Below are 57,671 nucleotides of genomic sequence, written 5' to 3' on the forward strand. Positions count from 1 at the left end.
CGTGATTTAAAATGCTTTATTGAAAAACTAGATTTAAAGGATGTAATTTTAGTAGGTTGGTCAATGGGAGCTTTTGTATTGTGGGATTATGTTAATCAATTTGGGAGTAAAAATATTAAGGCGCTAACAGTTGTTGATCAATCTGCATCCGATTATATATGGCCAGATTGGGAGTTTGGAGCATTTGATTTTACGATTTTAAAAAATGTAATGCAGTCGATCCAAGAAGATCAGAACAAATTTAATAGTGATTTTATATATGGTATGTATATGGATCAACCTGATCCAAAAGAACATAAATGGATCTTAAAAGAAATGAATAAATTACCTGCAGCGATTGCAAGTACAATCGTGTTTAATCAAACGGCTGTAGATTATCGGGATACTCTTTGTAATGTTGATATTCCAACATTAATTTGTTTTGGTAGTCATGGATTTTTTCCATTAGCCGCTGGTGAGTTTATACAAAAAAATATAAAAGGTTCAAAATTTGTTCCATTTTATAATAGTAGTCATCTTTTATTTTTGGAAGAAACAGATAAGTTCAATCAGGAGCTAGACGAATTTTTTAAGGAAGTACAAAAATCTGGAAAGGGAAAAACAAAATCTAGAAAAAAAGAAAAAAGAAAAGCAGGAAACTAAATGGTGAACAAGGAATGCAGGATTTAGGCCTTTTAGTATTGAAAAATTTTGTTTTCAATTCGTGTCCTACCTGCTTTTCTTGTTTTTATTCTTCCTGCCATTAACTTCACTTAAACCAACCTTTTTCTTTTGATTGTTTTATAGCTTCGATTCTATTTTTAACCTCTAATTTGTCCAAAATCATAGATATATAATTTCTAACTGTTCCTGTTTTTAGACTCAATTCATCCGCAATTTCTTGTGTGTTTTTACCATCCGCTACTAGTTCTAAAACTTCTTTTTCACGGTCAGTTAACGGATTTTCTTCAGCGTATACATCATCCATAAGTTCTGGAGCATAAATTCTCTTCCCGGCAATAATACTTCTAATTGAACTTGCTAACTCTTCACTTGGACTATCCTTTAATAAATAGCCTTTTACACCCGCTTTTAATGCTCTTTGAAAATAACCTGATCTAGCAAAAGTTGTTAAAATAATCACTTTACAATCTAAAGCTTTTAATTCTTCTGCAGCTTCAAGTCCAGTTTTACCAGGCATTTCAATATCCATTATACATATGTCAGGTTGTAATTGCTTGACTAGTTTAACTGCTTCTTCTCCGTTTGATGCTTGACCTACAACTTCCATATCATCTTCTAGATTAAGTAAAGAACCAAGAGCACCTAGTAACATTCGTTGGTCTTCAGCAATTACGATCCTAATCATACTAGTTCCTCCACTTCAATTTGTTTTACATCGATTGGAACTGTCATAATTAAAGTCATTCCGTTTTCACAGTTTACCTCTAATGTTCCATTCACAAATTCGAGTCGTTCCTTCATTCCAATTAACCCATAACCAGTTGTAAACTTTCCTGATTTACAACCAACTCCATTGTCAGATACCGAAAAAATTATTTCATTTTTCATTTGTTTAATGGATATTTTACATAAAGTAGCATTACTATGTTTTACTACATTTGTTACGGCTTCCTTTAAGCACATGCTGACAATATTTTCTGTCAGTAAGGAAACATTTGAAAGTTGGAAATTTTCGTTACATTCAACTGTAATTTCAGCCGCATGTAGAATTTGCTTAATCCTTATCAGTTCATCTTTAATTCGAATCCCTCTCATTTGAGAAACGATTTTTCGAACCTCATTTAAAGCTGTTCTAGCCGTTTGTTGTACATCCTTTAATTCAATTTGAGCTAATTCTGGATCCTTTGTAATTAGCTTTCTAGCTAAGTCACTTTTTAAGCCAATCAAAGAAAGTTTTTGACCTAGTGTATCATGTAAATCACGAGCAATTCTTTGACGTTCTTCTAGTTTTACAAGATCTGATATACGTTTATTAGCATCTACTAACTTTTCTTCCAATTGCCCTCTTTCATTTCGACTGTAAAGACTAAATGGTAATAAAATAACGCTAATCCAAGTAATGATAATAAATGGAAGTTGCCTAATGATTAATTCTTCTTGAAGGATAATCGTGATGTTGATTGATATTGTAGTGATGACTAAATGAAGGATATATAAAGTTAAAAAAGTAGCTCGATTTTTTCTCTTTCCAATCATATAAGCTATAAAAAATGCAAAATATACATAGCTAAAAAGTATATTCATTGAAGTGGATATGATGATTAAGATGGATGACCATATAAAAATTGACCATCCTTTTGATCTGTACGCCAATCGATAGATTATAAAAAATGATATTGTTAGTAAAATCCCGATTATGATTCTTAAAGTGGAATGTGCAGAAAGAAAAATAAAATAAAATGGCAATATTCCTAAAACTGTCCAAATATATGGTGAGATTCCTGTACTTTTTAGGAAAACTAAATATCTTTTAAACATAAATTTACCTCATTATTCAAACGTTTTGTGACCTACTTTAACAATCTTATCATATTTAAGCAAAGTTAATCTTTATAAAAATGTAAATAAAATACATCAAAAGTTCAGACAGTGTCTGAACTTTCGCGTTTTATTTTATAGATTGATTTTACATCTTTAAATCCTACAAATTGCTTTGTTTCTTCATCCCATAATCTGAATTTTAAAGATGTAAAACTTGTTTTTAGTGTAATCGTCGGTACATTTTGTAATGGAAGCGTATTATTATGAACAGACTCTAAATTATAATTCGGTACCCTTGGACTTAAATGATGAACATGGTGGTATCCAATATTACCAGTTATCCATTGTAATAATTTTGGAAGTTTATAAAAAGAGCTTCCCTCAACCGCTGCTTTTACATATTCCCAATTCGCATCTTCTTCAAAATAAGTGTCTTCAAATTGGTGCTGTACATAGAAAAGCCAAATTCCTAATACTGCCGAAATGAAAAAGATCGGACCTTCCACTATTAAATAATTTTCCCAACCTATTGTATAGCAAAATAAAGCTGAAATCCCAACAATTATAATATTCGTTAAATAAGTGTTTAGTCTTTCTTTTAATTTTGCATTTTTCGTATTGAATCGATTGGAAATTAATACGATATAAATTGGTCCAAATCCAAACATGATTAATGGATTACGGTATAGACGATATTGTATTTTTGTCCAGAACGATGCTGCAACGTACTCTTCAACAGTTAAAACCCACATATCTCCAATTCCACGCTTATCTAAGTTACCACTGGTCGCATGGTGGACTGAATGACTATGCTTCCACTGGCTGAAAGGAAATAATGTAACAACGCCTGTAATTGTGCCAAGAACTTTATTTGCTGTTTTATTCTTAAAAAAAGATTGATGACAACAGTCATGGAAGATAATAAATATTCTTATTAAGAATAGTGCAGCAACTATATCAATAAAGATCGTTAATACTACTGAAATAGAAATACTTTTATAAGCAAGATACCACAAGAAGATAAATGGAATAAAAGTATTAATCATTTGCCAAATACTAGCTTTTAAATTTGATTTTTCATAAGGAATAATTTGTTTTCGTAAACTCTTTTGATTTTCTTTTGACATTTAGAAGTTCCTTCCTAATGTTGTAACTTTTCATTATTATATTATCCTAATTATATAAGTTAATTTCCATAGTGGTAGTAGCAAGCGTCATATGAAAAAGATGACAAATGTCATATTAAATTAAACGCTTACTTTCAATCTCGATTTTATCTAAACATATTAATTAGAATGTTTAATTTTTTGGTAAATATTATAGTTTTTTTCATAAAAAAAAAGTAATACATAAATAGTATTACTTTTTAATCAGTTAGAACTCCATAATAAGCAATTTTTATGGTATTGCCACTTTTTTATTTTTTTTTATTTTTCCAAAAGGTTTAAAATACGTAATGAACGTCATGAATGCTAAACAACTTAAGTTAAATATTCCAGTTATAATAATCGAAAGCCAAGTTGACTCAAATTTATTTTGATTAAGTGCACTCGCGCCTAATCCTTCAGCGGTTTTTACTAAATATGCGAACCAATCATTAATCAAAAAGATGCCAATCAGAATAATCAAGACAGTTAGAAAAAGTTTTATAACAACCCAATAATGCTTTACTAATCCCCACTGAGTCGATACAGAAAGTATAATCCCAGTAACTAAAGTTGCAAGTGCAGGATATTTTAGTAAATTTTCATCAATGATATGCATACTTGATAATGTATAAATAAGCTGCTCCGAGTTTTGGGCATTTTTTAAATATAAACCTAATAATATTAAACTTAATGTACCTCCAAACCAAGCACATACTGCTAAAACATGTACACTAACTAATATATTTTTTTTCGTTAAATTTAATTTCTTTTTAGCCACTACTCTGTTCCCTCCGTTTTCATTAATTTTATACTTTTCATCATAGTGGCAAGATATAAAACTGCTATTATCAATTTCTTAAATAATTCTTAAATCATTTCTAAAACTAAATTGCTTATTAATTGACGACCAGATAAAGTTACTTCCCCGCTGTTTTAACATGAAAAAATTGTATTTTCGTTGGTGAAGTATTGAAATTAATGTATTTTCACATTGAATATGAAAAAGAGTCATCCTATAAGCGAGTTTACTAACCCACAGGATCACTCTTTATTTATTGTATTGAAACTTAATCTTTAAACCGATATCCCGCTCCCCATATCGTCTCAATATAATCTGGGTTGGATGGGTCAACTTCTATTTTTTCTCGGATTTTTCGAATATGAACAGTTACAGTAGAAATATCTCCGACCGTTTCAAATCCCCAAATTCGATCAAATAATAATTCTTTACTAAATACTTTATTTGGATTTGAAGCAAGAAAGGTAAGTAAGTTAAATTCCTTCGTTGTGAATATTTTTTCTTCTCCATTAACAAGAACTTTTCTAGAATCTTTTTGAATTGTAAGTCCCCTTACTTGAAGTTCTTCCTCATTAACTTGACCTTTATTTGCTAAACGTTGATACCTTGAAAGATGAGCTTTCACTCTGGCAATTAATTCACTTGGACTAAATGGTTTCACGATAAAATCATCTGCCCCTAGACCAAATCCCCTAATTTTATCAATATCTTCTGTTTTTGCTGAAACAATTAGGATTGGGATGTCTTTACTTTCTCGGATTTTCTTACATATTTCAAATCCATTTAATTCTGGTAACATTAAGTCGAGTATGATTAAATCATATTCCTGAGATAAAGCTTTTTGAAGTCCGCTTTTCCCATTTGATTCGATTTCAACTTCAAAATCATTTATTTCTAAATAATCTCTTTGTAATAAAGCGATACTTTGATCATCTTCTATAATTAAAACCTTTTTCATTTTGTCACCTTTAATAATGATTTCTTATTTAATGAAAGAAAAATGTTTGTATATTCACCAATTTGACTTTCTGCCCACACTTCTCCACCGTGTTCTTCTATGATTCTTTTTGCAATAGCCAGCCCGAGTCCCGTCCCACCTGTTGATAGATTTCTTGATGGATCGGCTCTGTAAAAACGATCAAAAATAAAAGGAAGCGCCTCTTTCGAAATCCCTTTACCATTATCATGAAATTTTATTTTTATTTTTTCTTTGTCATCTATTAATTTTATGGTAATTTGTTTTTCATCTTTATCCATGTATTTCAAACTATTTTGAATGATATTTGTCATTACACGTTTGAATTGTTCCCGGTCTATTAGTACAATACTATTTTCTCGATCCACATTCTCACGATAAGTAATACTTACATTTATCGGTTCTAAATCAAATTTCAATTCCTCAATCCGATCGACTAAATAATCATGAATATTTACTTCTTCAAAATGGAATGGTACTCGTTTTAAATCTAACTTCGAATAAAGGAATAGTTCATTAATCAATTGATCCATATCCAAGGTTTTCAGATAAATTGTTTCAATATACCTGTCCATTTTTTCTGGGGTGTTCGCCACGCCATCTTTAATTCCTTCAATATATCCCTTTATTGATGTAATTGGCGTCTTAAGATCATGTGAAATATTGGCAATTAATTCTTTACGATTTTCTTCGTATTTTTTCTGTATTTCAGCTGACTCTTTTAGATTTTTTCTCATTAATTCAAAGCTAATCGCTAATTGTCCGAGTTCATCATTGTTTATTGGTTTAACTTCAAAATTTAAATTGCCTTCACTAATTTGTTTAGCAGCATTTGAAAGATTTTTTACTGGTCTTAGTATGCTTCTTGAAACAAAATATGATAGCACTCCATTTGTAATTGCAAAAATAGGGACAATGATTCCGAAACGAAAAAAATAAAATGAATGGGGTGGATGATCATTAAATTTAGGTACAAAAACTTTATAGTAAAACACACCGAGTAAAATCTCGATGAGGATAAAAGAAATGATTGGAATAACAATCATTGCTATATTAGATAGGATTAACCGTTTTCGAATCGACAAAATTTATTCCAACTTTCAGGTGAGAGATGAACTTTTACTTAATTTCAGTTTTGAAACTTGTTTGTGGCATAGTATAACTCAGAAAAATTAATTGCCTATTATTAAATTCTTAAATAATTCTTAAATTTTATACTACCATCTTCCGGAAAACTAAATTTAGGTAAAATATAAAAAAAGTGTGACACATTTATAAGTGTCACACTTTTCATTAACTTTTCTACAGGCTACCAATAAAATTCATTTTATCTACTTCCATTGAATCGTAAGCACCATCGATTAGTTTTCGAACATCTTGTAAAGTATTTTGCAAATTAACAGATGCCCCTTTTGTACCTGTGAATTCCTCTGCTACGAAAAATGGTTGAGTCAAATAGGCTTCTAATAATTCACCACGTTTATATGTTAATTTTTCATTTTCTGGTAATGAATCTAATCCATGTACTGCTACTAATGATCTCAACTCACGATAACGACGTAGTAATTTCTGAGCTGCTTTTTGTACTTGGTTGTGGGTTTGATCTGGTTGATTATCTTCTAAAACTGTAGATGTTGAATGAATAGGATTAATTGCAGGGTATTTATGTCTAAATGCTAAGTCTGCATCAAACTGCCATAATGTTTCTAAAGGTCCGTAAGGGAAATCTTCGTCCACCGCTTCACCTTTTAAATCAACTAAAAAAGTAGTTACATTTTCAATACCGATATCTGCTAATTTTTGTTGGAGACGGCTAATATCACCTGTAATGACGTTTGAACGATCCGCTGCGAAAGCAAACTCTGCGTTTTTTCCCGCTTTTGTAATTGCTTCATACACTTCATCAATTGAATGACAGACTAAATTTACATCAGCTAAAATATCGTCTATATCTGGATGCTCACCTTCTGGTTTTAGTAAAATTGTAAAATATGAATCATTCTTTAATTTATATAACATTTCTGCTAATACAACTAATTGACCCATGCCTGGTCTTGCAACCAGCCCGACTGTACCACCTTTTACTAATGGAGCAAATAAATCAAGCGTTTTTATTCCCGTTTCAATCATCTCAATTTTCTCCCCTCTAATAATCAGTTCATCCAATGTACATTCTGCTAAAGCAGCTAATGCGACTAGTGTTTTTACTTCTGAGCGACCAATTGGAATTTTTCCAGTACATAAGTTTGAAACAGTTGCTGGTCGTAGTCCAACAGTTTTCGCAGAAGTAGTTAAATTCGGTACTCTACGACGTAATAAAGCGACATTCAAGCGTAAATTTTCCATTTTTCTCCTCCTTTAAGTTTAATTTATTCGAATTCACAGAATTATGCAAGTGTTTTTTACTTTAAAGAGTAATTTTTTTACCTTATAAAGTAAAAATAGGTATTATTCACAAATTGCGCTATATTTTTTGGAAAATAATTGGTTTTTTTTTAATCAGTACAACTAAGTAGGATTTCTTATTAATGAACATTAAAAAAAGAGAAGTGGATTAGTCTTCTCTTTGATGTTTTCTAAAGAAATAATCTTGTTTAGGTAGTTATAAAAATGATTTTCTTCAATATTGCAAACCTCCCTAGTTAAAATGGATATTTAACTATCTGCCCAAACAAAAAACGTTAATTTTCATACTTTAATAAGGATTAAACTAAAAAGGAGCTGATAAAATGAACTTTTTCCCTCAATATCGGACATTTCCAGGACAACCGGGCGGGTTCCCAGGGCAACCAGGTGGATTCCCAGGATTTCCGGGACAACCGGGTGGCGGAGGTCAAGGTCAATCTCAAGGCCAACCGACTGCACCACCACCTTCATTCACTCCAACAATGTCTCATGCAACAGCATTTGCAATAGATCCAGGTGCAATCGCTGGTTGTCGATTTAGAAATACTTATGTTTGGTTGAATAATGGAGAACAATTTTGGTACTTTCCAACCTTCGTGGGCAGACATTCAGTTGCTGGCTGGAGATGGATTGGCTGGAGATGGGTTTTCTTTGGAATTGATACAAATCGAATTAGATCGTTTACGTGTTTCTAAAAAACTATAGCTACATTAAAAAGCCTTGTGATTAACCATCACAAGGCTTTTTTAACGAAAGACATTTCCAATTTAATGTTTAATCCACCTGTTTATATTGAATTCGATTAAACCCAATTAAGAAAATAGTAACAATGAAAAATTAAGAAATAAATCTTTAATCATCTTTACAACTTTATAAAATCATAATCTTTCTAATTATATAAATGCTCTTATTGAATCGTAGTTCGTCTGCTAGTAAATTTAAAGCTTTATTCATATGAGTGTCTATAATAGAGCCTTCAAACTTTTTATATTCAATACTATTTAATAAATAAGCCCATCAATAAAGTATTACAGTACTTTCCATTTATATAAGTATCTTCTTTGATTACCCCTTCAATTTCAAATCCTAAATTTTTATACAATTGAATGGCTTTAAGATTATCTTCATTCGTAACTAATTGAATTTTTCGAGTTAGATCAGTTTGTTTAGCCCAATCAATTAATGATTGCATTAATAACTTCCCTAAACTTAATCCCCAATATTCTTTTTTAACTACAATACCTAGTGTGCCTACATGCTTAGTACGTTCCTTTTGACTGGAATTGATCGACCCGATACTTATTAATTGATCATTGATCGTAACTAATAAAATAATTGAATTTTTTTCATTGAAGGTATCTTCTAAAAATGTCTCATATTCTACTTCATTTCTTTTAAACTCATTTCCTCCAAATGATAAAAAGTTCGTTTCTCCACCTACGATGTTATAAAAATCTATAATTGATTTAGCATCAGTTCCTGTTGCTTGACGAACTTTTACTATTTCACCATTTTTTAATTTTAATTCAAACATTCTATTTTACTCCTTTTTAAATTAAAAATAGCTGCATAGTAAATTAGCAGCCACTTTAACTTTTAATAATTATTAAACTAATATTCTAAATAAAGTTTATCATATACCATTTAAAAATCCATTCTATTCTCAACAATATTTCTTTTCTCACTAGTAAGAACAACTAAAAGCGCTCCACTCAGTACAATAGTCCCACCTATAATTTGAAGTAAACTCATATTTTCATGGAATAGAATGGTTGAAAATGAGATTGTCACTACTGGTTCAACCATACTTAATACTGCCCCTTTTGTCGGACCTATTCGTTTTACACCAGCAAAAAATGTACCCATTGATATAACACTTGATATAATTGAAATACCTAAAATTGAGATCCATCCAATAAATTTAAAATGAATGTGTATCGTGCTTGTCGATACGCCAACTAGTAAAAATGAAATTGATGCAAATAAAGAAATATATGCACTTGTTACTAATGGAGGAACATGTATCGAAACCCTCCCACCAACAATTATGTATATTGAGTAAACGATTGCCGCTGCTAATGCTAATAGAATTCCAAATGGATTTACATTTTCCGCAGGAGCTCCCAACACTAGTACGATTCCAATCAACGATAATACAATTGATAACATTATATTTTTTGTTAATTGCTCTTTATTTACTAAAAATGATAGAATTGCTACAAAAATGGGATATAAATAGAGAATTAATGCAGCTAATGAAGCAGGAATATATTTTACTGAACTGAAATAAAAACTTGATTGAAGCATATACAATACTCCACCTAGTAAAACAAACATTACTAATTGTTTTTTCGTAATTTTAACTAATTTTTTAGACACCACTAAGTAACTAAAGAACATAATTGACGCAAATGTAAACCTTAAAAATAATAATGTATTTACACTTACATTTTGATCATAAGCATAAAGCGCAAAAATAGGCATTAATCCAAAGGCTATTGCAGATATTAAAATTAATATATAACCGAAATACAAAGTATTTTCCCCTTCCTATACTATTTGTCTGAATATTATAATTATTAGATAACAGTTTAACATAAAACTCTACTTCAATCTCTAGCCATTTACAATGTGTACATAAAAATTATGCAAGTCATAGGTTAAATAAAAAATTAAAGGAGTGATGAAAGTGGAATTATTGGGAATTCATCATGTTTCACTACTTACAACAAAGGCTGAAAAAAATTACGAGTTTTACACTAAGGTTTTAGGGATGAGACTTGTTAAGAAAACTGTAAATCAAGATAACACTTCTAGTTATCACTTATTTTACGGTGATGCAAAAGCAAATCCCGGGACAGAAATAACATTTTTCGATATCCCTCATCTAGGAACTACCTATCCAGGTCACTCGATTGTATCTTCAACTTCATTAAGAGTGGCCACAACTGAGTCACTACATTATTGGAAGAATCGCTTTAAAGAACTTAATATTTCACATGATGAAATACTTAAAAGAGCAAATCGAGATACACTCGCATTTCAAGATTATGAAGGTACAAGATTAATTTTAGTAGCAGATAATGGTGAAAAAGGTGTTTCACCGGGTACTCCTTGGAATAAATCAGATATCCCAATCGAGCATGGAATTCTTGGCTTAGGTCCAGTGACACTTACCGTAAAAGATTCGACTCCTACAAGTAAAACTTTAACGGATGTTTTAGGCTTTAGACATGTTGGTACATACCCTTCTACAGAAGGGAATTTTGCAAGTATAGAAGTTTACGAAACCGGAGCAGGTGGTGCTGGAGCAGAAGTTCACTTGGAAGTAAGACCAGACTTACCGAGAGCTAGACCAGGACGAGGTAGTGTACATCATGTAGCTTTTAGAGTACCAAACGAAGAAGAATATAATAAATGGGCCGACAAATTAAATTCACTTGGGATTACGAATTCAGGAAAAGTAGAACGCTACTATTTTAAAGCGCTCTATTTTAGAGAACCAAATCATATTTTATTCGAATTATCAACTGATACCCCTGGATTTGATGTAGACGAAAATATTGATACTTTGGGAGAACGGTTAGCACTGCCTCCATTTTTAGAGCCTAAACGTTCTGAAATCGAAGCAAGTTTACGTCCATTAGACTTTAATCAAAATTAATTTTAGACATCGGCTTAATTATTTAATAAGAGTACTTAAATTAAGGGGTTTCAACACAATGTAATAATCCCCTTATAGTAGACAGTTAAAAGAAAGAGGCTGAACTGTCTACTATAAGGGGAATTTTTTATGGGCAAAATTAGAAAGACATATAATAATCTGGATAATGCATGCATTGTAAGTTTCTTCAGTCATTTTAAAACCGTGTGTTTTTACCGCTTTCAGTTTAATGATCTGAACCAGGTTGAACATGCGATAATGCAAAATATTTGGTACTACAACAATAAAAGATTTCAAAAGAAATTTAATAACCTTACCCCTATTGAATACAGGGCTAAGGCTGCTTAAAATACCTTTTTTATTAGTGTCTACTTGACAGGAATAAGTCTATTACAGGAAAGGTCCTTTTTACTTGGAGTTTTAATGAATCATATTCAAAAAGCACTGCAACAACACATTAATAATATCATGTATTATACAAAATAGACTGTCCTTATTTGAAATATCGTATTTCAAATAAGGACTCACACTTAATTCTACTAATATAGTAAAATTTTCATTGGATTATTGATCCAATAAATATTACAAGATGGAGGTATTACATGAAAAAATTATTTAAACAAACTACTGTTACTGCAAAAGTAAACACGCAATCTAGTTTCCCTACACCTCCCATTATTCAAGGTAGAGCAGTAAATGATAAGGTATCCCCAAATGCCAGCACCAACAGTTGAGGCATTTTCTAATGATGATGGCACTGATACAGGTTACATAGACGTTTCTTGGGAACCTGTTGAAGGTGTTACAAAGTATCAAGTAATTTTATTTAACGGTTCCATCCATAGCTACTGGGATGTCCCATCAGAAGAAACCTCTTGGACAACTAAAGACAAGGGTATGTTCCCTATAATTGAACAAATAGAAAATGGTCAAGTTAATTTTAGAAGAGATGGGAAAGCAACTGATTTTTCCATTGATCCAACAACACTTTATAAAAAAGCAAATGAGGTTAATAGTAGTAGTCTAAATTATTCTGAGAGTCTTGATTATTATGTTCGTGTAACAGCTGTTTTTGATGATGGTGCCAGTCCGATTTCATATTCAGCTATTACCCAGATTCCATTAGAGTCATTACCGCAGTTTTCAAAAGATGAGATAGAGCTTATTGAATCAGAGTTAATAGAAAACAATATCTCTGAAGATATTATTTTTAATAATATTTATCAAGAATTGTTAACTTTACCAGAATTTCAAAATTACTCAAATGTCCCTTCAACAGACGGGGTAAAATCAAAAGCTGCAAAAATAGCAGCACAACAAATGTTAAAGACTTTAAAAAGAATAGGGCAAGTTTCTTGGGATAGGAGTATCTCTACTGCTATCAACAAACTACCTATTACGTCAAACGCAAAAACTTTAATTAAGAAATATTTAAAATATCAAGCTGTAATGTCAACATTGAATATAGTAATAGATTTTAGTGGTACAATCGAAGATGGATTAACTTCTGCGTTCAAGAAGATGGGTTTATCAGCAGCATTAAGTGGTATAGCTGCTAGAGATGTTGTATTTGTTCTTATATAAATTTTAAGGTTGGATGTATAATGAGTACTTTAATTCCTTGGTATCTTCGTGATAAATTTATATGGGCTGTTTGTATAATATTACCGCCCCTTGCTTATATAATTTTACTACTTAATAAAAAAAAGTTAAATCATAAAAAGTATGTAGAAAACTTAACAATAGCGACAATAATTGTTGGTATTTGGGTTTTAAAATTTTTACCTGGTAAACTTTATCCAGCGTTTATCTTTACAGTATTAATCGGATATTATTTAAGAAAATATTTTTATAAGAAAAAGAAATAAAGAATCTATGTACGTAAATAAATAATAAGCTACTAGTTTAGTAGCTTATTATTTTTAACTTAATACATCTTACTCCAATTCTTCTCTTCGACCACCTTTTTTATTTTCTACATCTCTATAAATACTCTCACCAATTCCTGTACCATTAATAAACATAAAAATCATACATAATAATTGGAAACCACTTAATTTTAATTTACGATTCATTATAGTACCTTCATTTAATACTTACTTCCTCTATTCTCTTTTTTAAAACATGTTTATTTTTACCATTTAGAATCTAAATTAGGATTTATATTACAAAAATATCCAGTACGATAATGAATACAGAAACCTTAATATACATAAAAAATAATACTATATACCAATACCCAAAAAATTGTGTATCGTATATACCATTAGCAGTATAGATAGAAATGAACAAACTAATGCATTGTTTTTGCCATCTATGAATCAGAATTCACCAAAGTGAATGGAAGTTTAAAACGTACTTCCTTAATAATTCAATAATGGTTACTAAAGTTTAACCCTTTCAAAATGCTCAACAGTCGGAAAAGGGTCATAAAAATGATGTAATTGTTTTTTCCATTCTTGATACTCGTTGGATTGTCTAAATCCAACTATATGATCTTCTAATGTTTTCCATTGAACTAACAGTAAATATTTCCCTTTTACTTCCATACAACATTGTAATTCGTGTGAAATGTACCCTTTCATAGAAGAAATTATTTTAGATGCCCTACTAAAAGCTTCCTCATAGTCTTCTTCCATTCCTTTCTTAACTTGTAGCATAACTGCTTCCAATATCATATAAAATCCCCCTTTTCATGAGTAATTCATTAATACTTTTTAAATTCCATCTATTAAACAACTTTGAAAACAAAATAAATGAACACCAAAATCAAAGGAATGAAGGATGCATTCATTTTGAAATTTTCACATTAAATCTACCCAAAATTCTTGTAACTAACTTATCAAATAACTGATAGAAAATTATGATCAAAAACCAGAATACCATAAACCAAAAAGAAGAAAAGTTGTGATAAATTAATTCAATTCCAACAATAATCGATGGTACAAAACTCATCTCTACAGTAATTCGGCTAGGTCATACCTTCTAGGATTTTTTTAAAATCCAATCGGCATACTTCCTTAATATTGACATTTCCCCAACACCTCAGATGTTACGATTAGCACCCATTTCCTACATACTAAATTTAAACCATTTTTCTTGCTAATTGAATAATTCGCTAGTTACTTTTCAATCTCCTTTACCACTCTCCTGCCATTTAGTTCAACAAGAATATCAACAATTTAACACATCCAAAATCAAAAAACCTATCCAATCGGATAGGTTCAAAATCTAATTAATTCCTAAAGACTTCTTAATCGAATCAATTGTTTTTCCATTATACTCTTTAACACCAGTAGGAGTATCTAATACATAATCATTCTCTTTTAAATAATTAATTTCTAGTAACTTGAAATCCAATGAGTCAACTTTTCCATCAAAATTAATATCGGCATTACGATTATTCGTACCCCAATTTTGTTCGAGAAGTAATACATCGTAAATATCAATTACATTGTCTTTATTAAGATCCCCAGCATTTTCTCTTACAGTAGGATAAGAAATACTTTCACCAATAAAAATATCACGATCTTTTCGACCGATTTCCATAGGTGTGTATGTTGTAAAATGACCTGGAACATCTATGATGACTGTATATAATTGTTCCGTAATTGGAAGTTTACTGAATACGATGTTTCCATTCTTTTGAATTTCACCAGTATAGTATTGACCTTTTGAATCTTTTGCTTTTGCTTGTGCACCTATTGTTGTGTAGTCGATCGCAAAATTAAAACTGCCATTTGCACTTAATAAACCTGCAGCGTTGATTTTTGCTGTTGCAGTTGAACCAGCCGGATAACTTGGAATTAAACCAACTTGAGTATACGGACTAACTGTTTTTCCATTAAGATCTTTATAGCTCGATGAATTTATAAAGAAAAAAATCGTACTAGGATTAACAAACTCAGTTTCATTTGTTTGTACTTGCATATCAAATAATGGAAGATCACCACTTAAACCATCACCTGGTGCTTTAATATTAATTGTATTTGATTTACTCCCAGTTCCTGTTGAGGTTACCGTAAACTGTGTATCATCGGATAAAGCAGCATTTTTATTAAATTCAACTGATTTAAAAAATCTTGATGTGTAATCAAATTTAAGTGTATAATCTTTTGCATTTTGCAAACCGTGAGCATAGAAAGTATAAGTTACTTTGTCACCCATCATAAAACTCTCTTTATTTGGTTTAGCATAAATAAATTGTGATCCAGGTTTCATATAGTAAATAACTTTTGCGTTGGTTGAATTACCTGCTCGATCAGCTCCAACAAATTGAAGCATGTAAACTGGGTTTGGAGAATCCACAGATATTTCTTTCGTGAATCTTCCATTCGCATCTGCAGCGATACTATAAGCTGGTGAATTAGGTCCGTACCAAACATTATTAGTCGCCTGTGTTACATTCATCCCATTAGTTCCCATTTCCTTTGCTTCATTATCAATAACACTACCAGATAATGTAACTGTCTTTTGACCTGGTGCTAATTCAACAAATGGCAGATTACCTTTTGGTAGTGCATTTGTATCGTCTAATGTGAAAGTTGGACGGTCATTATCAATATATACTTGGTCTGTTTTTGAGTACTGTTTGCCGTCTAAATTTGTACCAATAACTTTCATTTTATATAATCCAGGTGTTGCTAGAACCGATGTGTAGCCAACTGGTTTCTTAGCATTACCTGTAAATGGAAAATATCGCCCAGTAAAGGCTTTTTGAATATAGAGATCCTTATCGACACCTGCACTTGAAACATTAATAGTACCGATTATCCCTAAATCTTTATTAGTTTTAGGATCTACTAAAATAAAATCTAATGTTTTCATTGGTGAATTTAATTTAAAATCTAAATCAGACGCCTTAACGCTATATGGTGCATTATCACGAGTTGTAGAGATGCTAGGTGAATGAGCTCTAAAATATTCAAAGCCTTCTTCTACTAAACGGAAACCAAATGGAATTTGATAATTATCATCTGGATCCTTTTCATTTACAACATGAATATAGCCCTCATATGTTCCTTTACTAGCAGTTGTTGGGATCGTAAGTGTTGCAGGAATCATCTCCTGGCTATTCTTTTTCATTTTAAGGTCTTTTGGGACTGTAACACTTACCCCGTTTGCCTTAGCATCCAAAGATCCGCGTGTACCGATATTATATTCTACCGAAATATTATATTTTTGCATTTTATCAGTATGATTTGTGATTAATATATTTGTAGTTTTCGATATAGCATTTTTATCTACAGGAATAAAACCATAGCTTAGTCCACCAGTTTGTTCATCAATATTTATTTTTTCATTTTTTTTAATAAATGGCGTTGTATCTTGAACTCCTAGTTCAATACGTGAATAAATCGCTTCATAAGGATCTACTCTTCCTGCCCCAACTTCAAACACACTGTATTTACTTCTTAACGGATCCGCTGTATTCATCAATACGGTTTTAATGTCAGCAGGAGTATAATCAGGATGTGCTTGTAATAGTAATGCAGCTATACCAGTAACATGTGGAGTTGCCATCGACGTACCAGACATTCGCATATATGCAGAAGAATAATCAGTTGAATCATTTTTGTTATTGATGTATGCAGGAACAGTCGATAAAACATCTACACCAGGTGCTGTTACTTCAGGTTTAATATCATATAGCGTTCCCGATGGACCTCTAGAGCTAAAGCTAGCTAGATCATCACCAGGAATTTCAGACTCACCAATTTTCCCTAGTGTTACTGAAGGAGTTCCCTTGCTAAATAAATCATTCACCGCCAAGCCGTCTTTATTCGTCATCGAAAATACTGGGATATTATTATTGCTTTCACCCAAATAATAAGGGATCTGTCCCTCAAAAGCTTTATTGTTGTATATAATTACCCCTATAGCTCCTTTTTGCTTTGCATAGTTCATTTTATCAACAAGCGCATACGTACCACGAGCAACAAATGCAATCTTACCTTGAACATTTTTTCCTGTGTAATCTGTTAGGCCGCCTTCTCCAACATTTACAATATCAAATGTTTTTCCAGACAAATTAGTAAAATCATCTGTCCATTTTTTCGTCATTAATTGTAGAGTACTATCCGTCCCTTCACCGTTTACTAAAAATTCACTTCCGAATGTAGTAACTTTAGTAGGAACAGAACTCGCTCCAACTGTTAATGCAAGTGCCGCTGCACCTGGAGAGCCTAAAGTGTACATACTATCTCCAGCATTTCCTGCTGCAACGACAGCTGTTACTCCATTTAAAACGGCATTATCAATCGCTAAGCTAGTCGCTTCTAACGGATCGTTTATTGAGGCTCCTAGCGAAAGGTTAATTACATTCATTCCATCGGCAACCGAACGGTCAATACCTGCAATTACTGCAGAATTAGAACCTGACCCATAAGGACCCAATACACGGTATACATATAAGTCAGAATCAGGTGCTACTCCAGTTACTTTATAATCAGAATTATTTTTCCCCCGACCAGCAATCGTTCCAGAAACATGCGTCCCGTGTTCAGTATAATATGCGCTTCCATTAACAAATTCAGCTTTTTTAGAAGCTTTCCATTGATCGTATGTTGCTTCCATTGGGTCATTATCATTATCGACGAAATCATAACCACCTTTGTATGCATCTTTTAAATCAGGATGGTTATAATCAATACCCGTATCGATTACCCCAATCTTAATATTTTTACCTGTATAACCTTCCTCATGCAATTTATCAAGCTTTAAAAATGGTAAACTATCAACCTTTGTTTGGTCCTTCTCTACTGGTTCGACAGGTGGCTTAATTTGTATGATTGAATCACTATAAACAGCTTTAACTGTATCCAACTCAAGTAAATCCTTAATTTGATTTGCTGGAAGTGTCAATGAAACGCCGTTAAATGCATTCTGATATGTATATTTAATTTGAATTTCTTCAGTACTTGCTTTCTCTTTATTTCCTATTTTTTCATGCAATTCTTGTTTAAAGTGATCATGAGACTTTGTTACATTTTCTTTCGCCTTTTCTAATGAAATTGACTCCCCTTCTGCAGCTTTTTCTAACTGTGCTACTTTAGCTGGAAGTTCTTTAAATTCAACAATTACAGATACTTCTTTATCACTCGATAAATCAATGTCATCAGATAATTGCAAGCCAGTTTTTGATTCAGCAATTTCTAATTGATTAAGAGCCTCTCTTTGTTCCGGTGTAAGAGATTGAAGAATACTTTCTACGTTATTTGAGTTCGCATATGCTGACTTTTTAATTATCATAGTCGATCCAAAAATTGTACTGCTAGCTAAAACAAGTACAGATGTCGTTTGAAAAAATTTACTACTTAACCCCTTCATTAAATAACCTCCAACTTTTTCTAAAATGAAAGATTGCAAAATAAGATAAAATAAAAGTGTTTTTTCAGAAAAATCACTCAATTCAAATTATAGCGGTAGTCTTTCTTGAAAAGTATTGGGGGAATTCTCATTAAACCGGGATTTTACAAACTAAAATAAATGTCGGTTTTAGTAAAATCAAGTAAAAAGAAAAGTTATAATATTTATCTAAGTGTAGATTTATGTAATTTTATGAAAAAATCTCATTAAATAATTTGGGGGAATTTCACTATCTTTGCCTAATATAATTGTTCTAACTAAATTTCAAATTAAAAATTTTTAATTATTTGTAGAATTTAAACTAGATCAGGCAATGCCGAAGTAAGTGTCACCTCAACAATTGCTTTAATAAGAAAATAACCAAAATTCGGTTTAGCTGTTCATAATATAAAAGCAAAAAAAGAGTTTCCCAAATAATACATTTGAGACAACTCTTTCATCATTTTTAAACCTTTATCACCAATATTTTTCCATTAATGCTTTTGACCATTCTGCTTGTTTGATCTCACTTTTAGGAAGAAATTCTTTCATAATTGGTTTGATATCAATGATTGGCGTTCCATCAATTGCATCTAATCCTTTAACTGTAAGAATGCGGCCACTATGTTTTAAAAGTTCTACTGATGTTAGACCTAATTTATTTGGCCTGTTTTTACCCCTTTGAGCAAAAATTCCAACCTTTGGATAATGAATATTATTTCTAGGATGTCTAGCATTGTATTGAATCATTTCATCAGTCACTTTATCGAAATAAAAAATTATCTCTAGATGTGAAAAATCACTTATTCCACTTAATGCTTCTTCATTAAACTCCTCTGCTAACTCGATTTCAGAGATAATTGAACCCCAGTGATCGTCTTCAATTTCTTTTCTTGAGTTTTTAACAAAAGCAATCGGATTAATTGTAAATGTCATCAATTCAGCTCCTAACTTATTGTATTTTGTCTTCATTATAATGAATTTTTTGTTAACTATTTATAAAAGAAAAAGTATGCATTCTATCCACATACTTTTTCTTGAATCATTTTTAATTTCTACCTTTCATTTTTAATGGTGCATTGATCATCATTGGAATTGTTAATAATTGAAGTACAATTCCTACCAATCCAATTAATGTAAACAAATTGATCGGCTTAATATTAAAAATCAAAGAATAAAAGTCTGAACTGATTCCATTTATAGATAAAAAGGTCATTAAGATACTAACTAAAACTAGCGTAAGTAGAAAATAGAGTATCCCCAATCTTCTTACTAATATAGCAATAAAAGAAGAAAGTCCTAGTATAATAAAACCAACCATCAGGTCGACCCAATAATACGTAAAAAAATGATATTCTGATGAAACTAATTCTGCAGGATGGTAAAAGTGAAAACTATTTATTCCTATGTCTAATAATATTTTCATAATGTAATAAATTATATTTAAGTAAGTAATACTTGTAATTACCATTAAGACGGACATTACATTATATGATTTTAAAAACTGTCTTCTTGTACTACCTAATCCAATTGCAACTTGGTAAGGAATGACCAATCCTGCAACCGCAAATGTACTAATCCCCCCATAGATTGGTCCAAACAAAGCTGCACCACTTTGTAAAGGGATTTTAAAAATTATACTAACGATTACATAAACAACTGATAATAACAAGGTAATTAAAGAAAATATTTTAAAATACCATTTCAATTCATCAAAAACTAGTTGATAAGTTCCTCTTATCGAGTTCATCTTTTCACCTCTTTATTTTTTGTTTTATTTATTAAATAGTCTTGTAGAGTTGCTTTTTCAATATTAAGATGGTAATCTTCAGCGATTTTTTTCCATTCATTTGTAAATAATTCGTCAATCATTACTTTTTTAGTCGAACTGATTTTTGAGGATTCAAGTATAGAACTATTTTTCGTTACATGTTCTATTGACTCTATATTGCCAGAAAGAATAATACCTTTCTCCCGCATAACTTCCATTTGTTCATGAAATAATACTTTTCCATCATTTACTACAACGATCGTTTCACATAATGGTTGAATTTCTTCGATATGATGTGTTGAAAGTAAAATGAGTCTCGGATTTTCTTCATAGCTTTCCATTAATGCATCATAAAACTGTTTTCTTTTAACTGCATCTAATCCATTAGTTGGCTCATCGAGAACTGTTATTTTTGCGTTGCTAGCTAATCCTAAAATAATTTGCACTGCCGTTTTCATTCCTTTTGAAAACTTAGTGATTTTTTTATTCTTAGGTAATTCAAAAACTTGAACTAAATGTTCAGCAAATTCTTGATCCCAATCAGGATGAAAGTACCTTCCGTATTTTAACAAATCATCTATTCTCCAATTATGACCAAATGGATGATTTTCTTGGATATAGCAAATATTCTCAAGTACATTTAAATTATTATAAGGTTCTTCTCCTAAGACTTTTATGGAACCTTCGTTTGGTTTATAATGGCCAGCAACTAAACTCATCAAAGTTGTTTTTCCTGTACCATTTCTTCCCCATAATGCAATAATACTCGGCTCTGTTTCAATTAAATTAAAATCAGTTAAAACTGGTGTACGATTATAGCCATATGTCAAATTTTTAATTTCGATCAATTTATACCCCTCCTAATTAGAGTCGTTTTTTCTCTTTATTAATTCAATTACCATTTCTTCATTTAAATGAATTCTCTCAGCTTCTTTAAGTAAAGGTGCAACATAATCTTCATAAAACTGCTGTTTCCGCTCTAAAAGTAACTTTTCTTTTGCTCCTGTAGAAACAAACATACCTACACCTCTTTGTTTAAAAATTATTTCCTTATCAACTAATGCTTGAAGACCTTTCCTTGCAGTTGCAGGATTAATATTAAAAAAGCGAGATAATTCATTCGTAGAAGGCACTTGTTCACCCTCTTTTATTCTTCCATCTATAATTTCGTCCATAATCATCACCGCAATTTGTTGAAATATTGGTTGTGATTCATCTAATGTCGGTTTCATTAGCACCTTCCTTTCCGGTTAGTTATTTAGTTAGTTACTCATGTAACTAACCATACTACTCTTTAAATCATATGTAAAGTGATTTATTTAAGTACGCCTATTTTTGGGGATTTAAAAAAAGCTTAATGCGATTATGCAATAAGCTCATGTTTATCTAATATATGTTTATTATTTTTCAATAATTTTGCCAGCTATACAATATTTACCTTCTAAATAGATTGGAGAATGACCTGATTGTAGTATGGTCACGGATTTTATATATTGACTAGTATAGCTACTCGTATTACCTGGTAACACGGTAATTATATGACAAATATTGCTATTTACTTCGATTGTAATCGGTCCAGTACTGCCTTCGCTATTATAGACTGAAATCGTTGCTAAAGCCGTTAAATTTCCACCCAAACTCCACAGTTCAATTGGTTTTACTAGATTATCCTGAATCAAAATATTACCACATAGATCAATTGGAATACATAGATCACATTTTGTTGGAGTTGGTATTGGTGTTGGTGGGGTAGGTGGTGTTGGCGGAGGTACAGGTGGTAAAGGAGTTGGGGAGGAAACTGGTAATGTAATACTAGGTAAGTTTGGTATATCTGATCTTTTTTGTTTCAATTTTTATCCCTCACTTATTATAGTAAAAAAACTATGTATTTAAAAAACTAGAAAGCCATATTTTTAGTATATAAATCTTAAAAAGGAAAGTGACCACTATTAAACTGTCTCATATAAATTGTAGTCACTTTTTAAATTATTATAATTAGCCTACTCTAACAATGGAAATTGTCGCAGAGGTCGTACCAGCTGCTAACGATACTGTAGCTGCTAAAGTAGCAGACACCATTACTTGTACTGTGTCACCTGCATTTATATTAATAATCACTTGATTGCTGACTAAACTTAAACCAACTGCAGCAGAAATATTTGTACCTGCAACTCCAGCCCCATTTCGAAATAACTGAAAAGTCGTTAATAAGGATAATGTAGGATACACTTGATAAGTTATTAAATATCTACCACTTGTATTAATTGTAAAAATGGTAGCTGTTGGGTTGTTCACTGTTATATCTGCTGATAAATTTTGAGCGTTCGGAAACGGTATCGGTAATGGAACTAAAGGTGTAATCGCAATTGTTGCTCCTGAGGTATTTGCTGCCGATCCAGAAGTATTAAAACTTGCTCCGGTTGAGCCAGTTGAACCTGTTGCTCCTGTCGGACCGGTCGCTCCAGTTGGGCCTCTATCTCCGACACCTGTTACTCCAGTTACTCCGGTTGCTCCTGTCGGTCCAGTTGACCCAGTTGAGCCTGTTGTTCCCGTTACTCCAGTTACTCCCGTCGTTCCTGTTGAACCCTTATCACCTGTTCTACCTGTTGCTCCAGTTACTCCGGTTGGGCCAGTTGCTCCTGTTACACCTGTTGAGCCGGTAGTACCAGTTAAACCTGTCACTCCGGTTGGACCCGTTACTCCGGTCGTTCCCGTCACACCTGTTGAGCCCGTTACTCCGGTTGGACCGGTTACTCCATTCGCTCCTGTTACACCTGTTGAGCCGGTAGTTCCAGTTAAACCTGTCACTCCGGTTGGGCCCGTTACTCCAGTTGGACCGGTTACACCAGTCGCTCCTGTTACACCTGTTGAGCCGGTAGTTCCAGTTAAACCTGTCACTCCGGTTGGACCCGTTACTCCGGTAGTTCCCGTCACACCTGTTGAGCCCGTTACTCCAGTCGCTCCTGTTACACCTGTTGAGCCGGTAGTTCCAGTTAAACCTGTCACTCCGGTTGGACCCGTTACTCCTGTCGTTCCCGTCACACCTGTTGAGCCCGTTACTCCTGTTGGTCCTGTTACCCCGGTTGATCCAGTTGAGCCCGTTACTCCAGTTGGACCCGTTACTCCGGTTGAGCCCGTTACTCCTGTCGTTCCCGTCACACCTGTTGAGCCCGTTACTCCTGTCGTTCCCGTCACACCTGTTGAGCCCGTTACTCCGGTTGGGCCGGTTGATCCGGTTGAGCCTGTTATTCCTGTTCGACCAGTTTCTCCAGTTGGACCGGTTGCTCCGGTTGGACCTGTTACCCCGGTTGGTCCTGTTAAACCTGTTGCTCCGGTTGAACCTGTTATTCCTGTTGGGCCGATTGGGCCGGTTACCCCGGTTGAGCCCGTTACTCCAGTTGGACCCGTTACTCCGGTTGAGCCCGTTACTCCGGTTGAGCCAGTTGATCCGGTTGGGCCCGTTACTCCGGTTGAGCCGGTTGATCCTGTTGCCCCGGTTGGGCCTGTTGCTCCGGTTGAGCCTGTTATTCCTGTTGAGCCGATTACTCCGGTTGGGCCGGTTGATCCGGTTGGACCAGTTTCTCCAGTTGGGCCCGTTACTCCGGTTGATCCGGTTGGGCCCGTTACTCCGGTTGATCCGGTTGATCCGGTTGATCCTGTTGCCCCGGTTGGGCCTGTTGCTCCGGTTGAGCCTGTTATTCCTGTTGAGCCGATTACTCCGGTTGGGCCTGTTGCTCCGGTTGGACCAGTTTCTCCAGTTGGGCCGGTTGATCCGGTTGATCCTGTTATTCCTGTTCGACCAGTTTCTCCAGTTGGACCTGTTGCTCCGGTTGGACCTGTTACCCCGGTTGGACCTGTTAAACCTGTTGCTCCGGTTGGGCCGGTTGCCCCTGTTGAACCTGTTATTCCTGTTATTCCTGTTATTCCGGTTGGGCCCGTTGCTCCGGTTTCCCCTGTTGAACCTGTTGCTCCGGTTGGACCAGTTTCTCCGGTTGATCCTGTTATTCCTGTTGAGCCTGTTACTCCGGTTGGGCCCGTTGATCCGGTTGGACCAGTTTCTCCGGTTGCTCCTGTTATTCCTGTTGCTCCGGTTGGACCTGTTACCCCGGTTGAGCCTGTTGAACCTGTTGGACCTGTTGCCCCGGTTGAACCTGTTATTCCTGTTGGGCCTGTTGCTCCGGTTGGGCCCGTTACCCCTGCTGAACCTGTTATTCCGGTTGGACCGGTTGATCCGTTTGGACCAGTTTCTCCTGTTGCTCCTGTTATTCCTGTTGAGCCTGTTGAGCCTGTTGAGCCTGTTGCTCCGGTTGGACCTGTTACCCCGGTTGAGCCGGTTGATCCTGTTGCCCCGGTTGGGCCTGTTGCTCCGGTTGATCCTGTTATTCCTGTTGAGCCTGTTACTCCGGTTGGGCCCGTTACCCCTGCTGATCCTGTTATTCCTGTTCGACCAGTTTCTCCTGTTGGACCTGTTGCTCCGGTTGGGCCTGTTGCTCCGGTTGGGCCTGTTACCCCGGTTGCTCCAGTTGAACCTGTTGGACCTGTTGAGCCTGTTACCCCGGTTGCTCCAGTTGAACCTGTTGGACCTTTTGCCCCGGTTGGACCTGTTATTCCAGTTGGGCCTGTTGCTCCGGTTGGGCCCGTTACCCCTGCTGAACCTGTTATTCCGGTTGGACCGGTTAATCCGTTTGGACCAGTTTCTCCTGTTGCTCCTGTTATTCCTGTTGAGCCTGTTGCTCCGGTTGGACCTGTTACCCCGGTTGAGCCGGTTGATCCTGTTGCCCCGGTTGGGCCTGTTGCTCCGGTTGAGCCTGTTATTCCTGTTGAGCCTGTTACTCCGGTTGGGCCCGTTACCCCTGCTGATCCTGTTATTCCTGTTCGACCAGTTTCTCCTGTTGGACCTGTTGCTCCGGTTGGGCCTGTTGGACCTGTTGAACCTGTTATGCCGGTTGATCCGGTTGGGCCTGTTTCTCCTGCTGAACCTGTTATGCCGGTTGGACCTGTTGCTCCGGTTGATCCTGTTATTCCTGTTCGACCAGTTTCTCCAGTTGGACCTGTTGCTCCGGTTGATCCTGTTATTCCAGTTGCTCCCGTTATTCCAGTTGCTCCCGTTCCTCCCGTTGATCCGGTTGATCCCGTTCCTCCTGTTATTCCAGTTGCTCCCGTTTCTCCTGTCGGTCCCGTTATTCCTGTTACTCCTGTTACTCCCGTTATTCCTGTTACTCCTGTTACTCCCGTTATTCCAGTTGCTCCCGTTTCTCCTGTCGGTCCCGTTATTCCAGTTGCTCCGGTTGATCCCGTTATTCCTGTTGCTCCGGTTGATCCCGTTATTCCTGTTACTCCTGTTACTCCCGTTATTCCTGTTACTCCCGTTATTCCTGTTACTCCGGTTGGGCCAGTTAATCCAACTGAGCCTGTTGATCCGGTTGGGCCTGTTATTCCGGTTGCTCCGGTTATTCCTGTCGTGCCTGTTGGTCCTACTTCTCCGGTTGATCCGGTTAATCCCGTTGATCCAGTTACTCCTGTTGGACCAGTTGGACCAGTAATTCCCGTCGCTCCAGTAGGACCTGTTTCTCCTGTTGGACCAACTTTTTTAATCCCATTACAAGAAAAACTATTACAACAACTACATTTATTCGAAATGGTATCTATTCCTCTTACGAAAGGAATTGAATTACCATTCTCATCTTTATTATTCATAAAGGAATACATTATCCTTCCTCATTTCATTACATAGAGCTGTTCAAAAAAATAATCAGAACAATACTATTTAGATAAAATGAATTATTACATTGAATATCTGACTGTAATACAAAACTCACCTTCTACTGTCCCTGTTAAACCTGTAGTATCAATTTGGATTTCATCAAATAACTTTTCTGAGAAAGCGACACTACTTTGCGGAGGGACAGTTAGAGTATCGATTGCAGTACCTCCTCTTAAAAAGTTAACGACGATATTATCTGTTCCAGTATCATTTTTAACATAGCCTGTAGCGGAAATAATTGGCGCGATATTATTTGTAAAGATTGTGATAATACCCGGTGTATTCACTTGCCATGTGATACAAACTTTATCTTGAAATATATTTTTAGTTGAGCAACAACTTAAACCATTACACATTCGCTTTTCCCCTCATTTTCTTCAATTAAACAGAATAACGTGTTGTAATACAAAACTCACCTTGAAATAATATACCTACTCCGTTCGGAATAACGGCTTGTATTACATCAAATCTTCTAATTGTAAATGCCAAACTAGAACCTAATGTTACAACCTTAGAATTAATCGTGCCTCCTGCTGAATTTAAAAATACAATCTGTATTGGTGTTGCAACAGAACCTACCTCATACTTCACAAAACCAGTTCCTATAATATTTTGGTTAAAATTATTTTGAAAAAGTGGAATTGTAATGGTTGTTGTATCTCCTACTGCTTGCCATGGTATACATACCTGATCTTGAACAAAAATCTTTTCAGGACAGCAAGATAATGTTGATGTTGAACAATTAAATGATGATGCCATTTATGTTTACTTCCTTTCTTTCAATAAAATGAATCATTATCATATAGTAATCAAAGTGTCCTAAACATGCTTGTACATTTGTCATAAAAAAAAGAATCTATCACATAGAACTCGTGATAGATTTAACATATAGAAGATTGATTAAAAAATGAATGTTATATGAAAAATTACAAAATAAACGATAAAAAAGAAAATTCTTATTTCATAACTTGGAAATACTTTGTATATAACTTAGTTACTAAATGTTTCATCAAACGCTGAATTCTAGTATAATAGATAAGATGTAAAAATTTGATTATGATCTTTGATTTAGAAAGGACTTTATAATAGATGGCAAATAAAGAATTAATTAATCAAGTTGCTAAACGCCGTATTTTTGGGATCATCTCTCACCCGGATGCTGGTAAAACAACTTTAACTGAAAAATTACTACTTCATGGTGGAGCAATTCGTGAAGCTGGTACTGTAAAAGCTCAAAAAAATTCAAAATATGCAAAATCTGACTGGATGGAAATCGAGAAGCAACGTGGTATTTCTGTAACTTCTTCTGTTATGCAGTTTGAATACGATGAAAAAATGGTATCAATTATGGATACTCCTGGTCATAATGATTTTGGTGAAGATACATATCGTGTACTAACTTCTGTTGACTCTGCAGTCATGGTAATTGATGCTGCAAAAGGTATTGAGGCACAAACTAAGAAACTTTTCCAAGTTTGTCGTTTACGCGGTATTCCTATTTTTACCTTTATGAATAAATTAGACCGCCAAGCTAAAGATCCATTAGAATTAATGGAAGAATTAGAAGAAGTATTGGGTATGCCTTCTGTTGCAGTTACTTGGCCAATCGGTAGTGGAATGCAATTTGAAGGTGTTTATGATCGATTAGAAAATGAAGTTCATCTTTTCCGTAAAGATGAAGTGATTAAACTTGGTCAAGATGGCGTTCATGGTTCTGAATTAGAAGCACATCTAGAACCATCCAATTTAGTAAATTTACGTGATGAAGTTGATCTTTTAGAAGGTGCAGGAAATGAATTCAATTTAGACTTAGTTCGAGCTGGGGAACTTACTCCTGTTTTCTTCGGAACTGCATTAGTCGATTTTGGGGTAACACCATTCTTAAATCATTTCTTGGATATGTCACCTGCACCAGGACCTCGTAAAACAATTAATGGTGAAGTTAATCCAACTGATGAAGTATTTAGTGGTTTTATATTTAAAATTCAAGCTAATATGAATCCTGCTCACCGTGACCGTATTGCATTTCTACGAATTTGTTCTGGCGTATTTGAACGTGGAATGAACGTTATGCTTTCTCGTACAGGAAAACAAATTAAATTAAGTCAATCAACTCAATTGATGGCTAACGACCGTGAAACAATCGACCGTGCATATGCTGGTGACGTAATTGGTATTTACGATTCAGGTACTTATCAAATCGGAGATACAATAACATCTAGCAAACAAAAATTATTCTTTGAGCCATTACCAACTTTCCCACCTGAGTTATTCTTACGAGTTAGCCCAGTTAACTCACTAAAATCTAAGCACTTCCATAAAGGTGTTGAGCAACTAGCTCAAGAAGGTGCAATTCAAGTTTATAAAAATGAATTTAATGAAGTCATTTTAGGTGCTGTAGGTCAACTTCAATTTGAAGTATTTGAATACCGCTTAAAAAATGAATATGGATCTGATATCCGTAAAGACCATGTTGATTATAATATTGCTCGTTGGGTCAAAACAGACGATGTAAAAGGACTTAAGAAATATCAAGATATGCGTAACATGCTAGTATATGACCGTTTCGAACGTCCGTTATTCTTATTTGCAAATGAATTTACTTTCAACCGTTTTAAAGAACGTCATGAGGAATTAGAATTAGTAGAAGCTCTTGATGTTAATAATGAAATACAAGTTGATTAATATAAAAGTGGATGCTTCTAGCATCCACTTTTTTTAATGGTAATTTACTTTTTGGAGAAGTTGCTATTTTCATACAGAATTCTCGATTTGATCGGTTTAATCGTTTCATCTTAATAATTCAATTAAAAATAATATTCAAGTAAGTAAAGTTTTTTCTCACTTGGATTTAAGATAAAAATTGCATATTGATCTTGTTTTTCTTTATCGCGTTTTACGTAGTAATAACAATTATCGTTAATAACAACAGGATTTTTCAATAGGTTTTGTCTACTTTTCATTGAATGTACTGGATATTTCAAAATTGAATTATTATATTCAGTTACTCGTTGATTGAGATTTTTAATATTATTGTTTGATACTTTAATCCAATACTTTTTCTTTTTTAGTTTTTTGATTGTTTTTTTATTGTATGTATATTGGGTATATACTGGTCCATCAACACTCAAAGGAGCTGTTTCATCTAAGATTATTTTTGAAAACGTAGGTTGTTCAATATCAACATGCCAGTTTAGTCGTACAATCCCCCGTTCACTAAAAAAATGTTGATAAATTTCATACCAACCTGACAAGCCAATTAGGATAGAAAAAATGATTAAAAAAGGTAAGGAAAATTTTCTACTAATTTGTTTCCACATTAATTACACAACCTTACAACCTAAACCATCTTTAAAACATGATTTATAAATGGCTTCATAGGTAGATTCAAGTGGGCTTGAAGAATCAGTATTTAGTTTACCTTTTAAAGAGTAAAGTAGTTTTTCTTGTTCTTTTATAAATAATTTCGTAATGTCTCTTAAGATGGCATACATGTAAAAGCTCCTTCGAACATATTCTATTTATCTATTATACATTTTTTTCCAAAAGTGAAACAATGAATACAAAAAACAGCCTAAAAAAAAAGCCAAACCTACTATTATTTGGATAGCAAGTCGGCATTTTTAACTAAATCTATTATTCTTTTAGATTACATGTTTTTCTGTATCAACATTAGCTTCCTTGTTTCTTGAAAATAAATTAGCCAATGCTTCTGGTAATGCGATCATTGCTGGTAAGAAGATCGGTAATAATATAAAGCAAAGGACGACTAGACCAGTTATTACCGCTATTGCTAATTCAAACAATAAAAGGATTCCAGAAGGCATAAGTGTAGCAAATGTGCCTCCAAGTATAATTACCGCTGAAATAATTACTCCACCAGTATGCTTAGATGCTAATACGATTGCCTCTTTCGGTGCCAAATGAGTATATTCCTTAAATCTCATCATTAGGAAGATACTATAATCCACGCCTAAAGCTACGATAATTATGAAAGAGAAGAACGGAACAAAAGAAGATACTCCTTCGTATCCTAGAAAATCTATAAATATATAGTTGATCATAAACATAGCTGAATAGTATGCTCCTAAAAGTGATGCAGTGATAAATACTGGTGTCCAGAATGATTTAATCACTAGGAATAATACAAGTAATACCCCAATAATAACAATGGTTGTTGTTTTATTTAGGTCACTACTCAAAATATTGTTCATATCATTTGTTGTAGCACTTGGACCAGAAACACCTGACTTTGCATTTGAAAGTTCTGTGCCTTTAAGTCCATTTTTAACAGCTGAATTTATTTTATTGATCGTTTTTAAAGATTCTTTTGAATATGGATCATTCTCCATAACAATTGTTAGTTTTGTAATCTTTCTATCTTTTGACATAAACATGTCTATTGATTTTTTAAAGTTCTCGTCAGCCAATGCTTCTTTAGGAATAAAGAACGTTTTATTAGAATTATACTGTGTTAAGAAATCATTTGTCTTTCCTAATCCGTCAGATATTTTCTCTAACCCACCGTTTACATCTGATAGTTTTTCCCCGAAAGTACTAAATCCATTGATGCCGGTTACTAGCTGTTGCTGACCTGATTTCATTTGACCAAGTCCATCTGATACTTTATTCATATTTGTGACAATTTTTCCGATTCCAGAAGATGCATCGCTTAAGCCACTTTCAAGCTTTTTCAAGCCATCAGCCATTTGAGTTAAGCCATTACCCATACTAGAAAGATTACTATTTGCAGTAGCAAAACCTGAAGTTACAGCATTATAATTATCATTTAATGCTTTGATTCCTTCTGGAGTAATTTGATTTAATGAAGCAACTGTTTGATCAATTGTTTGCTTTAATGTTTGGTAATTTACATCATTTTTTGAATTTGCATAACTACTTCCTAGTGCTGTCACCATAGATTGCATTTGAGAAATTGTGCCTTTTAGACCAAGCAATGCTTGTGCTGATTGTTGGTAATGAGTTCCTAATTCTTTATAACCCGATTGCATATTCTCATAATTTTTTGCTAATAATGATACACCACTACTCATTTTTCTTAGATTCGTTTCAATCTTTGCTATACCACTAGAGATCGTTTGAGAATTACTAGAACCATTACCAATTCCTGCTTGAATTTGTTTTAACCCACCACTTAATGCTGTTACACCATTTTGTAGTTGCGTTGTTCCATCTACCATTTGGTTAACCTTTGAAAAATCTGCTGATCCTAGTTTATCTTGAGCCAAACTTAATCCGTCATGTATCTCGTTAACCCCATCTTTTGTTTTTGAAATACCATCAGTCACTGTACCCATTTGGCTATCAACATAAAAACTATCAATTTGTTTACTTTCAGGTTGTGTTACTGAAGATACTTGCTTAACACCCTTTATCTTCTTTAGTCTTTCAGTAACATTATCAATTACTGCAAGTGATTGATTATTATCAAGCGCCTTGTTATTTTCAATAACGACTGTTGCAGGCATTGCCTGACCTTTACCAAAATGATCCGAAACGATATTAAATCCTTTTGATGAAGGATATTTATTACCCAGTTCTCCAATTGTATCAAAGTTTAGCCTTTCTTGATGGAAATATACCATCGGAGTTAAAATCAATAGTATTACGACAATTGTGATAATCGGTTTCTTTATGGCAAAAGCAGAAGAATTACCAAAAAATTTATTTTCCTTGTGTCCACCAACATTTTTAGATGGCCAGAAAAGTTTTTTTCCTAATACCTTCATAATAAATGGTGTTAACGTTAAAATTTCTAGTAATAATATACATACACCTATTACAACTACTACACCTGATTTATAAATTGGAGACTCTGCGAATACAAGTGCTAGGAACGCAATGAACACAGTTAAAATACTATAGGCAATTGTTTTACCAGCCGTTTTATATGTGTTTACAATTGATTCATCAACTGAATGTCCAAGTGAAAGTTCCTCTTTGAAACGATTAAAAAGGAGTATGTTGTAATCAGTACCAATCCCAAAAAGAATAAGAATTAGTAGCATTTGAGTAAGACTTGTAATCGGAAATCCAGCTTTATCGATTAATTGAGCAGCTATTCCCATTGAACATAGATAAGAAAATGCAACCGCAATCAATGATACAAATGGTGTAACGATCGACCTAAACGCAATAACAAGTACGACTAAAATAAAAATAACTGTCAAAGCAGCACTTTTTTCTACTCCTGCTTGCGAAGCTTTTAAGTAATCATTATTGATAAAATCTTCACCACTTAGATAATATTCAACTGGTACCTTACTTAATTTAATATCTATTTGTTTTTTTATATCATCTATTTCTCTTCCGTTCTTATCTAGCTTATAGCTCACTATTAGTGTGGTGCCATCTTTTGAGACTAATGAACTTTTTGCATTTGGAATACTAAAAGGATCAATAATTTCGGAAATTCTTAGTTCTTTACTACTATCACGTATTCCTTTAACAGCATCACTAATTTTGTTCATTTCGTCATTCGAAATTTTATTCTTATCATAAAAAACAATCAGATTATTCGTTCCTTTTGCAGTATCCATTTTTTTGAGGATATGATCTGCCATAACAGAAGGTGAATCGCTATTCGCTCCTTCCTGTCCCTTATTCCGTAGAATAGCATTTATGTCAGGCTGAAGAACTGTTAACAATACTGTAGCAATTAACCAAATTGAAAAAATGACCCAACGACCCTTTATGATTTTGTTCACTCGGTCCCCTCCTTCATTATTTTATTTCTCTTTTTTTCCTTTTTCCTCATCAAGAAAGTACAATACGTCAAAGAATTCATAATTATCCATTCCATCTGTCTCCATCTTTTTCTTAACAGCTGTAACTAATAATTTCATTCCTTCCTCTACAATCTCTTGTTCATCATGGTCTAGAAGACTTAATGCACTATTTAATGACTTATTTGCAATTTCAGTCATGCTACCGTGTATTTCATCTGCAATATTTTCAGGTAAAGAAATCTCCACGAAACGTTTATCTTTTGGATTTGGTGTTTTCAATAAAAGGCCTTTTGTAGTCAGACGCTCAACGATATCTGAAACAGTACTTTGCGTCATTTTTAGATTTTTAGAAAGTTGTTTAATGCTCATTGTTTTATGAGCATACACTTCGCCAATAACTCTTGCTTGTGGAATTGTAACGCCATGTTCCTCCGAATGCTTTTGAAGGCTTTTCATTAAAAAACGCTGTAAAAAATCGATTGATTCACGAATAAATTCTGGTCGTTCTACCATTTAATCCCTCCAACAAGATACTTCTAAGTAAAATACATCTTATACGATGTATCGTACAAGATTTATATTATTTGTCTTAACTACATTTGTCAATTTAAATAAATATAAAAGTCTGTATTCTAAAAATTCAATTCATCTAATCTTAAGATTCGTATATTTAAGTAAATTAGCCAATAAAAAAAGCAGTTGAGTATATCAACTACTTTAAAATGTGTCATGCTTTTTTCGAGTTATATTGAAGTGTCGTTTTCTGCTTAGGTTCTTTAATCGATAAATACACTGCTACTACTATTAGAATACTTCCTATAAAGAAAGATGAACTAATTTCTTCATTTAATAAAAAATAGCCAAATATCGTACCAATTAATGGTTGTAAAAAGAAAAATAATGATCCTGTGGAAGTATCAATAAATTCAAATCCTTTGTTCCAAAGATAAAAGGCACCAGCTGTTGAGATTGTACCTAAAAATATGACACCCATCCAAATCCAACCATTAGATGGTAAGTGAGTTATGTGTTTACTTTGTTCAATAATCGTAAATGGTAATGTAAAAATTACGCCAAATACCGTCGCCCAAGTTGTTACGGTTAATGAAGAATATTTACTAGTCTGGACTTTACTTAAAACTGTATATAATGCCCAAGTAATTGCTGCACCTACTAGTATGAGATTTCCAAAATATGCGCCTAAATTTGATCCACCTTTTGGTAATCCTATTACAACGATCACGCCAATTGTTGCTAAAATTAACGATACAATCTTACGGCTATTTATTTTTTCTTTTAAAATAAAAAAAGCAAATAATGATATTAATGCAGGTGAAGCTGAAGTAATTAAAGAGCCCATTGCTGCGCCTGAAAGCTTTGTACCTACAAATTGAAAACCAATTGAGCCAGTATATCCGACTAAAGCAATAACTGCGAGAGGAACCAAATCTTTTTTATTAATTTTCCAGCTTTTTTGGAAAAGACTGATTACTCCTAATGTTAATAATGCTAAAAGAAATCTCATTTCTAGTAATAACCATGGGGAAATATGATCTAATACTACTTTACTGACGACATAAGTCATACCCCAAATACTTGCGGCCAATGATAAATACAATGCTCCTTTAAAGAAGTTCATTTCATTCCCAGCTCCTACTTTTTATTCCAATCATTTTTCGATAGTCCAAACATAATTTCATTTACATATTGGCCTTTAAAATATGAATTTTCTATTATTTTTATCTGTTGAAATCCTAACTTTCTTAATAATTTAATTGAGGATGAATTTTTCTCATCAGCGATTGCGTTTATTTTTTCTTTATTTAATTCATTAAATAAATAATCAAGAATCCCTTGTAATGCTTCAAAGGCATATCCCTTATTCTGGTACATTGGTTCTAATGTAAAGCCGATTTCAATTTGATTTTTAGGAATTGATAAAGTGTGTACTCCTATATCCCCTATTAGTCGACCATCCATTTTATTTTCAATCGCAACTTGAACCCATGAATCAGGAATATTCATTTCAGCTGACTTTTGCTTTTCGATAAAATCAGTTGCTTGTTGATATTTATAATTTTCCCAGCCTTGATAAATCGCAACATCGGGATTTGAACGATATATATAAAAGTTGCTAACATCTTCATCTTTAAACCTTCTAAGTTTTAATCGACTAGTCTCTATTTCAAAAAATTCTAGTTTGCTCATATTCCACCTCTAAAAATACTCGTTCTATTTTAATTGTACATTCTATTATACTTAGAAATTTCAAAATAAACTAACTTTTTACACTTTACTTTTTTTAATTCATTGTATATTTCATTTTTTTATTTCGTTTCAGTATAAAAAACAATCCATCATTTAAATTTTAAAAATATAGTTGACACTTATAACTGTAAATAATAAAATTACAGTATACTCATTTAAATTGAGTAAGGAGCCAAACAATTTGTTTATTAGATAATATAAATTGATTAGTTTTTTATCCCAACTGTAATTTTTTTTAATACATTTTAAATATAAGGAGTGTAAAAGAATGGTGAATCTATATGTAACATCAAGTTGTACATCTTGTCGCAAAGCAAAAGCTTGGTTAGAGGAACATGAGATTGATTATAGTATGAAAAATATTATGAATGAATCTCTTACACTTGAGGAGATTAAATCTATTCTTCGCATGACAGAAACTGGTACTGAAGAAATTATATCGAAAAAATCAAAAACGTTTCAAGAATTAAATATAAATATTGATTCTCTCCCACTGAATGAATTATATAAATTAATCATAAATAATCCCAAAATGTTGCGCCTGCCAATAATCCTTGACGAAAAAAGATTACAGGTTGGTTATAATGAAGAAGAAATTCGTAGTTTTCTTCCTCGTAAACTACGAACATTCACATACATTAAATCACAAAAAGTAGCTAATTAATAATTTATATTAATAATTAAAGGTCAGTTTTCTAACACATTTTATTGAAGTACTAAATATAATCACAAAATATATATAGAAATTAACGATTTTAGGAGGCAGACCATGAATAGTGATTTCACTCTTGCCATTCATAGTTTAACTTATCTTGCGCTGCAGCCGGATCGGATGTCTACAAGTGATGCAATTTCAGGGAGTGCCTGTGTCCATCCAGTTCGTATTCGTAAAGTGCTTAGTTTGTTAAAAAAGCATGGATTTATAAAATCGAAGGAAGGCACTGGTGGTGGATTTATTTTTGCTATAGATTTAAATGAAGTAAATCTATGGGACATTTATATGATAACCTCTGAGGGGGCATTGCAACCTAAGTGCCCAGAATCAAATGAAAAGTGTGTTGTTGGGGCAAATATGCAAAATGTTCTTTTTAATATCTTCTTAGGAGCAGAAAAACATCTTGGAGGCTATTTAAAGCAATACACTATTAAGGACATTGTCGATCATATCAAATGTGAGAAGTGAGCAGCTAATAAAGTGAAGGTTAAGCCTTCATTTATCCGAAATGTAATAAAAAAAATTACAGTTTGTTGTTATGGCTGTAATAATCACAAGTTATTTAACTAGTAAATTTATTTAAGAAGGTGGAAAAAAATGAACATAAATAATGATTCTATTTTAAAAATAGGTGACTGGGTTAAGGGTATATCATTGCATGGAGAATTAGTAATAGGTTTTGTTGAATCATTTACTAATCTTGATGAAGTAGTAAAGGTAAATGTCATAACTTCAGATAATAATACGACTGTAGGAAAGTCCATTCAAATGCTAAATAGAAACGTAAAGAAAATACCTGATTCGAAAGTGACAAACAAAGAACAGATTCACTTTCTAATTGACTTGGCCCTCTCAACAGGAGATGAGGATTGGTTTAATGAGCTATCTTCTCAGTTAAACTCAATGAGGCAACTTGTTAATAGCTTAAAATAAAGCTCATAAAACAAAAGTAATTAGAGTTCCTAAAGGTTGTCTATATAGACAGCCTTTTTTTAGTTCAAAAACCTTAACATTTAAATTTAACAAAGCCTTTCTGATAAGACACCACTTCTTCCCCTTCACTCGAACGATAAACAAGACGTTCATCTCTGAAATAAATCATCATTAATTCAGCAAATTACTTAGTATGAAATATAAAAAAACTGATCAAATCATTGACCAGTTTCAAATCATATTAATATTGAGTTAATTTATTCAATGGTGTTTGAATAATTAGTGGTTTTTTTGCAGGATCTAACCATTTTAAAATGGATACTACATTTGTTTTAGATGTAGCTGTGCAGCCTGCAGTATATCCCGAAGTTCCAGCTACGTGAAAGAAGATTGCACTACCCTTTCCTGGGGTTCTCGCAGAATTATAGTTTATTACAAATCCATAATCATATTGAGAAATATTCATCTTTTCGGCAGTTTTCCATCTACCGTTATTTTCTGATGCCAATTGCCAAGTATTATATAATTTGCTAGTTGAATCATCTACAAATACATCATTTGAAGTAATTTTACGGTATGTCATTTTTGTACCTGGATTTGAATATCGACCGAATGCTGTTGTAATTGTATATTTCCCTTCAGGTGTTTCATAATCACCCTCATGCTTACTATTAATCATGCCGTTTTTACCGATCACACCTGAGTATGTATGTAATTTTTTCCAGCTAGTACCGCTTTTTTCAAATGTTTCAATTAAAACATTTCTTGTACTTTCATTTTCTGCTGACACAATGATTAATTGTTTTGAAGTACCCAAAGTTTTCATTTTATTTACGGTCGTGGCAGAAACTGTAGTTGGAGCTTTTTTAATATATTTACTTGAAACCCATCCAGTTTTTGTTCCACTTTTTATTTTATACCAAGATCCACTTGTGCTTGTAATCGTAACTTTCGCACCCTTTTTAAGTGTCCCAATTACTTTATAACTAGTACTAGGACCGCTTCTTATATTTAAAACTGATGCAGTTACTGTACCGCTTATCGTCGCAGCTTCCACGGTCTTAATTGAACTCGGAGTAGTATTTCCATAGAATAAACCTCCAGTTAAAATTGATAGTGCCAAAGTTGTTTTGCAAATACTTTTAATCATTAAATCAGCTCCATTGTAAAGTAAATCTATATTCGAGCCTTTATTATACATAACTAACCTTACATAATAAGGACATTTTTATTACAATTCAATTAGTTTTATAATAGTTCTCTTAAAATTGTAGAAATTATTAAAATTTTTTCGATACTATTTAAATTATAATCAAAAATGACAAAAAAAGAAGCCAATTTTAATTTGTTCTCTTTTGGGGGACAAATGCTAAAAAAAGTAATTGAAATAGCGTAATATTAACACTAAACAAAGCATTGGTATTCGTACCAAGGATTTGTTTTTTTATTTACATATTCACAATAAAATAGGATATATTTCGACTATTATTTTTTTAATTTAAAATTAGCAATTTCTTTTCCACCCGATGTTACTATTAAAGTACCTTCTAAAGCATTTTCTTTTAGTTTTTCTAGTTTGTCTGTTGACGGAACTCTCACAGGAATTTGAGAAGTTTCCTCGGTTACACCTAAGTCAAATGTAAGAATGTATTTTCCAATTTTATTGGATTTAATTCCCCCATCAAACTGAACACCGTAACCTAAGCCCGTTCCATAATACGACGAAGGATTAAATAGATTAAATCCCATTATATCTTTGGATATAGTAGCTAATTTTTTGCTAGGAACAAACTTTACCTTTAAAGTCGTATCTGCTGTTCCTCCGATTTGTCGATTTCCATTATTTTTAATTTTAAATTCGTAGAGTAAAGCTGCTGGAATAACCTCTTGTCCCTTTTTATCACCTTCAGTTAAAATGGTTGAGCCAACATATTTTTTATCTTTAACAATCTCAACTTTTTTACTAACAAGGTCTAGAGATGGTTTAGACGAGCAAGCAGTTAATAGAACTAGAAGCAAGGTAATACTTAAAAGAGTTGTGTACCATTTCATCACTTTTCCTCCTTTAATGTCAATTACGCTTATTTTATCATAACATTTCCATTTTTTAGAAAATTTTACCACATTTATAAAATATCTTCATTTGTAAAGTTGTAATATGTTCAATTTCTAAGGAAGGATTGAAGCAATTTTAACTATACTAATCGCTTTAAATACACAATGTACAATAACTATTGTACTTAAGATTTTAGTCCTATTTTATAAACCATTTATCCTGAATTAATTAAACAAAAAGCCTACTATCAATAAAAACAGACCATTCCGCTACAGCGAAATGGTCTGCGATTTTAAATGCGATTTCTAAATTTTATCCCCGAAGAGATCCCGTTAATTTTAAATTTTGGCTTCTTTATTATTTCTTAATGACCGACCATCATTGAAGATTTTGACTCGTCAAGATCTGCTTTTGACGCATCTGCATCTTGCACTTTTGGTTTACGTAAAATAATTGCTAACAATGCTCCTACTAATGCAATACCTGCTGCTAGTAAGAATGTATCACCAAATGCTGAAATCATTGCATTTAAAGGATTCGTTGTTTTTGCCATATAATCCTTTGTACTTGAAGTTAAAAATCCAGCCATACCTGCTACTGCAAATGATACCATTACTTGCTGAGCAGCCGCAGTTAAAGGCGTTACACGACTTACTAAATGTCTTGGTGCAGATTGTAATACGTGTGTATTAATCGGCATCATTGATAATCCCATTCCAGCACCCATCATAGCAAGTGTTAACATTATAAATGTGTTTGAAGAGTCAACTGTAATTTTAGAGAAAATGAATAGTGCAGATGTGATAATTGTTAAACCAACTAACGCCATCGGTCTAGCTCCAACTTTATCATACATTTTCCCACCAATTGGCATCATTAAAGCAGATGCTAATGCTTGAGGTAACATAATTAAACCCGTTTCAAATGCCCCATATTGTTTAACTGTTTGTAAAAATAATGGAACAATTAGGAAAGAACCGAATAAAGCAATTTGCATAATCCAAGTAATTAAAATACTTCTAACAAAATCAGACGATTTAAATACACGCAACTCAAGTAAAGGTTGTTTTAGGCGAAGTTCAACAAAGATAAAAAGTAATAATGCAACACCACCAACAATTAAACCTGTTAATGTTCCTTTTGAAGTCCAACTTATTGAACTTTGACTAACTCCGTAAGCTAACATTGAGAATGCGATTGGAGCAATAATAATTCCTAATCCGTCTAAAGCAGGTACTGATTTAGATTCAAAATTAGGTAAGAATTTAGCGCCAATGAACATTGCAATAATACCGATTGGTAAATTAATTAGGAAAATCCAATGCCAAGTAGAATACTCAACAAACCATCCTGAGATAACCGGACCTAATGCAGGCGCAAGTAACATCGGAATTCCAAGCATCCCCATAATTGAACCGATTTTTTCTGGAGGAGCTAATCTAAAAATAATTGCCATACCGATTGGCGCAACCATTCCTCCACCAATTCCTTGTATTACTCGAAATAAAATTAACTGTTCAGGTGTTTGAGCTACAGAACAAAGAACTGATCCGATTGTAAAAAACAAAATCGTTAATAAGAAAATTTTCTTAGCTCCAAAACGATCAGACATCCAGCCTGCAAGTGGTATAACAGCCGATAATGCCAATGTATATCCTGTAATCGTCCACTGCATTTTTGTTAAATCAGATTTAAAATATTCGGTTATTCCAGGTAATGCTACGTTTACTACCGTACTATCTAAAATAACCATGATCATACCTACGATTACTGCCATCATTGGACCAATAATCGTTTTTACACTAAACGGCGTGTCAGCCGAGTTTTGCTGATTATTCATATATTATCCCCATTTCTTCTATCTATTTTTTTCAAGCAGTGTTGAAATTCGTTCAAATTTTCCATTCTATTTATTAGTGCAAAAAAACATTTTATGTTAAATGCGAAATTTGAACAGAAAGTCTATCATACAAAAAAACAATTAAAATGTAAATAGTAATTGTCCTTAATCCGAAAACAGTACTCACAATAAGTACAGTATATGTTAATTATATGTCCTTTTCAAGTTTAATTTTTAATTATTTTATTGTTTCTTTGTAAACCTACTTTTTTGCTTCAAACAGAAAGTTTTAATAATAAAATAAATAAAAAATAGCCCTTATGATTCTATTCACAGGGCTATTTTTTAATCGCATTATTTTAATTATTTATTTTTAACATACTTCATCATTAGATGAGCAATTGTATGTTGTTCTTGTTCATCTGCTACTTCCCAAAGGTCTTTTAAAATTTGTTCTTCTGCATTTTTTGGTTCAACTTCATTTGCTAAATAATTTCCTAAGCGATATGCCATTTCAGAAATAGCACCTTCACCAACACCTTTGTCACCTGTTGCATCTAAACGATCACCTAAAAAGTCTTTCCATTGATCCCAGTTATCTAAAATTGACATCGTTTTCACCTCATAAAAAATTAGTTGTTGAAGATTACATAAATACTATTTGCCTTTTATGAAGTAATTATGTATGAATTATTATCCGGGTAATATTGTCAGAAAATTAAAACAAAATAGCTAATTTCATTTTGTGAAATTAGCTATTTATTTCATTTTATTTTTTATTTTCGTTCATAAAGAATATCGCTAAAGTGCCTGGCCCTGCATGAGCACCTATAGCAGACCCGATTGAATTAATGACAAATTCCTTACATCCAAATGTCTCTGCCATAGCATTTTTAATTTCAATTGCTTTATCTAGATCGTCACCATGAGAAATACCAATTAATTGAGTTGATAAATTTGTCCCACGAGATTCCATAATTTCAAGAATTCTTTTTATCAATTTTTTAGAACCTCTAATTTTTTCAAGTGGTATTAACTTTCCATCTTCAACGTGTAAGATTGGTTTAATATTTAATAAATTGCCGACAAAACCAGCCACTTTACTCAAGCGGCCTCCACGCACCAAATATTGAAGGTCATCTACTGTAAAGATATGTTCAATATGTTGTATGCTATGTTTTATATTATGAACAACCTCTTCTTTTGTAGCTCCATTCATCGCAAGCTTTGCAGCATTAACAGCAATTAGCCCTTGTCCGATTGATGCACTTTTTGTATCAAATATCTCTAAATCAAAATCAGGAAACTCCTCGTCAAACTCATTTTTCACCATTACTGCTGATTGATATGTACCTGAAAGTTCAGAAGAAAAAGCAATATAGATACATGGTGTATTTTCTTTTGCATATTTAGCGAAAGTATTATAAATATACTCATACGAAGGAAGAGACGTTTTAAATACTTTTCCATTACGCATTTCATTAAATAAAGTCTTTGAATCCAATGTTAAACCATCAAAATATTCTTTTTCATTTTCTGAATAAACTCGTAATGGAATGACATCAATATTATATTGTTCAATAATTTCCTTTGGTAAATCAGCCGCACTATCTGTTATTATTTTTAAATTCATCTAATCATACCTCTGTTTCAAAAAATTGGTTTATTCTATTTAAATTGATAAATTCTATTTTCTCACAAAATCCTTGTACAGAAAAACAAAATGTTTTAATTTAATTTTAATATAAAATTAGCTATTTAAAACCATATACCTTCTTTTTTTCGTATTGTTCACAACAAAATATTAATTTACCATTCAAATTGTTTATTCGGATAATAACCATATCGATATTCTGAATGATTTTTTTCTTCTTCTTCTCTTCTTATATTGATTAGAGCATACACAATTAAAATCGCTCCAAAAACTTGAACCCAACTACCAACAAGCAGTAGATTTTCTCCTAAAATAATTTTATCATTCAACAATGCTGCATTACCAATTCCATCAATTAATGCCCCTAAAGCGATTAATTCATTACCATAAGCTTCAATTTTTGCTAGTTGAGTCCCCTCATCTAATGTTCCAGTTGTTTCAATTTGGGCACCAATTGCTTGAATAACACTTCCAATGGTATTTAATTTATGTCCTTCTTCTTCAAAGCCTTCACGTTCTAATGTTGTGGCAATTGTATTTGTAATGTTACCAGATGCTTGAATCCATGAACCAAGCATGATTGTTAATTCATATTCATGTTTTTCCTTTTTATACAATTTTTCTCTGCCGATTGCTTGGATAGAGTTCCCAAACGCTTCAATTGCATTCCCTTTAGCAAATAGATCTCTTCCAAAATCTTCACTAATAATTTTTTTACTTGAAACACCAACAGCTGAAGTTAATGTTCCAAGTATTAAAAAATATCCACCTATTAATACTAAATCCCCACCAGAATCGTTCATTTTGGCACCACCTATTGAAGCATATTAATCATTTTATTCAACTTTAAATTTAATTGACAATTAATATTGTTTTGATTAATATAATAACAATTAATATTTCGAAATTTAAAAAGCTATGAAGAGAAAAGTAGTAAAGTTAAAATTATTTACAGAGAGCTCCTGTGTGCTGAAAAAGGGGTAATAATGAACTTTATGAAAAAAGACTTGGAGCTTCGTATGGAACTAAAGTTCACTTTAGGGATGGTACGACGGGTTCTCCCGTTATAGAGATAGGGTATAAGCATTCGTGCCGTACCTAAATAAGGTTGGTATGGTAACATATCAATAAACTGGGGTGGTACCACGAAGTTAACAAACTCTCGTCCTCAAGATGATTAAATCTTGGGGGTGGGAGTTTTTTTATTTGCAATTGTAAAATAAAAATAATTTTGAGGTGAAAACATGCATTGGGCAACTAAAATCGCAAATGAAATAATTGAAAAATATCCAAATAAAGAAACTTATGTATGTGCATCTGGCATAAGCCCATCCGGGTCGGTTCATATTGGAAATTTTCGTGAGATCATTACAACTTATTTTGTTGTGAAAGCTTTAAATAAATTAGGAAAGAAAACAAGATTTATCTTTTCTTGGGATGATTTTGATCGTTTTAGGAAGGTCCCGAATAATATTGATTCAACTTATCATCATTTTATAGGGAAAGCTTATTCAAATATCCCTGACCCATATGGCTGTCACTCAACATTCGCTGAACACTTTGAAAAAGAATTTGAAAATTCCTTATCTAAACTAGGCATTGAGGTTGAGTTTATTTATCAAAGTAAAGAATACAAATCTGGTAGATACAATGAAGACATTATACATGCTATTGAAAAAAGAAAAGAAATTTATGATATTCTAATGAAATTCAAAACAAGTGTTCCAACTGAACAAGAACGTAATGATTTTTACCCTATTACTCTGTACTGTGAAAATTGTGAGAAAGATGATCCTTCAATAACTCAATATAATAAGGAAAGCAAAACTTTAGATTATACATGCCGTTGTGGATTTTCAAATCAATTATCTGTAGAAGTTTCAAACAATATTAAATTAAACTGGAAAATTGATTGGGCTATGAGGTGGATGAAAGAAGATGTTGTATTTGAACCTGGTGGAAGAGATCATTCATCTGAAACCGGTAGTTACAATGTTTCAAAAGAAATTGCTAAAGCTATATTTGACTATGATGCACCTCATTATACACCTTATGAGTTTATTGGCATAAAAGGTCAAAATCAAAAAATGTCGAGCTCCTCTGGTAATTTAATAACCCCAGCTGAGTTAATGCAAATCTATTTACCCGAAGTGATTCTCTTTATGTTTGCTAAATATAAACCAACAGCAGCATTTAAGATTGGTCTAGATGAAGACGTGATTAAAAACTATTCAGAATTTGAACGGTATCAATCAAATTATATTGATCAATCTTTACTCGATTTAGATATTTGCAAATCGGTCGAATTTGCACATAACGGCAAAATTGATAAAAAATATCCAAAGTTTAATCATGTAGCTAGCATTCTGCCTCTCGTTAATTACAATATAGATCTTTTAAAAGACATATTTGTTAATAATGGAGAAACTTACTCATCCATTGAAATACAGAAAATTAGTCAGTTGGCTGAATATTGGATTAAAAAATACAATCCACAAAAAAATATCATAATAAATGCAAAACAGGCTTTTGAATTTTATCACTCTTTAACTGAAGAACAGCAATATTGGTTGAAAAATTTATGTGACTATCTATTAAATACCGAGCTCCAAAATCAAACTGAATTAATGAAAGAATTATACTCGATTTGTTATCATGACGATAAAAAAATAATGAAAGCAAATCAAAAATCTTTTTTCACAATGATCTATCAGCTTGTTTTAAATAGAACAAGTGGGCCACCTATTCCATTGTTGTTTCAAGCAGTGAATAAAAATCAGTTAATCCATTTATTTAACTTCAACAAAGGTTAATATAAGGGCAAAAATAAAAATGAGACTCAGATTTATAAAATCTGAGTCCCATTTTAATCAATTTTTATTGAATACGATTTTTAAATGCTTCTTCTGTCACAATATAATCTTCTTCTCGATCTTCATGTTTACGGTCTTCAGGAGCGACTAGTGATCCTTTTGGATGAGTTGGTTCATGACCTTTTTTCTTATGATTAAAGCTTTTACCTCTTGCCATTATAAAATCCTCCTTAGTTAAATCATCATTAATAATATGAGTAATTGGACTTTAACTTATAGATGGTAGATTATTACAAGGAGGAATTTTATTAAGCCGATTTTGATGATATGATAATGAAAAGGACTTAATTAAGTTAGAGGTATAAGATGAAAAAAGAATATGCAATCAGTATTTCAAATCAGATAAAAAATTGGATGGTTTCAACTAATTCTTTATTTACTATTGAAGAAATACCAACAACTTTCAATACATTACAAAATTTTCAACAATGGACAAACGGTAAACCAATTGTTTCAGCCTTTCATTTAAGTAAAGTCGAGGAAGAAAGCTATTATTTACTATTAATCGACTGGCATCGTAATGACAATTTTTATTTAGTCATATATGTTGAAAATAAATCTACAACAGCTGCAGAAATAAGAGAAATTCGTGAGCAGGATAGACAATTTTCTTTAGTTTGGAAATATAATCCATTGAAACGGGATGGTAAAAATGCTGAACGAAAAGCTTATTTCAAACAAGTATTTGGTTCTCTTCAAGTAGATATACCAATTCCGAGCACTCCTAATGAAGTAGAACGATTTTTTAATGATCTCTACAAATTATGTAGAAACCGTCAAACAGCAGACAGGATAGTAGATCTATATGATTTTTAATTTAAAAATGAGCAATTTTAAAAAGAAACACCTTCTAACAAGAAGGTGTTTCACCATTCAAATCTTCGTAACAAATAACACAATTTTTCCCGCTTTGTTTTCCTGCATACATAGCCTTATCAGCGCGATTAATACTTTCAACTACACCTTTTTGCGGATTAAATCTCGATAGTCCAAACGTCATCGTTATGTGTATGTCTAGACTTTCGTATTGAAATACGTGTTCCTCAATCGCACATCTAAGTCTTTCAGCTAGTTCTTTCGATTGTTGAAAAGGTGTTTTCGGTAATATTATTAGAAACTCTTCTCCGCCCCATCGTCCTAAATAATCATCATTACGAATCAATTCTTTCATTAATTTAGCACTCTGACTTAATACAAAATCTCCCATTGTATGCCCATATTCATCATTAATTTTTTTAAAATTATCGATATCAAAAATCAAAAATGAGCAGTTCAATTCAGTTTCAGTTATTTTTTCTAAATCAGATAGGATTAAGTCGTGGAGCCCTCTTCGATTTAAGACTCCTGTTAAAGGATCCTTTGACGAAAGATTTTCTAACTCGATTTTCTTGGATTCTAAATCATTTACTAATACCTTTAATTTTTTTTCAGCATCCATTCTTTTTTCTGCTATCCAAGTAATCCAGACTAAAAGTATTGTAATAAATATTATTGGTAGAAACTTCATGCCAATTATTTTTATCATAGCAGAGGTTGTTAAAATATAATAAAAAGTCCAGTCCGTACCTGGAAAATCACATTTTAGCACTTTCATTCCGTTAATGGTTGTGAGTGTTTCATTCTGCATTGTATTTATTTTTGCTAAAGATCCTTTAAAAAACTTTTTATCTAATTTAGTCATATTTATGATTTTATTAGATGGTAAAAATTCTGTATTTGAAGAAGCTATTATGTTTCCCTCATTATCCGCTAAAATTGATGTATAATCTTTATTTAATTCTTTACTTAAATTTTCAAAGGTAATATCAATTGAAATTGATCCTACATATCTTTGATTATAGTCAATAGGTGAAGATACTGTTACCATCATCCCTTTTCCTGCACTGTCCAAATAAGGACTGCTCCAATAAGGTTTACGATACGGATTTGTTTCGATTGTTCCTAATGTCGTACTTTCTTCTTTTAATAAATCATTTGAAAATTTAAATTCATTCGACGGTACAAAAGGATATAAATTATTAAATCCATAGATGCTTGTATAATAAATCCAAGTAATTTCAGGATACGAACTATATATTTCTGAAAAATAGCTATTTAATCGATCCGCCATCAAAATTTCCTTAAATTTCAAAGGATTATCATTTGGCTTTCCGATACCTGTAATATTCCCTTTTTTATTTTCATTCAGAGTATCTTTGATTGAATCACTATTGAACTCTTTTTTTATCGGATCATAATGGATGTAACTCGTGTCTCTCATCGCATTATTACTTTCATCTTTGTTTAAAAATTCATTTGAATAGATCTTTAAAACTTCAGTAAAATCAGAACCTGTTTTTGAATAATCTTGAATATTACGGTAATCAATATCAAAGCTTTTTTCGAATCTAGTTTTTTCAGTTCGATTAAAATAATAAAGTGAACTTCCTACAAAAATAATTGATACGAAAATGACCAACAATAACCGAATACGTTTCAATTGACTTCACTCCCACTAATCTTGCCGTTTAAAAGCTGGTCATGAAACTTATTTTCTAACTCTTCAACAGGTAAAGGTTTACTATAAAAATAACCTTGTGCGTAGCGACAATTTTGAATTTGTAAAAATTCAACTTGCGTATTATTTTCAACACCTTCTGCTACCATGTCATATCCAAGTTTATTGCCTAGATCAATTATCGCACTTACTATTGCTTCAGAGTTTGATGAAACATTTATATCATCAATAAATGACTTATCTATTTTTAATTTATCAAATGGGAATTGTTGTAAATAACTAATAGAAGAATATCCTGTTCCAAAATCATCAATTGAAAGTCGAACACCAATCGATTTTAGTTCATTCATTATTCTTGTAGCTTCTACAATTTCTTGAGTCACACTTTCAGTTATTTCTAGGTCCAGGTATTTTGGGTCAAGTTTTGAATCAATTAATATTTTATTGACTGTATCGACAAATTCTTTATCTCTAAACTGAACCCCTGACACATTTACTGCAATACTTTTAAGTGGAACACATGCATCAATCCACCTTTTAAATTGATGGCAAGCAGTTTCTAATACCCATTTACCTAATAAGATAATAAGACCTGTTTCTTCTGCAACTGGAATAAATTCAATTGGTGAGATGAATCCATATTTTGGATGTTTCCAGCGAACTAATGCCTCTAATCCAATGATTTCATTTGTGACTAGGTCTATTTGTGGTTGGTAATGTAAACTAAATTCATCGTTTTCTAAAGCTTTTCGTATCCCAATTTCTAGTTCCATTTTTCGGTCAATTACTTGTTTAACTTGTTTTGTATAAAAAATATAGCCATTCTTACCTGATTCTTTGACAGCATTCATTGCTGTATCAGCATTTTGAAATAGCAACTCCACATTTGCAGCATGTTCAGGATACATACTGATGCCTATACTAAATGAAACATGTATATTCCGTTCTTCAATTATTAAAGGTTTTAAGAATGATTGTATAATCTTTTTAGCTAATTCTTCAGCCTGTACTGAATCGGAATCTTTTAATAAAATAACGAAACTATCACCATCAAAACGAAACAATTCACAATTTTTACAAACACTTAGTTTTAATCTTTCGGTAACTTTTCGAAGCATCTTATCTCCAAAGCTGTGACCAAATGTATCATTAATATTTTTAAAACGGTCAAGGTCCATAAACAAAATTGACATAGATTGATTTAATCTTTTACTTTCCAATAAAGCGCTTTCGATTTGTTTGTATAAAGCATTTTGATTTCCTAAACCAGTTAAATTATCATAATAAGCAAGGTATTCCATTTTTTCGGCAGTTTTTTTTCGTTCCGTAATATCTCGTGCAACTACTTGTAAAGCATCTATTCCTTGGAATACTGTTAGGAATGTTAAAGCCTCCGTAAATATAATTGCTCCATCTGGCCGTGTGATACTATATTCTTTCGTAATAATTTCACCATCAATCACTTTCATTAAATCATTTTTTGCGATATTGATTGATTCATCGGCTAAAAACTCAAACACATTTTTTCCAACGATTTGATTAATACTATCGACACCCATTAGTTTCAAGCCTGCACTATTTATATATAAAATTTTCCCATCAAGTCCATAAATTAATGTAGTTTCAGGTGAATATTTCACTAATTTTTGATATCGCACTTCACTTTCCAGTAATTTTCGTTCAGATTGCGTTTGTTGGGTGATATCCTGTGCAAAATACATTAATTTTTGAACTTTACCATTTTCATCTATGATCGGTACACATTTACATTCCAATACAACTTTATATCCAAGTTTATGTTCAATATTTGCTTTAAATTGAGAACTATTTTTAAATTCCTGACGATTAATAAACTCTTGCTTCATTTTTGATGCATCTGCATTTTCATCCAAATAGTCAAAAATTGATTTCCCTACGTATTCAGATTGTTCATAACTTAATAATGGTTGAACAGAAGGTGAAGTATATTCAATCCTACCAGATAAATCTACTACGACAATGATATCAGATGAATTTTCGACAAACATTCGATAACGGTCTTCTACTGAATTAACAACTTTACTTTTTTTTATTAATAAAGAATAAAAATACAAACTACTAATTATGATTAAAATGAAACCTTTTAAGATTGAGATACTCAAATCGATTTTCCCAAAATAATATTCAATTAAAGTATTTGACATAATAATCCAAATAACACCGAACAAGAAGTAATATGAAAGTGCATATAACGAGAATTTTTTGTGTCTTCTCAAGTTTTTCTGCATTTACAACACCTTTCTGGTTTTATATTCACACTTAATTATTATCTTAGAATAATTAACACAAGGTTATTTTAACTTTTATATTTACTTTTCTCAACGTCAAAAAAATGGAAATTAACTATAACTAACGTTAACTATCATCTAAATCCAAACCAAAACAAACCTAGTTCCATCCGAACTAGGTTTGTTTTGAAAAATATTTCTATTGTTAAAACTTATTCTCAATATGTACACTAAACATTAACAGAGTTTTGAAATCGTGCACTCTTTTTTAATAATAGAGGAGTTATGAAAAAACCGATCATCATACCAGCTAAGTGACCAGTTAAACTTGTCGACGGGATAATTAATGAAGTTAGTAAACCAATTCCTAAAAAAGTTATGACAAACTTACGATCATCTGAAAAGAGCATATTTTTTCTAAATACGGTAATAAATAAATACATTCCTAAAAAAGCATAGCCTACACCGGATGCCCCTGTCTCAACTGTATTAGGCGAATAGTTAAAATTAATAATAAGTCCTGTAAGAATAACCGATAATAAATAAAATAATAAAAATTTAACTGAACCTAACGCTCTTTCTAAAGGTCTACCTAAAATAATCATAAAAGTCATATTCATAAAAAAATGAGCGTAGCTTCCGTGCATAAATGCATAAGTAAAAAGTCTCCATATTTCACCTTGTTTTACTAATTCGTGCTCATAACCACCTAAATTGATGATATTTTCAATCGTATACCCACCTAAAAATGTCGTAATGATCGCTAAGATAGTACATAAACCAACCATAATTGTTGTGATTGGATATTTCCTAATAAACGTTTTGAAGTCTTCTGTCACCAAAAACATCAATCTTCATCCCTTCTTGGAGCTATTATCAAGTTGTTATTTATATTTTCTAATTACTTAATTCGACATTTTTTAAGTAAACTCCTATTCTCAAATAAAAAAATCATACAAAAATTAGAGGTAGGAATAGGAATTATAGGATTAAGGGTATTTTAAAAAGATTATATAAAAGAGTAGCCAATACAGGATTATTAATCCTTGGTTTACGTATCCACTTTTACTCCCATTTTAAGTCCTATTCATTTGTTAATAGTAAAGGATAGTATTTTTGAATGATTTTTAATGGGGTAGAAGTATTAATATATTTTGCACTTGTAAAAACAGCTACGAATTGATTTTTTGGTGAAATAAAGATGAATTGGCCTCCATATCCCATGGCAAAATAAATCGTTGAATCAAGATCCTTTAACTCATTATTTTCAAGCACCCACCAATGGTATGCATATGAACCAACATGCGGATATGTATCGTACTTCGCTTTTGTTGATTTTTCAATCCACTCACTTGAAATAATTTGTGTATTATTCCATTTTCCTTTTTGCATCATTAATATCCCAAGCTTTAGTAGATCATCTGTCGTTAAACTTAAGCCAAATCCCCCAATATTAATTCCTTTTGAATCTTCGTGCCAAATAAACTCTTTTATACCTAAAGGATCAAATAACATTCGTTTTGCGAAAGTAGATAGTTTTTCATTCGTTACCATCTGAATAATTGCACTAAGTACTTGAGATGCTCCAGAATCATAAATCATTTTTTCACCTGGTTTATTAACCATTTCTTTTTCTAGTACATATTGGATCCAGTCTTTACTATTAATCATTGGAAATGGACGCCCACCCCATTCTCCCCACTCTTGCCAATCGTATCCAGCTGTCATAGTGAGCAAATGTTCGATCGTAATCTCTCTTTTTTTCGATTCAATATTTGGAAAAAATTTAGTAATTGGTACATCAACACTTTCTATAAATCCTTTATCAATGACAATTCCTATTAACATCGATAAAACACTTTTCGTAACAGAATTAATTTTGAATAGTTTTGTTTCGCTTTTTGAATTTTTATAAAAATTATATTTAATTTCTCCATTTTGATAAATAAGACAAGTAGAAATGCGTTCTTTTTTTAATTCATTTTCGAATTTTACATAATCCATAAAATTGGTTTTCAAATCATTTCTCCTTTTGAGTTGAGTTAGTAAGTTCCTTCAATTTTAATTCTAAATATGTATATTTTTCATTCATTCAATCATTTTTAATATTTTGTCCCCTTTAAAACAAAATCGAGCTGCACTAGCAACTCTAAAATGATTTTTTTAACATCTTATCTATTTTTAAAATGATCTTTAATCAAAACAAGTTTCTTTATTAGGATTTCGATAATATTCAAACATTAAATCTAATTGAGATGTAGTATTTCGATTGAGAGAAAGCTCTGGTAAATGCTCTTGATCAAAGAAATCAATATCACTTGTTTCTGTTCCAATTGAGGGATTACCACCAACAATTTCACATTGTATAAATAATTTGTAGTAGTGATATGAATGAGGTGGATGGTCGTGCTTTGTCATGTCTAATACTGCTAATAGTTTTTTCACTTCAACTTTATAGCCTGATTCTTCAAATATTTCTTTTACTACATTTTCTGAAGCTGATAATCCAACGTCACAAAAACCACCTGGTAAAGACCATTTATTTTCTAGCTTTTCTTTTACTAATAATATTTTACCGTTTCTAAAAACGACACCTCTAACATCAAGCTTTGGTGTGGGATACCCCCGTTCATTGCGAAACAATCCTTCGATTTCATCAATTTGTAATTCTGAATAATGATTTAAAATATCAGCACTTATATGTCTTAGTTCTTCATACCTTTCTTTATCAAATACATCCTTCGTAAAGGTCAATCCTGCTTGAGAAATTGCTTGGATTCTCTGTGCCCATTCTAGCCATTTTATACTCATAGGAATCCACATCCTTTTCTACCTTTAAGTAGTTTTACAAACAATTATTATACTTTGTCCTACCTTTAGTTTACGCATAATAGCTTCTCGTTGACTTACTAAATGCCTATATAAAAAAAGAAAGCTCTAAAACCTAAGAGCTTTCAGACTGCCCGCCAAACGTTCGCTTTCTTCGTTGCTTCGCCTGTCTGCGGTGCTCATTACCACCTAAGGGTAACTCCGCTCCTCACCAGGCTTCGCGCCTCGAAAGACAAGCGCTTGCAATCAGTCTGAAAATCAAATTTTTGTACTTTGTCTATATTTAAATGATCGAATCTTCCATCGTTAAAACAACTGGACAATGATCACTTCCTATAATGTGAGAGTGAATTTCTGAATTTATTAATTCATTTTGTAATCTATTTGAAATAATAAAATAATCAATACGCCATCCAATATTTCGTTCTCGGACCTTTGCCATATAAGACCACCAACTATATGAACTTTCTTTTGTTGGATTTAAAAATCGAAAGCTGTCAGTAAAACCACTTTCTAATAATGCTGTCATTTTACCACGCTCTTCTTCCGTAAAGCCAGAATTCGTACGATTTGATTTTGGATTTGCCAAATCGATTTCATTATGTGCGACATTTAAGTCTCCACATAAGATGACAGGTTTTTGTTCATCGAGCTTATTTAAGTAGCTTTTAAAATCATCTTCCCATTTTAATCTTATTGGTAATCTGGCTAAGTCTCGCTGAGAATTTGGCGTATAAACATTTACCATATAAAATTTCTCGAATTCTAAGGTTAATACTCTTCCTTCTTGATCTTCTTCTTTACCATTAAATCCAAAACTAACATTTAATGGTTTATGTTTCGTAAAAATTGCAGTACCAGAATAACCCTTTCTTACTGCAGAATGCCAAAATTGATAATAACCGTCTAATTCCAGAGTTATTTGATCTTCTTGGCACTTTGTTTCTTGTATACAAAATAGATCTGCTTTTTGTTCATTAAAATAATCTAAAAATCCCTTTTGTACACATGCTCTTATTCCGTTTACATTCCAAGATATTAATTTCATACTTTTTTCTCCAATTTACGTTTAGGTTTCGGTTTTACTAATGATGAACGATATTCAAACTGATGAATTTGTCCGTGATAAATTGAAGTTTTCTCATATAACTCTTCGAATGATGAGATTTCATATTCCTTCGTTAAATGAAGAAATATTTTAGCGCAAGCCTCAGCATCAGCTAATGCATGGTGATGATGTTCTAATAAAATACCGAATCGACTTGATAAAGTATCTAATGTATAACGAGATTGTTTTGGCAATACCTTCTTAGCAAGTTGCAGTGAACATAGTAAATTATTTAACGCTGAAGGTATACCATATCTTGATAAATTATCTTTTAATGCATAACCATCAAATGCTAGATTATGTGCTACTAATGTTTTCCCCTCAAGCTTATCTTTAATCGTTTCATAAAATTCTGGGAAAAGGGGTGCATCTTGTACATCTCTTGGCCTAATTCCGTGTACAGAAATATTCATCGAATAAAATTCTTCTTCAGGATTAATTAGAGAGTAAACTTGATCAACAATTACTCCTTCTTCAACAAATACAAAACCGGCAGCACAAATGCTATGTCGATTGTAATTTGCCGTTTCAAAATCGAACGCTACAAATGATTTCATTTTATATAACTTCCTCTATTTATATGATAAAACTATTATAATCTTTTTTATAAAAAGATGCATTTTTATAATAACGAAAAAAGTTCACATTTTCGCCATAATTTATTGTACAATAATAAGATTAATAGTCTATTAGTTAGTAGAATCAAAGGATGTTGAAAATGAATTTTGTAAAAATGATTGTTCAAATAAGCTTTCTTTACTTATTATTTTTTATTGGAAATTTAATTCAGCAACAATTTCATCTAATTATTCCAGGAAGTATTATTGGTATGTTGTTATTATTTTGTTTACTATTTATACCATTCTTTAACGAAAAATGGATTCGATCTGGTAGTAATTTTTTAAGTAAGCACTTAACGCTCTTGTTTATTCCAGCTACTGTAGGAATAATGAATTATTCTTCTATTTTAAATTTTCACGGTTTAATTTCTATAATAATCGTATTAATTAGTACAGCAGTTGTATTTACAATTACCGCAAGCATTAGTTCGTATCTTACTTCGAGAGCCCATAAAAAACAAACAACTGATTTATTAATTGGGAGGGATACGAATGAAGGACATTAAAAGTTTACTATTTATCCTCTTAACCATTTTATGTTATATTCTTGCTAAAAAAATGTACGCTAAATTCACATACTCGTTACTGATTCCGATTGTTACCTCTACTACAGTTATTATCATCATTCTTGTAAATCTTCACATTACCTATGAATCGTATATGCTTGGAGGAAAATGGATTAATTTACTTTTAGGTCCTGCTGTTGTTTCTTTTGCCTATCCATTATACGAGCATCGGGCAACATTAAAGAAACATTGTATGTCGATATTAGTTAGTGTAATGGCTGGAACAATTGTCGGTCTACTTTCAGGTGTATACTTATCTCTATGGCTCGGATTAAAAAAAATCATCCTGCTTTCTTTAGCAGCAAAATCAGTTACGACCCCATTAGCTATGGGAATCACTTCAATGATTGGTGGTATTCCATCTTTAACGGTTGTATATGTAATGATTGCCGGTATTTCAGGATCAATGTTTGGTCCTGCTATTCTATCAAAACTTAAAATAGACCACCCTGTTGCGATTGGTGCTTCGTATGGAATATCATCACATGGAGTAGGTACTGCAAAAGCAGCAGAATATGGAAAAATTGAACAAGCAATAAGTTCAATAGCAATGACGCTTAGTGCGATATTTGCCTCTATTCTTATCCCATTTTTCATAAAATTAATACTAAAATAAAACTTCCCACAAGGTATTATTTCCCTTGTGGGATATTTTTTGATTTTCACCGATCTGTATTTTTCAAAACAAAAAAAGTGACTCAAAAGTACAATGACCTATGAGACACCAAATTCAATATTTTTTAATTTACCAAGGTCTTCCCCAACCCCATGGACGGCCCCAGCCCCATGGACGATAAAATCCCCAAGGTCTTCCCCAGCCCCAAGGACGGCCCCAACCCCATGGTCTTCCCCATCCCCATGGGCCAAATGCCGCTGCACCAAATAAGAACGGAAAGAAAAATGGGAAAAATCTTTCATCTTCTTGTTGCGGTACCCCAGAATATGGATAATATGGTTGCTCAATTTGTTGACGATAATCATACATTATAAATCACCTCCATACTAACTAATGTACGGAGATTAGCTGATTTAGGAGCAAGGTCATGTATATAGGCAAAAGTACAAATTCTTAAGAGAAGAGTACTGTTTCTCTTTTCTTCTTATCCTAAATCAATTTGTACATTTCATATTGAGCTATTTTTTCTTTCTTAAATTCTAGTTTAGACAAGAAACCTTCAAGACTATTGTTATTTGGTATGGATGTTGAGAAAGATTTTAAATTTAGTTCACTAGCCGCAGATTGCAATAAGTTAGTTGCTATTTTTCGATTTCGGTAAACTTTATCAATTATTAGGAGACTTATTCTACCATTTTCATTAACTGCTAAAGCACCAACATTTTCATCGTTAACTTTAGCTAGAAAATAACTAAAATTAGTTAGTTTTTCTAAATAATCAATGTCATTTTGCCAGTTTATATGATAGTCCCAATTCATAGTTGTTTCTTTGAACGTATTAAAATCAACTTTATTTATTTCTGTGCCAGAATCTAAATGTATTTGGTGTAAATTTGTTAAATCTGATTTAGAAAAATAAGAAAGGTCATAAATCTTTTTGTATCCAAGTTTCTTATAAAAGTTAATTGCTCGATCATTTCCAACTATTACTTCAAGGAATAATTGTTTACATCCGTTTTTCTCTGCTTCCTCTTTATGCAGTTCAAATAATTTTTGGCTAACTCCTAATCCCCTATAATCTGGACTAATAGCCAAAGTTCCACATCGCATTGTTTTAATTGTTTCATACTTTTTAATACCGCCTAAAATCACACCTACCGCTTCATTTTCATAAATTGCTACGAATGAGTGCTCCGGTTTGTTACCTTCTGGACCAAAAAACAAATTTACAAACTGTTCCTTAGAATAATTGAATTTAACGATATAATCTGAAAAACCGATCGAAAATGCTTGATAAGCTAATTCAACGTCTACTTCGCTACATCTAGAATAATTTATTTTTTCTACCTCAATATTCTTCTTCAAATTTGTTTCCATATAATCACGTCCTTTTTTATTTAGAAATGATGAGTTCATTTTCATTTTCTTGAATTTGATCATAATTAAAATCAAATTTTTTCTTAAATAATAAGTAACTGGTTACACTTAAAATCATAATGATTAGACTACCATGAAACAACCAAACAAGATGTGGCATTGATAAAACTGATAATAATGGTGATGCCGCTACAAAACCGATTGTAAAACCAACCCTATTTAACAAATTTGCGACTCCGAAGATTCTACCTCTTATGGAATTATCGTTTTTTTGAATCATTGTTGAAAAATAAGTACCTGCAGCATTATCAAAAAAGCCAGTAAAAAATGCGAAGAAAAATACG

57 protein-coding genes and 1 other annotated feature (2 of these 58 cut by a window edge) are annotated in these 57,671 nt (G+C 32.5%); of the genes, 14 read left to right on the forward strand and 43 right to left on the reverse strand.

Features of this window, described 5'->3' with window-relative positions:
- On the forward strand, positions 1 to 642 hold the 3' portion of the coding sequence (locus ACFVRR_RS07265) for an alpha/beta fold hydrolase (protein WP_387326410.1). 219 nt of this gene lie to the left of the window's left edge; only the last 642 of its 861 coding nucleotides appear in the window; its start codon lies off the left edge, out of view; it ends in the stop codon at positions 640 to 642.
- Positions 643 to 748: 106 nt separating this feature from the next.
- Here ACFVRR_RS07265 and ACFVRR_RS07270 read toward each other — a convergent pair whose 3' ends face one another.
- From ACFVRR_RS07270 to ACFVRR_RS07300, 7 genes are all read right to left on the reverse strand, one after another.
- On the reverse strand, positions 749 to 1,348 hold the full coding sequence (locus ACFVRR_RS07270) for a response regulator (protein WP_335448964.1): 600 nt from the start codon (positions 1,346 to 1,348) through the stop codon (positions 749 to 751).
- The gene (locus tag ACFVRR_RS07275; RefSeq protein WP_387326414.1) at positions 1,345 to 2,481 is read right to left on the reverse strand and encodes a sensor histidine kinase; all 1,137 of its coding nucleotides are present in this window, start codon (positions 2,479 to 2,481) and stop codon (positions 1,345 to 1,347) included. Before ACFVRR_RS07275 ends, ACFVRR_RS07270 begins: the two co-directional genes overlap by 4 nt.
- Before the next feature lie 104 nt (positions 2,482 to 2,585).
- Entirely contained in the window at positions 2,586 to 3,611 is a 1,026-nt protein-coding gene (desA, locus tag ACFVRR_RS07280) for a Delta(5) desaturase DesA (protein ID WP_387326417.1), read from the reverse strand.
- Between the two features lie 271 nt (positions 3,612 to 3,882).
- Positions 3,883 to 4,410 (reverse strand): hypothetical protein, encoded by a 528-nt coding sequence (locus tag ACFVRR_RS07285; protein WP_387326420.1) that lies wholly within the window; start codon positions 4,408 to 4,410, stop codon positions 3,883 to 3,885.
- Positions 4,411 to 4,699: 289 nt separating this feature from the next.
- Positions 4,700 to 5,389, reverse strand: coding sequence for a response regulator transcription factor (locus ACFVRR_RS07290; RefSeq protein ID WP_387326423.1), 690 nt, complete (start codon positions 5,387 to 5,389; stop codon positions 4,700 to 4,702).
- A complete protein-coding gene (locus tag ACFVRR_RS07295; RefSeq protein WP_387326426.1) occupies positions 5,386 to 6,492 on the reverse strand; it encodes a sensor histidine kinase in 1,107 nt (368 codons plus the stop codon). Before ACFVRR_RS07295 ends, ACFVRR_RS07290 begins: the two co-directional genes overlap by 4 nt.
- A 217-nt stretch (positions 6,493 to 6,709) precedes the next feature.
- The gene (locus tag ACFVRR_RS07300; RefSeq protein WP_387326429.1) at positions 6,710 to 7,753 is read right to left on the reverse strand and encodes an ATP synthase beta subunit C-terminal domain-containing protein; all 1,044 of its coding nucleotides are present in this window, start codon (positions 7,751 to 7,753) and stop codon (positions 6,710 to 6,712) included.
- A 383-nt stretch (positions 7,754 to 8,136) separates the two neighbouring features.
- Between ACFVRR_RS07300 and ACFVRR_RS07305 the strand changes: the two genes are divergently transcribed.
- Positions 8,137 to 8,508: a collagen-like protein gene (locus tag ACFVRR_RS07305; protein WP_387326432.1), complete on the forward strand. Its 372-nt coding sequence runs from the start codon at positions 8,137 to 8,139 to the stop codon at positions 8,506 to 8,508.
- A 302-nt stretch (positions 8,509 to 8,810) separates the two neighbouring features.
- Here the strand turns inward: ACFVRR_RS07305 and ACFVRR_RS07310 are convergent, their stop codons facing one another.
- Both ACFVRR_RS07310 and ACFVRR_RS07315 read right to left on the reverse strand, forming a co-directional pair.
- Complete coding sequence (locus tag ACFVRR_RS07310) at positions 8,811 to 9,347, reverse strand: GNAT family N-acetyltransferase (RefSeq protein ID WP_387326435.1); 537 nt, start codon at positions 9,345 to 9,347, stop codon at positions 8,811 to 8,813.
- A 110-nt stretch (positions 9,348 to 9,457) separates the two neighbouring features.
- Entirely contained in the window at positions 9,458 to 10,348 is an 891-nt protein-coding gene (locus tag ACFVRR_RS07315; RefSeq protein ID WP_387326438.1) for a DMT family transporter, read from the reverse strand.
- Between the two features lie 154 nt (positions 10,349 to 10,502).
- On the opposite strand from ACFVRR_RS07315, the gene ACFVRR_RS07320 reads away from it, so the two are divergent.
- The 4 genes from ACFVRR_RS07320 to ACFVRR_RS07335 all read left to right on the forward strand — a co-directional run bounded on the left by ACFVRR_RS07320 (position 10,503) and on the right by ACFVRR_RS07335 (position 13,345).
- Positions 10,503 to 11,477: a ring-cleaving dioxygenase gene (locus ACFVRR_RS07320; RefSeq protein ID WP_387326439.1), complete on the forward strand. Its 975-nt coding sequence runs from the start codon at positions 10,503 to 10,505 to the stop codon at positions 11,475 to 11,477.
- 129 nt (positions 11,478 to 11,606) lie between these two features.
- Entirely contained in the window at positions 11,607 to 11,825 is a 219-nt protein-coding gene (locus ACFVRR_RS07325) for an IS3 family transposase (protein ID WP_387326442.1), read from the forward strand.
- A gap of 348 nt (positions 11,826 to 12,173) precedes the next feature.
- A complete protein-coding gene (locus tag ACFVRR_RS07330; RefSeq protein WP_387326444.1) occupies positions 12,174 to 13,061 on the forward strand; it encodes a hypothetical protein in 888 nt (295 codons plus the stop codon).
- Positions 13,062 to 13,081: 20 nt separating this feature from the next.
- Positions 13,082 to 13,345 carry a hypothetical protein gene (locus ACFVRR_RS07335; protein WP_387326447.1) on the forward strand — a complete coding sequence of 88 codons (264 nt, stop codon included), beginning with the start codon at positions 13,082 to 13,084 and terminating at the stop codon, positions 13,343 to 13,345.
- 69 nt (positions 13,346 to 13,414) lie between these two features.
- Here ACFVRR_RS07335 and ACFVRR_RS07340 read toward each other — a convergent pair whose 3' ends face one another.
- The 11 genes from ACFVRR_RS07340 to ACFVRR_RS07395 form a co-directional block, all read right to left on the reverse strand.
- Positions 13,415 to 13,552 carry a hypothetical protein gene (locus ACFVRR_RS07340; protein ID WP_387326449.1) on the reverse strand — a complete coding sequence of 46 codons (138 nt, stop codon included), beginning with the start codon at positions 13,550 to 13,552 and terminating at the stop codon, positions 13,415 to 13,417.
- Positions 13,553 to 13,861: 309 nt separating this feature from the next.
- Positions 13,862 to 14,155, reverse strand: a complete 294-nt coding sequence (locus ACFVRR_RS07345) for an antibiotic biosynthesis monooxygenase family protein (RefSeq protein ID WP_387326452.1) — start codon at positions 14,153 to 14,155, stop codon at positions 13,862 to 13,864.
- Between the two features lie 553 nt (positions 14,156 to 14,708).
- Positions 14,709 to 18,806: a S8 family serine peptidase gene (locus tag ACFVRR_RS07350; RefSeq protein ID WP_387326455.1), complete on the reverse strand. Its 4,098-nt coding sequence runs from the start codon at positions 18,804 to 18,806 to the stop codon at positions 14,709 to 14,711.
- 495 nt (positions 18,807 to 19,301) lie between these two features.
- Positions 19,302 to 19,760 (reverse strand): tRNA (N6-threonylcarbamoyladenosine(37)-N6)-methyltransferase TrmO, encoded by a 459-nt coding sequence (gene tsaA, locus ACFVRR_RS07355; protein ID WP_387326457.1) that lies wholly within the window; start codon positions 19,758 to 19,760, stop codon positions 19,302 to 19,304.
- A gap of 112 nt (positions 19,761 to 19,872) precedes the next feature.
- The gene (locus ACFVRR_RS07360; protein ID WP_387326459.1) at positions 19,873 to 20,574 is read right to left on the reverse strand and encodes a hypothetical protein; all 702 of its coding nucleotides are present in this window, start codon (positions 20,572 to 20,574) and stop codon (positions 19,873 to 19,875) included.
- Entirely contained in the window at positions 20,571 to 21,443 is an 873-nt protein-coding gene (locus ACFVRR_RS07365; RefSeq protein WP_387326462.1) for an ATP-binding cassette domain-containing protein, read from the reverse strand. Before ACFVRR_RS07365 ends, ACFVRR_RS07360 begins: the two co-directional genes overlap by 4 nt.
- A gap of 12 nt (positions 21,444 to 21,455) precedes the next feature.
- The gene (locus ACFVRR_RS07370) at positions 21,456 to 21,827 is read right to left on the reverse strand and encodes a GntR family transcriptional regulator (protein WP_387326464.1); all 372 of its coding nucleotides are present in this window, start codon (positions 21,825 to 21,827) and stop codon (positions 21,456 to 21,458) included.
- Between the two features lie 168 nt (positions 21,828 to 21,995).
- Positions 21,996 to 22,445, reverse strand: a complete 450-nt coding sequence (locus ACFVRR_RS07375; RefSeq protein ID WP_387326467.1) for an S-Ena type endospore appendage — start codon at positions 22,443 to 22,445, stop codon at positions 21,996 to 21,998.
- 145 nt (positions 22,446 to 22,590) lie between these two features.
- Positions 22,591 to 26,304, reverse strand: a complete 3,714-nt coding sequence (locus tag ACFVRR_RS24310) for a beta strand repeat-containing protein (RefSeq protein WP_483867340.1) — start codon at positions 26,302 to 26,304, stop codon at positions 22,591 to 22,593.
- A gap of 75 nt (positions 26,305 to 26,379) precedes the next feature.
- Positions 26,380 to 26,715 (reverse strand): DUF3992 domain-containing protein, encoded by a 336-nt coding sequence (locus tag ACFVRR_RS07390; RefSeq protein WP_387326470.1) that lies wholly within the window; start codon positions 26,713 to 26,715, stop codon positions 26,380 to 26,382.
- A gap of 25 nt (positions 26,716 to 26,740) precedes the next feature.
- The gene (locus ACFVRR_RS07395; protein WP_387326473.1) at positions 26,741 to 27,118 is read right to left on the reverse strand and encodes a DUF3992 domain-containing protein; all 378 of its coding nucleotides are present in this window, start codon (positions 27,116 to 27,118) and stop codon (positions 26,741 to 26,743) included.
- A gap of 330 nt (positions 27,119 to 27,448) precedes the next feature.
- Between ACFVRR_RS07395 and ACFVRR_RS07400 the strand changes: the two genes are divergently transcribed.
- Positions 27,449 to 29,044 carry a peptide chain release factor 3 gene (locus tag ACFVRR_RS07400; protein ID WP_387326476.1) on the forward strand — a complete coding sequence of 532 codons (1,596 nt, stop codon included), beginning with the start codon at positions 27,449 to 27,451 and terminating at the stop codon, positions 29,042 to 29,044.
- 122 nt (positions 29,045 to 29,166) lie between these two features.
- Here ACFVRR_RS07400 and ACFVRR_RS07405 read toward each other — a convergent pair whose 3' ends face one another.
- From ACFVRR_RS07405 to ACFVRR_RS07430, 6 genes are all read right to left on the reverse strand, one after another.
- Positions 29,167 to 29,679 carry a hypothetical protein gene (locus ACFVRR_RS07405; RefSeq protein WP_387326478.1) on the reverse strand — a complete coding sequence of 171 codons (513 nt, stop codon included), beginning with the start codon at positions 29,677 to 29,679 and terminating at the stop codon, positions 29,167 to 29,169.
- Positions 29,680 to 29,682: 3 nt separating this feature from the next.
- Positions 29,683 to 29,853, reverse strand: coding sequence for a hypothetical protein (locus ACFVRR_RS07410; protein WP_387326481.1), 171 nt, complete (start codon positions 29,851 to 29,853; stop codon positions 29,683 to 29,685).
- Between the two features lie 150 nt (positions 29,854 to 30,003).
- Positions 30,004 to 33,087 carry an MMPL family transporter gene (locus ACFVRR_RS07415; RefSeq protein WP_387326483.1) on the reverse strand — a complete coding sequence of 1,028 codons (3,084 nt, stop codon included), beginning with the start codon at positions 33,085 to 33,087 and terminating at the stop codon, positions 30,004 to 30,006.
- A gap of 21 nt (positions 33,088 to 33,108) precedes the next feature.
- Entirely contained in the window at positions 33,109 to 33,621 is a 513-nt protein-coding gene (locus ACFVRR_RS07420) for a MarR family winged helix-turn-helix transcriptional regulator (protein WP_387326486.1), read from the reverse strand.
- Positions 33,622 to 33,835: 214 nt separating this feature from the next.
- Positions 33,836 to 34,747 (reverse strand): DMT family transporter, encoded by a 912-nt coding sequence (locus ACFVRR_RS07425; RefSeq protein WP_387326488.1) that lies wholly within the window; start codon positions 34,745 to 34,747, stop codon positions 33,836 to 33,838.
- A gap of 14 nt (positions 34,748 to 34,761) precedes the next feature.
- Entirely contained in the window at positions 34,762 to 35,316 is a 555-nt protein-coding gene (locus ACFVRR_RS07430; protein WP_387326491.1) for a GNAT family N-acetyltransferase, read from the reverse strand.
- Between the two features lie 328 nt (positions 35,317 to 35,644).
- Between ACFVRR_RS07430 and spxA the strand changes: the two genes are divergently transcribed.
- The 3 genes from spxA to ACFVRR_RS07445 all read left to right on the forward strand — a co-directional run bounded on the left by spxA (position 35,645) and on the right by ACFVRR_RS07445 (position 37,024).
- Positions 35,645 to 36,040 carry a transcriptional regulator SpxA gene (gene spxA / locus ACFVRR_RS07435; protein WP_387326494.1) on the forward strand — a complete coding sequence of 132 codons (396 nt, stop codon included), beginning with the start codon at positions 35,645 to 35,647 and terminating at the stop codon, positions 36,038 to 36,040.
- Between the two features lie 105 nt (positions 36,041 to 36,145).
- Entirely contained in the window at positions 36,146 to 36,559 is a 414-nt protein-coding gene (locus ACFVRR_RS07440) for an RrF2 family transcriptional regulator (protein ID WP_387326497.1), read from the forward strand.
- 129 nt (positions 36,560 to 36,688) lie between these two features.
- Positions 36,689 to 37,024, forward strand: a complete 336-nt coding sequence (locus tag ACFVRR_RS07445) for an IDEAL domain-containing protein (RefSeq protein WP_387326499.1) — start codon at positions 36,689 to 36,691, stop codon at positions 37,022 to 37,024.
- A 241-nt stretch (positions 37,025 to 37,265) separates the two neighbouring features.
- Here the strand turns inward: ACFVRR_RS07445 and ACFVRR_RS07450 are convergent, their stop codons facing one another.
- From ACFVRR_RS07450 to ACFVRR_RS07475, 6 genes are all read right to left on the reverse strand, one after another.
- Positions 37,266 to 38,174: an SH3 domain-containing protein gene (locus ACFVRR_RS07450; protein WP_387326501.1), complete on the reverse strand. Its 909-nt coding sequence runs from the start codon at positions 38,172 to 38,174 to the stop codon at positions 37,266 to 37,268.
- Positions 38,175 to 38,509: 335 nt separating this feature from the next.
- Complete coding sequence (locus tag ACFVRR_RS07455; protein WP_387326504.1) at positions 38,510 to 39,076, reverse strand: hypothetical protein; 567 nt, start codon at positions 39,074 to 39,076, stop codon at positions 38,510 to 38,512.
- Positions 39,077 to 39,444: 368 nt separating this feature from the next.
- Positions 39,445 to 40,920, reverse strand: a complete 1,476-nt coding sequence (locus ACFVRR_RS07460; RefSeq protein ID WP_387326507.1) for an MDR family MFS transporter — start codon at positions 40,918 to 40,920, stop codon at positions 39,445 to 39,447.
- Between the two features lie 363 nt (positions 40,921 to 41,283).
- Complete coding sequence (locus ACFVRR_RS07465) at positions 41,284 to 41,532, reverse strand: DUF3243 domain-containing protein (RefSeq protein WP_098862265.1); 249 nt, start codon at positions 41,530 to 41,532, stop codon at positions 41,284 to 41,286.
- Between the two features lie 157 nt (positions 41,533 to 41,689).
- Positions 41,690 to 42,553, reverse strand: a complete 864-nt coding sequence (locus ACFVRR_RS07470) for a DegV family protein (RefSeq protein ID WP_387326512.1) — start codon at positions 42,551 to 42,553, stop codon at positions 41,690 to 41,692.
- A 176-nt stretch (positions 42,554 to 42,729) separates the two neighbouring features.
- Positions 42,730 to 43,377 carry a DUF6944 family repetitive protein gene (locus tag ACFVRR_RS07475; RefSeq protein ID WP_387326514.1) on the reverse strand — a complete coding sequence of 216 codons (648 nt, stop codon included), beginning with the start codon at positions 43,375 to 43,377 and terminating at the stop codon, positions 42,730 to 42,732.
- A gap of 106 nt (positions 43,378 to 43,483) precedes the next feature.
- Positions 43,484 to 43,747 (forward strand) — a binding site (T-box leader).
- 71 nt (positions 43,748 to 43,818) lie between these two features.
- Here ACFVRR_RS07475 and lysS point away from each other — a divergent pair.
- Positions 43,819 to 45,387: a lysine--tRNA ligase gene (gene lysS / locus ACFVRR_RS07480; RefSeq protein WP_387326517.1), complete on the forward strand. Its 1,569-nt coding sequence runs from the start codon at positions 43,819 to 43,821 to the stop codon at positions 45,385 to 45,387.
- A 64-nt stretch (positions 45,388 to 45,451) separates the two neighbouring features.
- On the opposite strand, the gene ACFVRR_RS07485 is transcribed toward lysS, so the two are convergent.
- Complete coding sequence (locus tag ACFVRR_RS07485) at positions 45,452 to 45,604, reverse strand: hypothetical protein (RefSeq protein WP_165347078.1); 153 nt, start codon at positions 45,602 to 45,604, stop codon at positions 45,452 to 45,454.
- A 149-nt stretch (positions 45,605 to 45,753) separates the two neighbouring features.
- Here ACFVRR_RS07485 and ACFVRR_RS07490 point away from each other — a divergent pair, with 149 nt between their 5' ends.
- On the forward strand, positions 45,754 to 46,263 hold the full coding sequence (locus ACFVRR_RS07490; RefSeq protein WP_387326520.1) for a hypothetical protein: 510 nt from the start codon (positions 45,754 to 45,756) through the stop codon (positions 46,261 to 46,263).
- Positions 46,264 to 46,297: 34 nt separating this feature from the next.
- Here the strand turns inward: ACFVRR_RS07490 and ACFVRR_RS07495 are convergent, their stop codons facing one another.
- The 7 genes from ACFVRR_RS07495 to ACFVRR_RS07525 form a co-directional block, all read right to left on the reverse strand.
- Entirely contained in the window at positions 46,298 to 47,926 is a 1,629-nt protein-coding gene (locus tag ACFVRR_RS07495; RefSeq protein ID WP_387326523.1) for a sensor domain-containing diguanylate cyclase, read from the reverse strand.
- Positions 47,923 to 50,211, reverse strand: a complete 2,289-nt coding sequence (locus tag ACFVRR_RS07500; protein WP_387326527.1) for a sensor domain-containing protein — start codon at positions 50,209 to 50,211, stop codon at positions 47,923 to 47,925. Before ACFVRR_RS07500 ends, ACFVRR_RS07495 begins: the two co-directional genes overlap by 4 nt.
- A gap of 230 nt (positions 50,212 to 50,441) precedes the next feature.
- A complete protein-coding gene (locus ACFVRR_RS07505; protein WP_387326530.1) occupies positions 50,442 to 51,059 on the reverse strand; it encodes a rhomboid family intramembrane serine protease in 618 nt (205 codons plus the stop codon).
- 235 nt (positions 51,060 to 51,294) lie between these two features.
- Positions 51,295 to 52,230, reverse strand: a complete 936-nt coding sequence (locus ACFVRR_RS07510; RefSeq protein WP_387326532.1) for a serine hydrolase domain-containing protein — start codon at positions 52,228 to 52,230, stop codon at positions 51,295 to 51,297.
- A 174-nt stretch (positions 52,231 to 52,404) separates the two neighbouring features.
- Positions 52,405 to 53,022: an NUDIX hydrolase gene (locus ACFVRR_RS07515; protein ID WP_387326535.1), complete on the reverse strand. Its 618-nt coding sequence runs from the start codon at positions 53,020 to 53,022 to the stop codon at positions 52,405 to 52,407.
- Between the two features lie 301 nt (positions 53,023 to 53,323).
- On the reverse strand, positions 53,324 to 54,088 hold the full coding sequence (locus ACFVRR_RS07520; protein WP_387326538.1) for an exodeoxyribonuclease III: 765 nt from the start codon (positions 54,086 to 54,088) through the stop codon (positions 53,324 to 53,326).
- Positions 54,085 to 54,705: a 3'-5' exonuclease gene (locus ACFVRR_RS07525; RefSeq protein ID WP_387326541.1), complete on the reverse strand. Its 621-nt coding sequence runs from the start codon at positions 54,703 to 54,705 to the stop codon at positions 54,085 to 54,087. Before ACFVRR_RS07525 ends, ACFVRR_RS07520 begins: the two co-directional genes overlap by 4 nt.
- A 161-nt stretch (positions 54,706 to 54,866) precedes the next feature.
- Between ACFVRR_RS07525 and ACFVRR_RS07530 the strand changes: the two genes are divergently transcribed.
- Together ACFVRR_RS07530 and ACFVRR_RS07535 are read left to right on the forward strand one after the other, a co-directional pair.
- On the forward strand, positions 54,867 to 55,274 hold the full coding sequence (locus ACFVRR_RS07530; protein WP_387326544.1) for a CidA/LrgA family protein: 408 nt from the start codon (positions 54,867 to 54,869) through the stop codon (positions 55,272 to 55,274).
- Entirely contained in the window at positions 55,261 to 55,950 is a 690-nt protein-coding gene (locus ACFVRR_RS07535; protein ID WP_387326546.1) for an LrgB family protein, read from the forward strand. Before ACFVRR_RS07530 ends, ACFVRR_RS07535 begins: the two co-directional genes overlap by 14 nt.
- A gap of 129 nt (positions 55,951 to 56,079) precedes the next feature.
- Here ACFVRR_RS07535 and ACFVRR_RS07540 read toward each other — a convergent pair whose 3' ends face one another.
- The 3 genes from ACFVRR_RS07540 to ACFVRR_RS07550 all read right to left on the reverse strand — a co-directional run.
- Complete coding sequence (locus ACFVRR_RS07540; protein WP_387326549.1) at positions 56,080 to 56,319, reverse strand: hypothetical protein; 240 nt, start codon at positions 56,317 to 56,319, stop codon at positions 56,080 to 56,082.
- 120 nt (positions 56,320 to 56,439) lie between these two features.
- Positions 56,440 to 57,327 carry a GNAT family N-acetyltransferase gene (locus ACFVRR_RS07545; RefSeq protein ID WP_387326553.1) on the reverse strand — a complete coding sequence of 296 codons (888 nt, stop codon included), beginning with the start codon at positions 57,325 to 57,327 and terminating at the stop codon, positions 56,440 to 56,442.
- Positions 57,328 to 57,343: 16 nt separating this feature from the next.
- Positions 57,344 to 57,671: the 3' portion of an MFS transporter gene (locus ACFVRR_RS07550; RefSeq protein ID WP_387326556.1), read on the reverse strand. 902 nt of this gene lie beyond the right edge of the window; the window shows 328 of its 1,230 coding nt (coding positions 903-1,230); its start codon lies beyond the right edge, outside the window — the gene reads right to left on this strand; its stop codon occupies positions 57,344 to 57,346.

This window comes from Gottfriedia sp. NPDC057948 (assembly GCF_042887255.1).
In the GTDB taxonomy this organism is placed as follows: Bacteria; Bacillota; Bacilli; order Bacillales; family Bacillaceae_G; genus Gottfriedia.

Bases quoted from the DNA above. Each gene is read 5' to 3' on its own strand.
- ACFVRR_RS07440 (WP_387326497.1), top strand. From the start codon at position 36,146: ATGAATAGTGATTTCACTCTTGCCATTCATAGTTTAACTTATCTTGCG.
- ACFVRR_RS07465 (WP_098862265.1), bottom strand. From the start codon at position 41,532: ATGTCAATTTTAGATAACTGGGATCAATGGAAAGACTTTTTAGGTGAT.
- ACFVRR_RS07395 (WP_387326473.1), bottom strand. From the start codon at position 27,118: ATGGCATCATCATTTAATTGTTCAACATCAACATTATCTTGCTGTCCT.
- ACFVRR_RS07520 (WP_387326538.1), bottom strand. From the start codon at position 54,088: ATGAAATTAATATCTTGGAATGTAAACGGAATAAGAGCATGTGTACAA.
- ACFVRR_RS07525 (WP_387326541.1), bottom strand. From the start codon at position 54,705: ATGAAATCATTTGTAGCGTTCGATTTTGAAACGGCAAATTACAATCGA.
- ACFVRR_RS07490 (WP_387326520.1), top strand. From the start codon at position 45,754: ATGAAAAAAGAATATGCAATCAGTATTTCAAATCAGATAAAAAATTGG.
- ACFVRR_RS07485 (WP_165347078.1), bottom strand. From the start codon at position 45,604: ATGGCAAGAGGTAAAAGCTTTAATCATAAGAAAAAAGGTCATGAACCA.
- ACFVRR_RS07540 (WP_387326549.1), bottom strand. From the start codon at position 56,319: ATGTATGATTATCGTCAACAAATTGAGCAACCATATTATCCATATTCT.
- ACFVRR_RS07340 (WP_387326449.1), bottom strand. From the start codon at position 13,552: ATGAATCGTAAATTAAAATTAAGTGGTTTCCAATTATTATGTATGATT.
- ACFVRR_RS07275 (WP_387326414.1), bottom strand. From the start codon at position 2,481: ATGTTTAAAAGATATTTAGTTTTCCTAAAAAGTACAGGAATCTCACCA.
- ACFVRR_RS24310 (WP_483867340.1), bottom strand. From the start codon at position 26,304: ATGTATTCCTTTATGAATAATAAAGATGAGAATGGTAATTCAATTCCT.
- desA (WP_387326417.1), bottom strand. From the start codon at position 3,611: ATGTCAAAAGAAAATCAAAAGAGTTTACGAAAACAAATTATTCCTTAT.
- ACFVRR_RS07545 (WP_387326553.1), bottom strand. From the start codon at position 57,327: ATGGAAACAAATTTGAAGAAGAATATTGAGGTAGAAAAAATAAATTAT.
- ACFVRR_RS07425 (WP_387326488.1), bottom strand. From the start codon at position 34,747: ATGAACTTCTTTAAAGGAGCATTGTATTTATCATTGGCCGCAAGTATT.
- ACFVRR_RS07500 (WP_387326527.1), bottom strand. From the start codon at position 50,211: ATGCAGAAAAACTTGAGAAGACACAAAAAATTCTCGTTATATGCACTT.
- ACFVRR_RS07270 (WP_335448964.1), bottom strand. From the start codon at position 1,348: ATGATTAGGATCGTAATTGCTGAAGACCAACGAATGTTACTAGGTGCT.
- ACFVRR_RS07455 (WP_387326504.1), bottom strand. From the start codon at position 39,076: ATGAAATGGTACACAACTCTTTTAAGTATTACCTTGCTTCTAGTTCTA.
- ACFVRR_RS07370 (WP_387326464.1), bottom strand. From the start codon at position 21,827: ATGAAACCGACATTAGATGAATCACAACCAATATTTCAACAAATTGCG.
- ACFVRR_RS07515 (WP_387326535.1), bottom strand. From the start codon at position 53,022: ATGAGTATAAAATGGCTAGAATGGGCACAGAGAATCCAAGCAATTTCT.
- tsaA (WP_387326457.1), bottom strand. From the start codon at position 19,760: ATGACATTTACAATTAATCCGATTGCTTTTGTTAAAAACTCAAGAAAA.
- ACFVRR_RS07430 (WP_387326491.1), bottom strand. From the start codon at position 35,316: ATGAGCAAACTAGAATTTTTTGAAATAGAGACTAGTCGATTAAAACTT.
- ACFVRR_RS07410 (WP_387326481.1), bottom strand. From the start codon at position 29,853: ATGTATGCCATCTTAAGAGACATTACGAAATTATTTATAAAAGAACAA.
- ACFVRR_RS07460 (WP_387326507.1), bottom strand. From the start codon at position 40,920: ATGAATAATCAGCAAAACTCGGCTGACACGCCGTTTAGTGTAAAAACG.
- ACFVRR_RS07330 (WP_387326444.1), top strand. From the start codon at position 12,174: ATGATAAGGTATCCCCAAATGCCAGCACCAACAGTTGAGGCATTTTCT.
- ACFVRR_RS07445 (WP_387326499.1), top strand. From the start codon at position 36,689: ATGAACATAAATAATGATTCTATTTTAAAAATAGGTGACTGGGTTAAG.
- ACFVRR_RS07310 (WP_387326435.1), bottom strand. From the start codon at position 9,347: ATGTTTGAATTAAAATTAAAAAATGGTGAAATAGTAAAAGTTCGTCAA.
- ACFVRR_RS07300 (WP_387326429.1), bottom strand. From the start codon at position 7,753: ATGGAAAATTTACGCTTGAATGTCGCTTTATTACGTCGTAGAGTACCG.
- ACFVRR_RS07335 (WP_387326447.1), top strand. From the start codon at position 13,082: ATGAGTACTTTAATTCCTTGGTATCTTCGTGATAAATTTATATGGGCT.
- ACFVRR_RS07360 (WP_387326459.1), bottom strand. From the start codon at position 20,574: ATGAACTCGATAAGAGGAACTTATCAACTAGTTTTTGATGAATTGAAA.
- lysS (WP_387326517.1), top strand. From the start codon at position 43,819: ATGCATTGGGCAACTAAAATCGCAAATGAAATAATTGAAAAATATCCA.
- ACFVRR_RS07350 (WP_387326455.1), bottom strand. From the start codon at position 18,806: ATGAAGGGGTTAAGTAGTAAATTTTTTCAAACGACATCTGTACTTGTT.
- ACFVRR_RS07505 (WP_387326530.1), bottom strand. From the start codon at position 51,059: ATGTTTTTGGTGACAGAAGACTTCAAAACGTTTATTAGGAAATATCCA.
- ACFVRR_RS07535 (WP_387326546.1), top strand. From the start codon at position 55,261: ATGAAGGACATTAAAAGTTTACTATTTATCCTCTTAACCATTTTATGT.
- ACFVRR_RS07345 (WP_387326452.1), bottom strand. From the start codon at position 14,155: ATGATATTGGAAGCAGTTATGCTACAAGTTAAGAAAGGAATGGAAGAA.
- ACFVRR_RS07325 (WP_387326442.1), top strand. From the start codon at position 11,607: ATGGGCAAAATTAGAAAGACATATAATAATCTGGATAATGCATGCATT.
- spxA (WP_387326494.1), top strand. From the start codon at position 35,645: ATGGTGAATCTATATGTAACATCAAGTTGTACATCTTGTCGCAAAGCA.
- ACFVRR_RS07390 (WP_387326470.1), bottom strand. From the start codon at position 26,715: ATGTGTAATGGTTTAAGTTGTTGCTCAACTAAAAATATATTTCAAGAT.
- ACFVRR_RS07450 (WP_387326501.1), bottom strand. From the start codon at position 38,174: ATGATTAAAAGTATTTGCAAAACAACTTTGGCACTATCAATTTTAACT.
- ACFVRR_RS07405 (WP_387326478.1), bottom strand. From the start codon at position 29,679: ATGTGGAAACAAATTAGTAGAAAATTTTCCTTACCTTTTTTAATCATT.
- ACFVRR_RS07475 (WP_387326514.1), bottom strand. From the start codon at position 43,377: ATGAACGATTCTGGTGGGGATTTAGTATTAATAGGTGGATATTTTTTA.
- ACFVRR_RS07290 (WP_387326423.1), bottom strand. From the start codon at position 5,389: ATGAAAAAGGTTTTAATTATAGAAGATGATCAAAGTATCGCTTTATTA.
- ACFVRR_RS07420 (WP_387326486.1), bottom strand. From the start codon at position 33,621: ATGGTAGAACGACCAGAATTTATTCGTGAATCAATCGATTTTTTACAG.
- ACFVRR_RS07305 (WP_387326432.1), top strand. From the start codon at position 8,137: ATGAACTTTTTCCCTCAATATCGGACATTTCCAGGACAACCGGGCGGG.
- ACFVRR_RS07400 (WP_387326476.1), top strand. From the start codon at position 27,449: ATGGCAAATAAAGAATTAATTAATCAAGTTGCTAAACGCCGTATTTTT.
- ACFVRR_RS07470 (WP_387326512.1), bottom strand. From the start codon at position 42,553: ATGAATTTAAAAATAATAACAGATAGTGCGGCTGATTTACCAAAGGAA.
- ACFVRR_RS07530 (WP_387326544.1), top strand. From the start codon at position 54,867: ATGAATTTTGTAAAAATGATTGTTCAAATAAGCTTTCTTTACTTATTA.